Below are 54,541 nucleotides of genomic sequence, written 5' to 3'. Positions count from 1 at the left end.
CCCTGACATAACGAGATCGGAGAGTTCCGGTTGCGTCCCCATTCCATTCCGTGCCGCGGACTGTAACACGATCACCAGCCTTTCGGCGACTGTTAGTGAACTCCACGCTTCCCGGCTGGTCGCGATAATGTCCTTCCGCTTTGTTGGTCGTCGCGAAACCAAGTTGTGTCGAACTCGATCTTCTGGTCGCCGCCCATCGCGAAGCTCCGCGGAACCAGCGGCTCAGTCAGACTTTCCCAGAGCTTTCAGGATAAAGCGGATCTGCTCGCGCAGGCCAGCTTCATTATCTTCGCCGTGTTGAAGGCAGTGCTCGATCAGAATCGGGTGGAAAAACGGCGTGAACGCGGTCTTGACCGCGCACGCCGCCTCCGCAGGATTTTCGACTTGGAATTCGCCATCTTCCACGCCCTCGCGGATGATCGCCTGCAAGATCGCGACTATCCGCTCGGTATGCGCCTTGATGATCGCCCTTTTCTCCTGCACGGCGGCGACAATCATGTCGTGCATGCGCTTTTCCTTCACCAGTGTGGTCTTGCTGTGCTGGTGAACCGCGGTCAGGAGCTGGTCGAGTTTCTCCGAGGCCGGCGCGCTCGTGCGTGCGATCGCAAAGGCGATCTCGGCGACCTCGTTCACGACCCGCCCGCAGATGGACTCGATGATCGCACCCTTGGAAGGGAAGAAACGATAGACGTTTGCCGTGCTCATGCCGAGTTCGGAGGCGATGTCGGCCACCGACGTTTTATGATAACCGAGGCGGCGAAACTGCTCGTCGGCCACGGCCAGGATGCGCGCGCGCATCTCGTCGGGATCAGTTCGTGTTCGATCCGGGCGATTCATGAAGTCTCCAGAATTGATGAAGCGGACCTGTCGGGCTTGCGTAGAGGATGATCTGTGGGCGGTAAGTTCGTGCCGTTGGCCCTGCATGTGTCCAGGCAAAGCCAACGGGCAAGAACTTGAACCGTCTCCTGCGAAAACAGAGCCCTACTCGGCCGCCATTGCGGCTGGCACCTCCGGTTCCTCCGTCGAATCCTCATGGAGCTCATCCGTGGTCGGTTTGATCCGGAACCACGCGACATAGAGCGCAGGGAGGAACAGCAGGATCAGCACCGTGCCGACCGCCGTACCGCCGATCAGCGTAAAGGCCATCGATCCCCAGAAGACGGAGTGCGTGAGGGGGATGAAAGCCAGCACAGCGGCAAGTGCGGTCAGGATCACGGGCCTTGCGCGTTGCACCGTGGCCTCGATGACGGCGTGATAGCCATCCAGGCCGGCGGCTCGGTTTTCCTTGATCTGCTCGGTCAGGATCAGCGTATTGCGCATCAGGATGCCTGCCAATCCTATCAGGCCCAGAATGGCGTTGAAGCCAAAGGGCTGGTGGAAGGCGAGCAGCATGGGCACGACGCCGACGAGGCCAAGCGGTGCAGTCAGCACAACCATGAACATCGTCGAGAAGGATCGCACCTGCAGCATGATGACAATCAGCATGGCGGCGATCATGGCCGGGAAGATTTTGCCCAGCGCGGTGTTGGCCTTCGCAGCCTCCTCGATCGATCCGCCCATTTCGATGGTATAGCCGGCCGGAAGGGATGCGATCAGCGGCTGAAGGGCCTTCATGATCTGCTTGGAGACCTCTGGAGGCTGAGTCGCTTCGTTGATGTCCGAGCGGATCGTGATGACGGGCGTCCGGTCGCGGCGCTTCAGGATCGGCTCTTCCAGACGGACTTCCGAATGGCCTATCTGGTCGAGCGGAATCTGCCGGCCGTCCCGGCTCATCAGCGAGAAATCAGCCAGATGCGCCGGATCCAGCCGCTCGTCGCCCGCGCTGCGCGCCACGATGGGGACATTGCGGATATCCTCGCGAACCTGTGTGACAGGGACGCCGGTCAGGAGGAACTGGAGCTGCTGACCCACTTCCGCCGGCGAAAGGCCGATGAGGTTCAGCCGATCCTGGTCCGGCACGAAGCGGAGCACGGGCGTGCGATTGCCCCAGTCGCGGTTGGCCTGCCGAACGTCCGGGATGCCCCGCATGATGTCGAGGGCCTTATCGGAAATGCTGTAAAGTTGTGCCGGGTCAGGCCCCATGACCCGGAATTCGACCGGGAACGGCGTGTAGGGTCCGAATACGAGTTGCGTAACGCGAATGTTCGCTTCGGGGGTCAGCCCTTTCGCAACAGCTTCACGGAGCCGGTGCTTCAGGGCCTCACGCGCGTCGGCGTCCGGAGTCAGCACGACGATCTTGGCGAAGGCAGGATCAGGCAGTTCCGGCGCCATCGCGAAGAAGAAGCGCGGAGCACCCTGACCGACATAGCTCGTGACGATCTTGGCCTCGGGCTGGCCGTCCAGCCAGTGCTCGAGCTTCTCGACCGTGGCGGTTGTTGTCTCGATGCTGGTGCCTTCCGGCAGGCGAACCTCGACCAGCACTTCAGGGCGGTCGGATGTCGGAAAGAACTGCTGCTTGACGGCGCCCATGCCGACAATGGAAAGCGCGAAGGCGATGGCGACGACGCCGGAGGTCACGAACTTGTGGCGCACGGCAAAGGTGATGAGCCGCCGCAGGCGGCGATAGTTCCGTGTATCGTAGATCGCGTGGTGACCACCCTCGACCGGTTTGATCTCGGGCAGCATCTTGACACCGAGATAGGGCGTGAAGACCACGGCGACGATCCAGGAGACGATGAGCGCGAACCCAACGACCCAGAAGATGTTGCCGGCATATTCGCCGGCCGTCGAGCGTGCGAAGCCCACGGGCAGGAAGCCTGCGATCGTCACCAGCGTTCCCGACAGCATCGGCGCCGCGGTGTGGCTCCAGGCATAGGCCGCCGCCCTGATGCGGTCCATGCCCTCTTCCATTTTCACCACCATCACCTCGATGGCGATGATGGCGTCGTCCACGAGAAGACCGAGCGCCAGGATGAGGGCGCCGAGCGTGATGCGGTCGAAGAACCGGCCGGTCTCCAGCATGATGAGGAACACGGCGGCGAGCGTCAGGGGGACGGCGGCCGCCACGACGATGCCGACGCGCCAACCCATGCTGAGCAGGCTGATCAGCAGCACGACGCCGAGCGCCATCGCGAACTTCAGCATGAACTCGTCAACCGCCGAGGTGATGTTGACGGCCTGGTCGGACACTTTGTCGAGGGTCATCCCGAGCGGCAATGTCCGTACGATGGCCGCCGTCCTGTCCTCCAGCGCCTTGCCGAGCGCGCGACCATCCCAGCCCTCCTGCATGACCGCCGCGAGCATGATGGTGGGCTCGCCCTGGCGCCGGATGAGATAGGTGGCCGGGTCTTCATAGCCGCGGCGGACCTCGGCGATGTCGGAAAGCTTCAGCGTCCGCCCCGAGGCGACAATCGGCGTGTCGGCGATCGCCTGGACGCTGTCATACGCGCCATTGACCCTGATGAAGAGCTGCGGCCCCTGCGTGTCGATCGAGCCCGCCGGTGTGACGGTGTTCTGCCGTTGCAAGGCGGCAACGATATCCTTTGCCGACACGCCGAGCGTTGCCAGCTTGGCGTAGGAGAACTCGACGAAAATCTGCTCGGGCCGTTCACCGAGGATGTTGATCTTCTTGACGCCGGGCACGTGCAGGAGGTCCTGACGGATCGCCTCGGCCTGCCTGGCCAGATCACGCATCGGCATGCCCTTGGCCTTTAGCGCGTAAAGGGCGAAGCTGACGTCCGAATATTCGTCGTTGACGAAGGGGCCGTAGACACCGGGCGGCAGGTTGCGGGCTTCATCCCCGAGTTTCTTGCGGGCCTGATAGAACTCTTCCTGCACGGCGGATGGCGGCGTGCTGTCCTTCAGCGTGACCGTCATATACGCGTAGCCCGGTCGCGTGGTCGTCTCCACCCGGTCGTACCAGGTCAGTTCCTGAAGCCGCTTCTCCAACGGTTCCGCGACAAGGTCCTGCATCTCGCGGGCCGTCGCGCCCGGCCATGCTGTCGTGACCGTAATGGTCTTGATAGTGAAGTTGGGGTCCTCCGCCCGTCCAAGCATGAGGAAAGCGTAGGCGCCGGCGGCGACGAGCAGGAGGATGAGGAACAGGGTGACGGCGCGTTCGCGAACTGCGATCGCTGAAAAATTGAGGTTCATCGTCAGTTGCTCCCGCTTTCGGACGCAGTCCTGACGCGAGCGCCCTCCTGCAGAAGATGAGCGCCGAGTGAAACAATCTGATCGCTGGAACTCAGTCCGGAAATCACGGCGAATTCGCCGCTCACACGCACAAGCTTGACGGGCTGAAAGTGTACGGTCGACGTGGCGTCGTCCAGGACCCAAACTCCGGTCTTCTTGCCGTCGTCGAGCACGGCTCCCAGCGGCACCTGGACTTCCGGCTGGCTCGCCTGGCTTGCAAGCCTAATGGTCACCGTCGCGCCGAGCGGCGCTACTGCCGCCTCGCCATCGAGCACATAACGGGCCTCATAAGTACGGGTCTGGGGATCGGCGGCGTCCGACAACTGCCGGAGATGCGCCGTAAACTGCCGACCATCGGCCCCATACAAGGCCGCCTCGGCCAACGATCCGATCGCCGGCCGGATCGTTTCGGGAAGCGCCACCACAGCCTCCCGGGGGCCGGCGTTCGCGATCCGAACCACGGTCTGTCCTGCGGTGACGACCTGTCCCGGCTCGCCAAGCGCTTCGACGACCGTCCCATCGGCATTCGCGTCCAAGACGGAATAGGCCGCCTCGTTCTCCGCGACCTTCGCTTCCGCTTCGGCAGCGGCAAGCTGTGCCGTCGCGGTGTCAAGTGCTGCCTTCGCCTGCTCGTAACGCTGCGGGGTTGCGGCCAATTCCTTCTTGACCAGAACGGCATAGCGCTTTTCGTCCGCACTGGTCTGAACCAGGGCAGCGCGTGCAGCAGCGACAGCGTTGCGCTTGGCGGCGAGCGCAAGGGCCAGATCGGTATCATCGATCCGCAGCAGCGGTTGGCCCGCCTTGACCTGTTCACCGACATTTACAAGGCGCTCGATGATCTTGCCGGGGACGCGGAAGCCGAGATTGCTCTCCACCCTTGCCGCTACGATGCCCGTGAAACTGCGCTCGGAACCGCTCACCCGTGCTGCCGTCGCCAGCCTGACGACAGGCGGCTCCTGCCTCGGGTCGACTGCGGCGGAATTCTCCTGCGCAGGAGCGGCAAATGTGGCGAATGCCGTCTCCCATGACGCCGCGATCGCTCCTGCCCCCGCGATCAGGATCGCACCCAGCATAATAATCGGTCTCTTTTTCATGCCCATCGCCTCCAGTTGAAATAGATTGCATTCACACTCTATATCTGATATAGATTTCGAATGCAATCTAAAAAAGGAGATGACGATGCGCGTAAGTCGCAGTCAGGCTGAGCAGAACCGGCAGACCGTGATCGATGTGGCAAGCCGGCTTTTTCGAGAGCACGGCTTCGATGGCATTGGGCTGAAGGATCTGATGAAGGGTGCCGGGCTGACCCAAGGCGCCTTCTACAAGCAGTTCGCATCCAAGGACGACTTGGCAGCGCAGGCATCGCGGCGAGCGATGGAACATGCGACCCGCAGATGGTCGACTGTTGCTGCCGGGAGCCCTGATCCCCTTGAAGCCGTTATAGGGCTCTACCTTTCCCTCGGACATCGCGAAGAGAAGAGCGACGGTTGCCCATTGGTTGCGCTTGGTTCGGACGCGGCACGTCAAAGCGAGGAGGTGAGGGTCCCCTTCCAGGATGGGATCGCAGCTTACCTTGAGGTTCTCGACGAATTGATGCCGGCGGCGGAAGGTCCAAAAACTCATCGCAAGGCCATGGCGATGCTGTCGCTCATGGTGGGGGCCGTGACGCTCTCCCGCATCCTTGGAGATGAAGAGATGTCGCAGCGTTTTCTCGATGCCGCCGCCGGCGAAGTCAGGCGAATTGCGGCCGCGCAGGAATAGAGGCGGTGCTCGCGACCCGGCGCCTGCGCCGCGCCATCATGCGAAAGGATCAAGCAGAATGACAGCTGGAGTACAGATGCGTCGTATCGTTATTACAGGCATGGGAGCAGTCAGTCCCCTCGGGGCCAACGCCGCGACGTCATGGTCCCGGCTCCTGGCTGGCCGTTCGGGCATTCGGAACCTGCCGGATGAAATGGCGGGAGATCTGCCGGCAAAGGTCGGCGGAATGGTTCCCTCCCTGCAGGAAGACCCCGAAGCTGGCTTCGATCCAGATACCGTCCTGGCTCCGAAGGAGCAGCGCAGGGCGGACCGCTTCATTGTCTTCGCACTGGCGGCGGCGGAAGAGGCGCTGGCCCAGGCAAGGTGGAAGCCGGTCTCGGACGATGACAGGGCCCGCACCGCGACAATCATCGCTTCGGGTATCGGAGGATTCCACGCGATAACCGAAGCCGTGCGAACCGTCGACCAGCGCGGTGCTCGGCGTCTCTCGCCGTTCTCGGTGCCATCTTTCCTGGTGAACATGGCAGCGGGACAGATTTCGATCCGACACGGCTTCAAAGGTCCGCTCGGCGCTCCGGTGACGGCGTGCGCGGCCGGCATTCAGGCGATCGGCGATGCGGCGCGTCTTATCCGCGCCAATGAGGCCGACATCGCGGTCTGCGGCGGAACGGAAGCCTGCATGAACGCGGTCAGCCTCGGCGGCTTTGCCGCGGCACGCTCCCTTTCGACCTCTTTCAATCACCGTCCCGATCAGGCGTCCCGTCCGTTCGACACGCTGCGTGACGGCTTCGTCATGGGCGAAGGAGCTGGCATCCTGGTCGTCGAGGCCTTGAGCCATGCGCTTGCCCGCGGCGCCAAGCCGCTGGCCGAGCTCGTCGGCTACGGCACGACGGCGGACGCTTATCACATCACCTCCGGTCCCGATGATGGCGACGGTGCGCGCCGGGCGATGGAGATCGCGATCGTCCAAGCCGGCATTTCACCGCGTGAGGTCCGTCACCTCAATGCGCACGCGACGTCGACGCCTGTCGGCGATGCGGGAGAAATCGCGGCGATCAAGAGGGTTTTCGGGACAGATTTCGGCATAGCCGTCAGCGGAACGAAGTCGGCGACCGGACACCTGCTCGGGGCCGCCGGCGGGCTTGGGGCCATCTTCACGGTGCTGGCGCTCAGGGACCAGGTCGCGCCGCCGACGCTCAATCTGAGCGCTCCCGATCCGGCCGGCGACGGAATCGACTTCGTCGCAAACCACGCCCGGCCAATGGAGATGGACTACGCAATCTCCAATGGCTTCGGCTTTGGAGGGGTAAACGCCAGTGCGTTGTTCCAGCGTTGGGACGGAGAAGGTGCCTGGCGTGAACGCCGGGGCCCTTCCTGATTGATGCTTTTGCTCGACTTTTCTGCTCTTCCCACCTAATCCAACTCAAAGAAAGTTATTCCATGAATAAGATTGGTCCTGGCGTTGCCATCGTCACAGGGGCATCTTCCGGCATCGGGCACGCAACGGCCAAGGCCCTGCTGGACGCGGGCTTTCGCGTGTTCGGAACCAGCCGTCGCGCGGCGGGCGAGAGGACCGACGGCGTCACCATGCTGACCTGCGACGTGACCGATGACGCGTCCGTGGCGAAGCTGGTCAACGACGTTCTGGCCAAGGCCGGACGCATCGACCTGCTTGTCAACAATGCCGGGATAGGCCTGTTTGGCGGCGCCGAGGAGTCCTCGATCGCCCAGGCCAAGGCGCTGTTCGACGTGAACGTCTTCGGCGTGTTGCGCATGACCAATGCGGTGTTGCCGGCAATGCGACGCCAGGGGAAGGGCAGGATCGTCAATTTGAGTTCCGTACAAGGGTTCATCCCGGCTCCCTATTTCGCGCTTTATGCGTCGACCAAACATGCCATCGAGGGCTATTCCGAATCGCTCGACCATGAACTGCGTCCGTTCGGCATTCGCGTTGCGCTGGTCGAGCCCGCTTATACCCGTACGTCATTCGAGGAGAATCTCGCCGCTCCCGATCAGGTGCTTGATATCTATGACTCCGCGCGCGCCGGCATGACCGTGGCCGTTCGGAAATCGATGGAAAAAGGCGATGCGCCCGAAGGGATAGCCAAGGTCGTTTTGGCGGCTGCGATCGATGCCGTTCCGAAGAGGCGCTATGCGGCCGGAAAAGTGGCGCGCCAGGTCAGTTTCCTGCGCCGTTTCGTTCCCGCATCCGCATTTGACCAGAGCCTGCGAAAGCAGCTCGGGCTGCCGGTCTGAAACTGGCGTTGGAAATAGTACGTCGCCAGCTGCTGGACCCGGGACCGCCCTGGACGTCATTAGATCATCGTCATCCCGGAACCCACGATCTGCGCCGTGCGGACGGTCAATTTCCCGCGCTTGCGTAATGTCGGTTTCTCATTATGCGCGCGACAGTCCGTCTATCAGCGCCATGAGAACGGCGCGGTAGTCCTCGGCTGATGCACCGGCCTCGATAGCGAGCGCCGCCCGGTCGAAAGCCGAGCCAAGCAGGGCGGTCAGCGCTTCCGGCGGCAGTCTTTTCATCGACTGCGTCCGCATCGACGCGACCAGGCCCTCGCGTAGTGAGCGGTTGCCGTGGCGGTTGTCGATCGCATCCATGGCGGCGCGGCCTAGCACGGCCGGGCCATCGAGCAGCAAGAGCCGCGTGCGGCCGGGCGTGCGCATGGCCGTGAGATAGGCGTCGGAACCGGCAATCATCGCATCGCGCGCACTGAGCGAGGGCGGGGCGGCGCGGTCAATCTCCCGCGCTACCGCCGCGGCTTCCTGTTCGACCACGGCGGCGAAAAGCGCCTGCTTGTCGGCAAAGTGGTGGTAGAGCGCTCCGCGCGTCACGCCGGCGGCGGCAACGATCTCCGCCGTGCCGGTCTCGGCATAGGACTTCTCCGTAAACAGTTTCCGCGCCGCCGCGATCAGGTCGGCCCGTGTCGCCTCGGTGCGGTCGCGGTTCGAGCGGCGGCCGGTCTCCTGTTGCATGCATGCAGCCTGTATGTTAATTGAATTTACATGCAGACTGTATGTTAATTGATGGGAGAAGGAAAGATGAAGATATCAAGCTATTACCCGGTATTGATGACCGGCGACGTCGTCGGCACGGCGGCCTTCTACGTCAGGCATTTCGGCTTCCGGCCGCTGTTTACGAGCGACTGGTACGTGCATCTGCAATCGGTGGACAACAGGCGAGTGAACCTCGGCATTGTCCAGGGCGACCATGAGACCATCCCGGAGGAGGGGCGGGGGCGCACTTCTGGGCTGCTGATCAATTTCGAGGTCCGCGATCCCGATGCGGTCTATGAGCGGATCCTTGCTGCCGGTCTGCCGATCCTGCGCACACTACGCAACGAGCCCTTCGGCCAGCGCCATTTCATCACCCGGGATCCCAACGGCGTGCTGGTCGACGTCATCAAGCCGATCCCGCCCAGCGAGGAATTTTTGGCGCAGTATGCGGAAGGCGCGGCGGGGGTTTGAACGGCAGTCTCAGCTCGCCCGCGCCACCGGCGTTACCGCCACCTGGCTGACGCCGGTGCGGCGCACCACCGTGCACTGTGTCTCGCGGCCGATGCGCTCGGCGTCGAGCATGCGCACGAGGTCGTCGACGCCGGTCACCGGGCGCCCGTCGATGGCGGCGATGATGTCGCCTTCCTTGAGACCTGCCTTGGCCGCCGGGCCGTCCTTCTCGACGCTGCGCAGGCGTACCGCCGTGCTGGTCGACACCTGCGACAAGAGTGCTGCGCGTCGCGGCAGGTTTACGGTGTCGGCGGAGACGCCGATGAAGGCGCGCCGCACGCGGCCGAAGCGGATGATCTCCGAAATGACAAAGTTCGCGGTGTTCGAGGCGACCGCAAACGCAATGCCTTGCGCGCCGTGGATCATCGCGGTGTTGACGCCGATCACTTCGCCCGCCGACGACACCAGCGGGCCGCCGGAATTGCCGGGGTTGAGTGCCGCATCTGTCTGGATGACGTCGTCGATCAGTCGACCGGTCGAAGCGCGCATGGAGCGGCCGAGTGCCGAGACGACGCCCGAGGTGACGGTCCATTCGAAGCCCAGCGGGTTGCCGATGGCAATCGCGATCTGGCCGCGCCGCAGCCGCTTGGAATCGCCGAGCGGCGCCACATCGGCGAAGCTGCCGTCGGCGCGCACCAGGGCGATGTCGGTATCGGGGTCGCGACCGAGCACGCGGCCCTCGCTGGAGGCGCCGTCCGGCATCGAGACGCGCACCGTTCTGGCGTCACCCACGACATGGAAATTGGTGACGACCAGCCCGTCCGGCGCGATGACGAAGCCCGAGCCATGGCCGCCCGGGCCGCCGATGCGCTCGATGCGGCAGACGGCCGGGCCGATGCGGTCGACGGCGTCGGCTACTGTTTCGGAATAGGCGTCGAGAAGAGTGTCATCGGATTGGATTTTGGGGGCGGCGAGGGCCATAGGTCGGGTTCCGTGTTTTCAGGCTTTTTCGTGACTATATGTGCGGAGCGGCCCGAAACGCCGCGACCTGACCAGATGGCCAGTCAAACCCGCAACTAGCCGTCAGGCGAGTACCTGCAAGCGCGCCGTCGAGCGATATCTGGGACATGCAAGAAACCCAGGAGACCCTTATGAGCGACTTCAACCTGAGCGCGTTTTCAGACGCCATCGCCGATCTGGCCGCCAAGGCCGCCCCTGCCATGGCGAGCTTCGCCACTCATCACCACCGCACGGCCAGCGCCTTCCATTGGCGCGACGGCTATTTCGTCACCGCCGAGGAAGCCGTCGAGGCCGGCGAGGAGATCGAACTGACGCTGGCCTCCGGCGCGACGGTGAAGGCCGAACTCATCGGCCGCGATCCTTCGACCGGCGTCGCCCTGCTGAAGCCGGCGGATGCTACCACCGCGCCTGTCCTGGCCAAAGCCGATGCCGTTCGGCCGGGCAACATCGCCATTGCCATCGGCAACAGCCAGGGGGCAGCATTGGCTGTGTCCGGCTCGGTCGGCGAAGTCGGTCCGGCCTGGCGCTCGATGCGCGGCGGTACCATCGACCGGCGCATCAACCTGGCCGTCGGCGCCGGCGGCCGCTTCGAGGGCGGCCCGGTGCTCGACGCCAAGGGCACGCTGATCGGCATGCTGTTGTTCGGGCCGCGTGGCCGGGCGCTGGTCATGCCTTACGAGACGATCGAGCGGGCTGTCGCCACCTTGCGCGAAAAGGGCCATGTCGCGCGCGGCTATCTCGGCGCCGGCCTGCATCCGGTGCGTGACCGCGACGCGCATGGAGCAATGGTGATGAGCCTCGACGACAATGGCCCTGCCAAGGCCGCTGGCCTCTCGCTCGGCGACATCATCGTGGCGTGGAACGGTGAGGCGGTGCATGGCCCGCGCGACCTGATCCGCCGGCTCGGGCCCGACAGTGCCGGTGCCTCGGTGACGTTGGGTGTCGTTCGTGGCGGCGAACAGCGCGACGTCGTGCTGACCATCGGCGAAAAACCGCTGAGCTGAGAGGAATGATGGAAACACTCGCCAGTGATCGGATCGGGACCGATACTGCGGCTTCGCGGCGGCTGGTGGTGCTGATTGCGCTTGGCGATGCCGGGCGCGCCGAGCGTCTGGCCGCCTCGCTTGCCGCCAGCGACGACCTGTTGCCGGTGGTGGTTGGCGGCGGCAGGGCCGACGTTGCGATCGTCGACGACAGGAGCAGGGATGCCGTGCCGGCCTCGGTGCCACGGGTGCTGCTCTCGGTGGCGCGCGCCAGCGGCGAGCGGTCTGCCGGCGGGGTGTCTGCCGTCATGCCCGCCGGCACGGACGACCTGCTGATCGCCGCGGCGGCGCGGTTGGCCGCCGCTGGCTACAGCATATCGGGCAATGGCCGTGCGCCCGGACATCGTGAGGATTTCAGCGCCGGCGATGGCGAGCCATTCGAGGATGAAGTCTTGGACGAGCACGCCGCCCGGCCAGCGCTGTCGCCACGCGAAGCGGAAGTGCTGGCGCTGCTCGCCGAAGGCGCGCCCAACAAGGTGATCGCGCGGCGACTCAACATCTCCGTGCATACGGCGAAATTCCATGTCGCCGCGATCCTGATCAAGCTCGGCGCCGCCAATCGTACGGATGCCATCGCTATTGCGATGCGACAGGGGCTGGTGCTGGTCTGATATCGATCAGACCGCGGCTTCGATATCGGTCAGGCGGAAATCATCACCTTTAAAGAGCAGCGGCATGGCTTCGAGCCGGGCCGTGGCGTAGGCAATGCAGTCGCCGTATTTCAACCCCGCCGGATGCCGGCCCTTGCCGTAGCGCAGGAAGGCTTGCCGGGCGACCGCTGCATGGTCGGCCGTGAAGTCGATTGTATCGATCGAGGCGGTGCGCAGGAAGCGGTCGAGGCGATCCAGGATTTCATCCTGCCGGTCGCCCGCGAGCAGCATGGTGGTTTCAAGAAAGGTTGGCGCTGCCAGCAACCGTCTCTTGGCCTGCGCGATCGCGAGGACGAAACGTTCGAAGCCCGGTTCGACACGTAGAATGGCGACCAGGACCGAGGAATCGATGATCATTTCGTCAGGATTCCGAATTCGTCGTAACCGAGAATTTCATCGTCGGTCAGCGCGTTTGCGCGTTTGGGGATTTTTCCGGCGCTATCGGAAATCGCCATCAACCGTTGAAATAGGTCGCTTGCATCATCGCGAGGCACCAACCGTTCGCGCGCAACCTCACGCTCAAGGCTCTGACGGATCGCCTCCGTCACGGACACGCGGCGGCGGCGGGCGAGTTCACGCGCCAATTGCTCGACTTCCCTGTTTTTGATCGAGAGTGCCATATATATTCTACCTGTTTGTATAGAACATATATCGTTCTTGCCGCGAATCCAACGGGTTTCAGCGCCCTGCCTCCGCAGCGTCACCACGGCTTCCCGTCGCAAGCCCTTGTATCCCGCAGCGGCGCGGGCAAGGATCGTGCAAAGAAGTGTAAGGAAGCGGAGGAAAAATGTCGCTCAAGGGAAAGACGCTGTTCATCTCCGGCGGGTCGCGTGGCATCGGGCTGGCGATCGCGCTGCGGGCCGCGCGCGACGGCGCCAATGTGACAATCGCGGCCAAGACCGCCGAGCCGCATCCCAAGTTGCCGGGCACGATCTACAGCGCGGCGCAGGAGATCGAGCAGGCCGGTGGCAAGGCGCTGCCGGTGCTGTGCGACATTCGCGAGGAAGCGCAGGTCGCCGAGGCGGTCGCCAGGACCGTCGAGACATTCGGCGGCATCGATATCTGCGTCAACAATGCCAGCGCCATCCAGCTCACCGGGACGCTGGAAACCGACATGAAGCGCTACGACCTGATGCATCAGATCAACACGCGCGGCACCTTCCTCGTTTCCAAAATGTGCATCCCGCACCTGAAGTTGGCTAAAAACCCTCACATCCTGAATCTGGCGCCGCCGCTCGACATGAAGGCCAAATGGTTCAAGAACCACGTGGCCTACACCATGGCCAAGTTCGGCATGTCGATGTGCACTCTGGGCATGAGCGCGGAATTCGCTGGCGATGGCATCGCGGTCAATTCGCTGTGGCCGATCTCGACCATCGACACGGCGGCGGTGCGCAATCTCCTGGGTGGCGCGACGGTGGCGGCGATGAGCCGGTCGCCCGAGATCATGGCCGATGCCGCGCACGCGATCTTCATGCGGCCGTCGCGCGAGGCGACAGGGAATTTCTACATCGACGAGGAGGTGCTGCGCGCCGAAGGCGCCAGCGATTTCTCTATCTATGCTCCTGGCGCGACGGGACCGTTGGCGGGAGATTTCTTTGTGCCCGACGAGGTGTTCGCCAATTCCGAGACGAACGTCAAAAGCATCTATTAGCGGACATCACCCCGAAGCAAAAAACCCCGCCGGAGAGGGCCGGCGGGGCTCAATGCGTCCCGCTGGAGTCGGGACGGGGCAGGGAACGCCCAGACAAGAATCTGGGGTGCGAAGCCTGGTGATTCAATGAGCCTGCTCCAGGGGCTATACAATTCTTGTTGGCCCAGGCCATGCTATCCGTAGTCCAGCCCATCCCGGTTGACCGGGATGGGACCTTGTTGCCGACCTGATTCCAGAAATCACTGTAAGTCGCTGGAAACGCGGGTCAGTCGTTGCTCGCCACCGGCGCCACCAGCGGGGTGATGCGGCGGATGGCGACGCGCCGGTTCTCGCGGTTGGGCGCCGAGGTGTCGACCTTCAGATACTCCTCGCCATAGCCCTGTGTCGTCAGGTTCTCGGGCGGGATGCCGAAGGCATTGGTCAGCGCTTCCGCAACCGCTTCGGCACGGCGATCCGACAAGGCAAGGTTCGCCTCCGGCGTGCCGACGGCGTCGGTGTGGCCCTCGATCAGGAAGGTCTCCGCCGGGTTCTTCTTCAACAGCTTCTCCATGGCGTCGGCGACACCCTGGAGCTTCTGCACCTCGGTGTCGGAGATCGAAGAGGAGCCGAATTCGAAGTTCAGCGTATCGAGGTCGATGCGCCGGGCAATGTCACGCACGCGGGCCGAACGTTTGACCTCGTTGATCGAATAGAGACGCTGCACCTTCTCCACCGGCGGCTGTTCGAGGAAGCTATAGTAGTCGTCGGGGCTTTCGACATTCTCGGAATCGAGGATGTAATCACGGCGCGGAATGGTCAGCCGCATCGGCGGCAGGTCATCGCCGGGATCGCGCCAGTCATTTTCGTCCTGGTAGCTGCGCTCGTCGACATAGCTCAGCACATATTCGCGACCGTCGGGCGCGATGCGCGACCGCTGCAGGATGTCGCCGTAGCGGTTGCGGATGGTGACGATCCGGAACCCATTGTCGCGCTCGACCGTCTCGCGTGTGCGGCCCTGCGGCAGGTCCTCGTAGTAGACATCCTTGGCGCCGCGGGTCATGCGCGGGCGGTCATTGCTTTGGACGAACGTCTGGTCGTTGAGCTGGATGATGACGCGGTCGCCGATCTCCTTGAGCACGTCGACGCCCTTGGGCCGGCGGCGGTCACGGATATTCTCGTCGGGGGCGCGATCAAGGCGCTTACCCTTTTCTTCCGTAACCGGAACGATTTTTTCGGGCTTGATCGCCTCCTGGGCGGCCTTGTCGTCGGTTGGAGGCGGACCCTGATCCACGGGCGCCGCAACCGGCTTCCGGCCCTGGTCACCGCCCTGCTGGGCATTTTGCCCGCCATTTTGCTGCCCGCCATTCTGCTCTTCGCCATTCTGGTTGGCAGGCTTGCCCTGGCCGTTCTCGCCGCGACCCTTGCGCCTGGCATCCTTCTGGCTGTCGAGGAGGGGGGCGGCGTTCTTGTCGGCGGGCGCTTCGCCCTGAACCGGGTTTTCGCCTTGGACAGGCGCGGCTTTCCCTGTGGTAGCGGGCCTGCCGGTAGCGGGCTGCTGTCCCGTCGCCGGCTGTTCGCCGGTGGCCGGCTGTTTGCCGGTCTGCGGCTGCTCGCCGTTCGCGGGCTGTTGGCCGTTCGCAGGCTGCTCGCCGTTTGCCGGCTGTTCGCCAGCCGGTTTCCTGCCGTGCTTCTTCGTCTTGTCCTGCTCGCCCTGGGCGGGAAGCTGCTCGCCGGCGGGGGCCGGTTCAACCTTCGGCGTCGCTTCGCCGGCAGGAGCCTGCTTCGGCGTTGGGGTGTTCTCCGGCGCCGGCGCCTCTTTCTGCTGATCCTGCTTGGGCTTCCTGCCGGGCTTGGTCGGCTGGTTGTCGTTGGCAGGGGCCGCCTCGCCGGCCGGGGCCTGCCCGGTCTGCTGCTGCTGGTCGTGCTTCTTCTTGCGCGGCTGCTGCTCGTCGGTGGCGGGTGCCGCCTGGCCGGCGGGAGCCTGCTCGGTCTGCTGCTGCTGCTGGTCGCGCTTCTTCTTGCGCGGCTGCTGCTCACCGGTGGCGGGCGCGGCCTCGCCTGCAGGAGCCTGTTCGGTCTGTTGTTGCTGCTGGTCGTGCTTCTTCTTGCGCGGCTGCTGCTCGCCGGTGGCGGGCGCGGCCTCGCCGGCGGGAGCCTGCTCGGTCTGCTGTTGCTGCTGGTCGCGCTTCTTCTTGCGCGGCTGCTGCTCGTCAGTGGCGGGTGCCGCCTCGCCGGCCGGAGCTTGCGCGGTCTGCTGCTGCTGGTCGTGCTTCTTCTTGCGCGGCTGTTGTTCCAAGGCCGCCGGGGCGGGCTGCTGGGCGGCCGGGGCGGACTGCTGTTGCTGCTCGCGCTTCTTCTTTCGGAGCTGTTCCTGATCGCTCTGCCCCTGATCGGCAGGCGTGTCCTGCGCCAGGATGATCAGCGGTGTCGCGCCGTGCTGCATGGGGCCGAACGCGGCTGTCCCCTGTAGCGGGGACGCGCCTAACGGCGCGGATGCCATCAACAGGCCAAGGGCTGTGCCTGCCAGAATCCGTGGTTGGCGTTTCATCGAAATTCTCCTTGTGGGGTCCCATCCTTGCCGAAACCGCTTTTAACCAAATTGGTTCCGGTTGCCCATCGTTAGGGGGCGTAAGGGGCCATTGGCCGGCCTTTTGAAGGCAACATCGTGTCATTCGGCCGGTTACGGGCCCATTCCGGCCGTTGCCGCGCTTGACCTCGGCGGCGGCTGGGGCCACATGCCGGAAATGGAAACGCCGTTCTGGAAAACCAAGACGCTGGAAGCGATGAGCCCCACGGAGTGGGAATCACTCTGCGACGGCTGCGGCAAGTGCTGCCTGTCGAAACTCGAGGACGAGGACACCGGCGAAATCTACTGGACCAGCGTCGGCTGCCGGCTGTTCGACGCCAAGACTTGCCGCTGTGGCGACTATGCCAACCGGCTGGCACGCGTTCCCGATTGCGTCGGCCTGACGCCGCAGAATGTGCGTACCATCAGCTGGCTGCCCAGCACCTGCGCCTACCGGCTGGTGGCAGAGGGCCGCGACCTTTACTGGTGGCACCGGTTGGTTTCGGGCAGTGCCGAGACCGTGCACGAAGCCGGCATCTCGATGCGCGGCCGGGTCAAGGCGAGCGAGACCGACCTTGCCGAGCCGGAAGACTATTTCGACTATATGCTCGACGACGAGCCCTGACGCGCCAGAGGATGGTTGCGCGCTCTTGCGGGCGACAATCGCGCGGCCGAGAACCGGGTGAGGGGCAAGGCGTTTGGCGCGATATGTTCAATGCCGGCAAAGGATTTGGCCGGCGAGGGATTTGGCCGGCGAGGATTTTGCAAATGGCCGGCGCTTTGCCAGCCGGCGCTACATGAACCGCAGATGAACGGCGAGTTCGTAAATAGTTCAGACAGGCCGGTGCATTCTCCCGCCATCGGTTTCACGAGGACGGGCGCAAGCCCGCAACAAGGAGAGAGAACCATGTACACCACTATCAAGACGGCAGCGCTTTCGGCTCTGGTCGGCCTCGGCACGCTGGCGGCCATTCCCGCCCATGCCGACAGCCTCTATCTTGGCTTCGGCAACAACCAGGATCCGCGCTTCGGCGTCTATGCCGGCGATGATGGCTATCGCCACCGCCGGGACGAGCGCCGCGACGACTGGCGCCGCGGCTGCTCGCCGGACCGCGCGCTCGACAAGGCCGAGCGCATGGGGCTGTATCGTGCCCGCATCGTCGATGCCAACCGCCGCGTGGTCAAGGTGATGGGCCGTCAGTATGGAGACCGTGTCGTCATCGTGTTCGCCAACGAGCGCGGTTGCCCGATCATCAACCGCTGAACGGGCGCGGCTCGAAAAACCCCGCGGGAGTGATCCCGCGGGTTTTTTCATGCCTTCCAACCCGTGATCGATGGCCGGCAGGAACCGGCCACCGTCTCAGCCGATTACTTGAGTTCGAAGGTAACGGTGACCTGGACATTGTAGGCGTTCTCGCCGGCCTGCACCGGCGCCGCCCCGGCCGCGGCGTCGAACGCCTTGGCGTTGATCGGCATCGGCGCCGGCCTGATGTTCTGATCCGTGATCTCGAGCACCCGGCCGAGGCTGACCCCTGCCGCCTCGGCCAGCGTCCTGGCCTTGGCCATGGCGTCGGCGACAGCCTTCTTGCGCGCCTCTGTGACGGTGGCCGCCGGATTGTCATTGGTGAAGGCAATGCCGCCGCCCTGATTGACGCCGAGCGACACCGCCTTGTCGAGGATCTCGCCTGTCTTGTCGACGTCGCGCACCCGCACCGAGAGCGTGTTGGTCACCTGATAGGCGACGAGTTCGGCTTCCTGGCTGCCATCGGGCTTGTTGGTGTAGTTGTAGCGGGGGTTGATCTGGATGCCTGCGGTCTGCAGGTCGCGATCCTTGATGCCGGCGGCCTTCATCGCGGCGATCACGGCGGCCATGGCGTCATTGTTGGCGTCGAGTGCGGCGCGCGCCGTCTTGGCTTCGCGCATGACGCTGAGCGTCAGGACCGCCAGATCGGGGGCCACGGTTGCTTCGCCCTCGCCGGACACGATGATGCGGGGCGGCGTCGGCAGATCGGTGGCTCCAGCCATCGCCGGAAAAGCGATTGCAGCGGCGAGCGCGAGGGGCAAAAGATGTCTGGTCATGAAAATCTCCTTGGTCTGCGATCAGGTCGCAGGGGTCGCGTAGAGCGCGATTATGGGTTGATTTGGGCGATCTGCGAAAGCCCGCCGGTAAAGCCTTGTGCCGCGATGCGAAAAACATTAATCCAGCCCGCGTGGGGCCTGTAGCTCAATGGTTAGAGCCGGCGGCTCATAACCGCTTGGTTGGGGGTTCGAGTCCCTCCGGGCCCACCATAACCATTGATTTTATTGATGAAAACCGACCTCGGCCCAAAACGTTTTGGGCCCATTATGGGCCCGGCCATACGACATCGGCCACCCTTTGTTCCGGCTCGGTTTGATCACTTGACGACTCGCAGGACCGCTCGTTGCTTCATCGCATCGCGTTTGGCTTCGCGCTCATTGATGGCACGAGCGATATCCACCGCAATCCGCTTCTTGTTTGCTTCACGCACATAGTCGTCCGTTACAGTCATCGAGGAATGTCCCATTGCCTCCATAATGGCGCGCGCCTGGACATTGCATTCAGCAAGGTATGTGCCGAAGGTGCGACGCAGTCCGTGAAGCGTGTAGCCGTCGGGAATTTCCGCTTGGCGCGTCCAGTGCTGCATCATGCCGGTCAGGCTCTTTTCGGAGAACGCGCGATTGTACCCATTCTTTAACACCGTGCCGCCCTGCGAGCGGTCGAGCGTGTTCAAGGCCGTCGCCAGCTTGTCAACAACAGGAATGAACATCTCCCTCCCGCCATGGCGATTGCGGTTCTTCTTCTGACGGAAATCAAAGGCTTCGATTAACTCCAGCGAGCCGTCGAACAATTCGATCTCCTCGGTGACAAGGTCGTCCCACTCCAAGGCGGCGATATCGCCGCGCCGATTTCCAAGCCAAAAGCCCAGTGCGTAGCAGGTACGTGCAGCACTGCCGATTGGATGTCGCGCCTCGAACTTCTCGCGGACCGCGATCGGCCAAGCAGGGTTCTTGGACGATTTGGGCACGCGCACGCGGATGGATAGGGAAGGATCGCCTTGCGGCTTGATCCATTTCTCAATCTCGGTCGCGACCCATAGCAGTTTTTTGATGGCGACCAACATGTGCTTGGCGACGGTGCGGTTGGTGCTAAATATGCCCTCGATGATCGTGCGAAGCCGATCTGCGTCGAGGTGTTCGACAGGAGTGTCGCGCCAGGTAAGCGGGTATTTCGGATCGACCTTGAGGTTGAGAAAGCGCTCGATCAGCCGCGCGTTCTTGCGCTGCGTTGCTTCGTCAAAATCCAGCCACTCCATCGTGGTCTCAAGCCGGCGCGCGGCGTGGCCGAACGTCCTTGGTAGCGCCCGACCAGGCAGATCGATGATCGCTGCCTTTTTGCAGAGACCCTGCGTCGCATTTTGATACTCAGCTTCGAATTCTGGATCACCGGGCTTGCCGGGAAGTCGAACTTCGGGCTGGCCTTTTGCCCTATAGCGATAAAATAGTTTGCCGTTTTTGACGCGCGAGGAGACGCCTGGGTAGCGGGGATCCTTGAATGGTCTTGCCATTTAATCTCTCCTCCAGCATTTCTGCCGTGGCTAATCCTTGCGCGAAGGTTTCTCCCGTAATGCCTGGAGAGCATTGCTTTTCATGGCAGCACGCAAGAGCACCGGGTAGGGGAAGCCTCTGCCTTGCTCGATACCTTCAAAGGTGCGCTTCGGTATTCCCAACGCCTTGGCAGCAGCTTCGGCGGTGAACCCTTCCTTGGCTCGCCAAGCTTTTACATCTTGGGCAAGCTTCTCATTCTCGCTCACGTCCTGCCTTTCGCACGGTTCAAATTTACTACGCCAGCAGCGTATACGCAACACGCGTAGTTCCTATCTTTTGCTTCGGTCGAATCTACTTCGCTCTAACAGTTTTTGGAGATCGTTGCTTTTGTCGGGCAGGGAGGTGAACGCAATGTCAAGCGCCACGCGATCCCAAACCGCGCGACTGTTAACCTGCTTAGGTCGCGGCATACGCCCGTCGGCAACCATTTCGTCGAAGAGGGTGGATCCGACACCGACATAACGTGCTGCTTCATCGCGCGAAAGGCCTCGCGGCGGATAGTAGATGGCATCATTCGTCATAGAACACTCGACTTGGGAACCGTAAACCGTCGCCGTAACAAAATCCGCATGCAGTTGTCCCAGTGATGGTGATTGTTCGGTTCATCTAGCGACTATAAGCATGCGCGACAGCCGTCTCGTTGGGCACTTCGCTCAAAGGGAGGCGGCGGCGTACAAATCGGACGGACAATCGGCCGGGAGAACTTCCTGATCGCAAATCTCGGGGGTTCGTATCGGTAGGGCGCTACCGCCTTTCCCCCCACTTATCGAAGTGCCGATTCCGGCTTCGCTATTTCGGATGATACTCCAGCAGCCGGATCGGGCGCCCAGTCGCAGCCGTTCCAACAGGTCAAATTTATACAACATGCGGGCCACCGCGGACGGGGACAGTCGGTCCCGCGTCCCGTCCTGCGGCCGGCGCTATGCTGACGCTCCTACGGCTGCCCTGTTCACCGTCCGCGGCGGGGGCGAATTTCCTCCGTCCTGCGCGCGACAGCCGTCCAGTGATGCGGACGCGCGCAGGACTGCGGTTTATACGCCGTTGTTCCTTTGAGCGCCGCCGGTGGCCGGCGCGGGGATCGAGGATGGCCTTCTCCCATCCAGTTGGCGGTAACTCTACGCCAGTGCGTCTTTGCCGTGGAGATGTGAGAGCGAGCCCAGCCCATCTCCGAATCTGAGAAGCCGCTGCTTTGTCCTCCGAAGGCAGAGGTCACAGGTTCGAATCCTGTCGGGTGCGCCATTTTTATACTGTAAAAACAGTTGGTTAGCAAGGCCTTATTTCCGCGAGAAGAGGGCGGGAAACGCGTCGCGGAAGCACCACGGAAGCAGTCGGACGTGTGTTCGAGGTACCCTAAGACCGATCCCTCTCGGGTCATCGCCGCTTGCTTGCGAGACCGACGTGCTCGGGCTGATGGTTCAGTCCGCGTCGAACTGCGGCGCAACCACTATAATCAAGCAAAAGCAATGACTTACTGCGCTACGTCGCCCGCCATTGTCCGTACCACGTAGGGCCGCCTAAACTGGTTGGCTTGGCCGAAAATCTCTGCCCTTTGGCGTTTGGGGCGGAAAGACAACAACCTATTCAATGCGAGCGTTTTCCATTGTCACTATGGGAAATCGATCCAAGCGGGCGGCGGCCCGCTCGGAAAGGTCCAGTCATGTCCGGTTTTGTTCTTTAACCGTTCAAGCAGCTTGGTAAGCCGATCGAACATCAAACCGTTCAGGAAAGTTACTAACTCTCCCCATTCGTTTGCGCCCCGGATGTAGTAGCCCATCCGCATGGTGACATTTACTTCAAAACGGCCATCGCCGAACTGGATGTCGAGCGTCCCATCAACCGACCGATGACCAGCATTGTGAGCGAACCGCTTGTTTCGAAATTCGATGATTTCGTCGTGTGCCTGACGAAGATGCGTAGGAAGAGCGTCTCGTGAGACGCCGCTTCCCACGCCACCGTCAATAAGTCGGACGTACGTGACAACGAAGGCGGACGTGAGCATGTCGTGCTCTAGAAACGCCTCAGTAGTTAGATTGAAGTCCGCCTTTGCGAGACGCTGGTGAATATAGCTAAGACTCGTCATCACCTGTGAGGCGTTAATGAGTCGAACCAGACCCTTGATGTCGCTATCGACGGCTTCCAAAATCGCTCGGCCATCTTCCAACTTCGATTGCAGAGCATCGCGCCATTCGGCTGGCAGGAACTGAATCGCCTCTTCAGGCACAACGACGTATTCGCTGCGCTCAGCCTCATTCTCTTCGGAGTCTCTTTCCATGGGTCCCGTCATAACGCTCTTCCTCAAGCGAAAAGATTACACGAGTTGCGCGCTATCGGAGCCGAAGGATTTTCTCGCGTTCTCGTGATCCAACTCAATATCACGTGGTTATCCTTCAGTGCTTGTCTGGTCCTGGCGCACCCGTGTGCTTCTGTCGGGCGGCTTCGTTGGCGAACACAAAGCCGATGAAGGTTGTCCGCTGAAAGAACCGGAGAACCCACACTGACGAAAGGCCGTGGGGCTCGTCTAGCAGGCTGTTGAAAAAGGGCTCGCGACAGTCCCAGGTTCGTGATTCACTCTGACCACGAAGAGTGGGAGTGAATCGTGCGGGGCGGGGACGGACAGACGGGCGAACTGTTCAGATCCTATGAGGAGAGTGGATAGCGACCGGCGCTGTGGCAAAGTGAGGTCGCGTAATCAACATCCTTGGAGGCAAGCATGCCCGTAGCAGCTCACCAACCCAAAGCGCCGACCGCTATCCGCACAGATCTTGGTGCAATTTTCGTCTCGTTGGAATTGAGTCGCTCGAAATGGTTGATCACCTCGCTGTCGCCGGGTGGCGGCGAGAAGATGTCGAAACATGCGGTGGCGGCCGGCGATGTCGCCGGCATGCTGGCGCGATTTGCCGACATCAACAGGAAGACGCAAGCGCGGACCGGGCGGCACTTTCCGATCATCGTGATCCAGGAGGCCGGGCTCGACGGCTTCTGGATCCATCGCGTGCTGCAGGCCGAAGGAATCAAAAGTCACGTCGTCGATCCGGCCTCGATTGCGACCTCGCGCCGGCGGCGCCGGGCAAAGACCGACAAGATCGACGGCGAGGCGCTGGTCCGGGCGTTGCTGGCCTACAAGCGAGGCGAGCCGCGGGTGTGTGCGATGCTCCGAGTGCCTACGCCCGAAGAAGAGGACCGTCGCCGCGTCACGCGTGAGCGCAAGGCCTTGACCAACGAGCGTGTGCGACACGTCAATCGCGTCAAAGGCCTGCTGTTCGCCCAGGGCGTGTCCGGCTACGAGCCGCTGCGCCGCGACCGGCGGAAGAGATTGGAGGCGCTCAAGACCGGCGACGGCCGACCCTTGCCGGCCCATCTGCAGGCGCAGGTCGGCCGGGAACTAGACAGGCTCGAACTGCTGCTCGAGCAGATCAAGGCAGTCGAGGCCGAGCGCGATGCCATGCTCGCTGTCACGCAGGTTGTCTCGTCGGCACCGGCGATGCTGCTCGACCTGAAGGGCATCGGGCCGGAGTTTGCCGCTGTCCTGTGGTCGGAGGGGCTGTCGCGTCACTTCGACAACCGACGACAAGTTGCCGCCTATGCGGGCCTCGCACCGACACCTTGGCAGAGCGGCTCGGTCGACCACGAGCAGGGGGTGTCGAAATCCGGCAATCCGACGCTGCGAACGACGCTGGTCCAGATGGCCTGGCTATGGGTGCGCCATCAGCCGCACTCGGCGCTCACCTTCTGGTTCAAGGAGCGGGTGAAGCAAAACAACGGCCGGCTGAAGAAGACGATGATCGTGGCGCTCGCCCGCAAGCTGCTCGTGGCGCTGTGGAAATACGTCAACGCCGGCGTTGTCATCGAGGGCGCGATTATGTCGGTTGCCTGATGCGCTACACCCATCGAATTCTGCCATCTTCCAGGACCTGATGAGTCCTGGCGGATCCAAGGGGGACGAACCGGCACGTAGCGTGGCTTCAAATGCCGTTGTCTCAGAATGGTCTCGTTCTCCTGAGCCCTTGTCCGCCGCAAGCGGGATGTTGGTGCCGCTGCTTCGAACAGCGACCGTATATAAGTTGGATCTGGCTCGGGGAACGAGCCGCGTCATGCAATCAGGCTCAGACCATGGATACCGCAAAACCAACGAACCCAAAAAGCGGAGCCCTAAAAGCCCTTGACACTCCTCATATAAGCTACGTGGACCTTGAGGCCCGGGTTCGGCGCAATCATCCGTTGCGTGCGATCCGGACGATCGTGACAGAAGCCCTGTCGACGCTGGAGCGTGAGTTCGCGGCGCTGTATTCGCCGATCGGACGACCATCGATCCCGCCGGAGAAGCTGTTGCGGGCGATGCTTTTGCAGGCGTTCTATTCGATCCGCTCGGAGCGGCTTTTGATGGAGCGGCTGGAATACGACCTCCTGTTCCGCTGGTTCGTGGGCATTGGCGTCGACGATCTGGCTTGGGACCATTCGGTGTTCTCGAAGAACCGCGACCGGCTGCTTGAGGGCGACATCGCGGCGAAGTTCCTGAGCGCTGTCCTGGCGCAACCCAAGGTGAAGAAGCTTCTGTCCACGGATCACTTCTCGGTCGACGGCACGCTGATCGAGGCGTGGGCATCGATGAAGAGCGTGAAGCCGAAGGACGGGTCGGGCGAAGACCCGACGGATGGCTCTGGCGAGCCGCCGTCAGAGGGCGGCGGGCGCAATGCCGAGGCAGACTTCCATGGCCAGAAGCGATCTAACCAGACGCATGCATCGACCACCGATCCGGATGCTAGGCTCTATCGCAAGGGGCGGGGCAAGGAGGCGAAGCTCTGCTTCATGGGGCATGGGCTGATGGAGAACCGCCATGGCCTGCTGGTCGATGCTTGCCTGACGCAAGCCGACGGGCATGCCGAACGGGTGGCGGCGCTGCACATGATCGAACCCTATGCCGACAGGCCGCGGGCAATCACGCTCGGCGCCGACAAGGCCTATGACGCCGAGGACTTCATCAACGAGTTGCGCGCGATGAGGGTGACGCCACACGTGGCGCAGAACACCAGCGGCCGTCGCTCGGCGATCGACGGGCGCACGACGCGGCACGGCGGCTATGCCGTCAGCCAGCGCATCCGCAAACGCATTGAGGAGGCGTTCGGATGGATCAAGATGGTCGCAGGGCAGGCAAAGACAAAGTTGCGTGGCCGCGACCGCGTCGGATGGGCCTTCACCCTCAGCGCCGCCGCCTACAATCTAGTGCGGCTGCCCAAGCTGTTGGCGGTGTCGACATGACCGCCCCGGCGGGTTGTAAATTGATCGGCCGCTGGCGGATCGTCGAGGCCGATCTTTGGGATCGCGATCATCTCGACCTTGTCGATCCCGCCACTATCACCATCGAAGCGGGCAACCACGGTGAGATCGCCTTTGGCGCCCTGCAAGCCGGCCTCGATCTCAGCTATGGCCCCAATATGGTATTCTTCACATGGGCCGGCTTCGACGAGATGGACGAGGTCACTGGCGATGGCTCTGCTGAATTGCTTGACGACGGCTCGATCGAGATCACATTCGCCTACCACAACGGCGACGAGGCGATCCTCAAAGCCAAACGAGATACTTCTTCAACAGCCTGCTAGGCGTAGATATCCGTATTGGAGGACATCGGGTTCGGCCTCCTTATGTTCCATCGCGGCAAGAATTTCCTCCGGTATCGTTTGCCGCATTACGTCAGCAAACACCTGACCGTCGCTGAGCGGATAGGCAAGTTCATGGTGCCGTGACAGACCGCGAATGATCTTGCGGACGATTTGGAGAATGCGCGGGTCGTCAGCCGGGAAAATGCGATACCGGTTTGGTCCAACGTCCGGCGCGGGTTGCATAAGATCGAAGATGTCGCGAGCGCGACGATGGCCGTCTACCTGTGCGAAGCCCCGGCGCACGGGACCAGACCATAGCTCTTTGACCGCTTCATTTGGCTCGCCGGCCACAAGGACGACGTTTCGGAAATGCGCGTCGTCGTCGGCGGTGCCATTGTTGCATGTGACACATGCTGCGATCGTGATGCGCTGGAATCTACTGTTGGACTTCGATGCCGGATAGAGGGACCGCGGAACAACATGCTCGCGAGTGGTGATCCGAAGCTCACCGCATAGGCCGCAACGATCCCAGCGTGTTCGTCGCTTCATACTGGGCCACCAAACTCACGCTGCCATTCCGATAGTTTTTTGAGTGCATTGCGATAAGTGTTTTCGTCCTTTGCAAACAAGAGCGGCGTGGTCCGTCCAAGATCGTCATCCCGACCGTTTAGGAAGGCATCTACGTGTTCTGGCGGCAAAGAGCGTACGGCGTCGGCGGTTATCATCTCTTGATATAGCTTTCGCTCGGCATCTGCTTCCGCTGCGCTTGCCCGCTGCCGCACCAACTCGGATAGCGCATCGCGCGCTCGGGTCAGTCCCGACTCGCTGTCTTCTACCGCTTCCAACGGCGTCATTCCGCTCAGATCGTCGCGTTTCGTGTTCAGAAATGTGCCAAGGTCAGGACCGTTCAGTTCAGTTTCAGCGTCTATGCAAAACCGGTCACGGCGTGATTGTCGAAGTCGGTTCGCTTCCCGAAGCTGCTTCTCACGTAGGTCTTGGGCTCGTTTTGCGATCTGACCCCTGCTGCGCTCGATTGCGCCCTCAACAGGCAGTCCAGCGCTGGCATGTGGAAGTCGGCCATTCCCTCTGAGCATGGCGAAAACGGCATCAATCACGGCAGCGATCTTTGGCGCCTCGATGTCGGCCCGGATCGCAGCCCGGTATGTCATGCCGGATTCGGTGTGGCCGGAATCAAGCCACAACTCGCCAGTCATGTTCCCGCGCTCTTCGTCGGGAAGCTCGCCCAAGATCCAATCGACCTTCTGCACGACCGCATGCATGGCAGCGGTTCTCTGTTTCTGGGCTAGCGTGCGAGCGGTCAACTGGTCGGCTAGATGCTTCTGCAGCATCACGCCATAGCGTTGGTGAGCCAACACGTCCTTGCCGAGCAAATGCTGCAAGTAACTGTCTATCGCTTTCCACGCTGGAGCAAAGCGCGGTTCGGCTAAAGCCGTATCGTCCGCCACCTCGCGCGACACGCGCCGGAAAAGTGGCCGTATTAGATTACGCCTTTCCAGATGCTTGGCGATCGGCACCGCCTTTGGAAACTCGTCACCAAGGCATTTGTCGTGGAAGACCTCTGCCAAGATGACGGCCTGCCAAACTGCGGGCGGGACTGTGAAGCAGGCATACCCCGCCATCTTGATACCGACATGCGGGGCCAGTCCGACCGCTTGCAATTCAGCCAGGCGCGGGCTCGTAACCTGTCCTCCAGCTAGTTGCCTAAGGGCCTTCGCGTAACCGCTCGCTAGCTCATCAACCCGCTTTTCATGTCTGGCCTGATAATTGGCAAACCGAGTCGCTTGTGCCGCCTGCCAGGCTTCTTCGTCGGCTCGGTTTTTCGCCTTCGCCGCTTCGATACCTGGGTGGTATAGCCAGCGGCGCGGCGCAGATCGCAAGACGGCTTCTGCGATCTGCTCGCGTGCGGAGTCTCTCGGCAACTTGGACAGGTCAATTTCGACAGCCATCGTGCCATGCTCTTGGAGGCGCTGGATCTTGGTGCCGTCGCTGGCGTGCGTTACCGCGACCTCCACGAAGAGGTCATAGCCGAGCGCGCGAACATAAAGGTCCGGAATGACCTTCTTTGGGTCGGTGTATTCGAGGCGCTGAAATTCTGTCTCGACTTCCTGCCCCGGCTTCATCACTACGCTGCCCTTATGTAGGCCGAGCCGTTCCGGTAGGAGCATCTTCGGATTGGTGCGAAACGCATCCTTGGCAAGCAGGTGCAAGACTGTTTCAGGACCACCACCGCACGCCTCGCCGTCGCTGTGCGCGAAGTGCGGTACTACATGGTCGTCCTTCAATCGCGCAACAAGTCGAAGGCCACATGAGGGGCATTTGCAACCGCAAGCGAGACCGCGCTGAACTTCGGAAATATGGGCCAGCGCGCCATCGTCGCGCCGCCCGTAGACAAGTTGCGCGCGATCGGAGCCGAAGGATTTTCTTGCACTCTCGTGGTCGTCCATTCTCGCACTCGGCTCAATTTCCCAGAAGCGGCTCAAGAAGGGGCTGGACGGTAGCATGCTTCGCAGGCGAAGCTAATCTAGGCGGCCTTGCTGGGGGAAGGCGGATGAACAAACGCCCGATTCCAGAATGATTTAAGTTGGCGACGAGTTGCGCCGGGTAACGCAAGGACGTTAGGTGCAGTGCTGGGGAGAGCAGACGTAATCAGATCAAGAACCGGTCTCGTCGTCGACCAGATGATTGAGCGGACCGGACAGCTTTACGTGATCATACAGAAGCGCAGCGCAGAAGAATTCGACAGGCGCGGCTACTTCATCGGCGGCGGATTTCTGATGCTCAAGGATGAAGACGACTATCGTGCCGTGGTCAACGGTCTTCCAGACCTTGTCGTCAATGCGAAGCCCTTCAAGGCACTTATGAGCTAATCACTTGCTATGCAGGGCGTCATGTATGACATCCCCTAGCGGGGTGTTATGCACGGCACCCTCTACAGTAGCGCCGAGGCATTCCAGCCTCGACGGCGTGTCGTTCTGAGGGTTGATGAGACTGCCATCGTTTGAACAGTTGTCGCCTATGACCCAAGCATTATCGCCCAGCTTTACATTGAGGCAGTTTTGGAAATCGCCGGCAGTGGCACATGCCTGACGAGCATCACCAAACTCCCTGCATAGGTCCACCCATTTGCAAAGGTTCGTGAGGTGGTCTTGGCTTTGTTGATCAGCTTTCGCGCGCGCTTCTCGCTGCGCAGTTTGTTCCTGTTCAAGCTTCGCCTGGGCAGCCGCATGCTCCGCCGCATGCTCCTGTTCAAGCTTCACCTGCGCAGCGGTTTTCGGAGTCTCTGGTGGCGGCGGATTCGCTATATTATACACAACCAAAAGCGCAACGAAGCCAAGCAATGGTAGGAAGAACGCTCCTCTAGAGGAGGGCTGATCTTCGTTGCCCATCGCGCCAACTGATCCTAATGATTTTAGCAGTCGGTACATTAGTTTCGAGCCACTTGCGGCGCAAGCTAGACGAGGCGGTCAGCATTGCTCTAAGCCTGCCAAGTGGCCAATCGGCGATCCGGTTGAATGGTGCGTCCAGCTCGATGGCGGTCAAGTGCCAATGAGGGGAAGGTGCTCGGGGAGCCCCAAATCAAGGTTGGCAGCCTGGTTTTCCAGGCCGACCAAGTCGGCCGCCACCGCTTTGTAACGTCTACAGTCCGCCTGGACGACAGATCGCTCGGGACGTTCAAGCGGCAGGCTCCCAGCGATTTCCCTGAGGTCGGCAAGGACCGAAGCAATATGGGGCCAGGGAAAATCAGTTACCGATGAGAAGGTGAGTTCCGACTATCGCAGATATATTTGACCGTAACGTGCCGAATGCGGCACCTGTCGGCCTTCGATCAAGCGCGGTGATTAACTGCCATTCCGTGGGGTCAGAAAAGTTCATCTCGCGCCGGAGTTCCCTTTTTGTTCTTAAGGCCCGCTTTGGCCGCAATCTGGACGAAATTGTGCCATTATTGGCGTATCTCGTGTCAGCGCGTCAACTAAGGCGCTATATGTAGTAGGAGAGTGGAATGAGCAAAGACAAGCACTTGTTTGTAGAACGAAGGGAGCAAGGCGACTACGCCGTGCGTCGGCCTAACTCGGAACGTGCAAGCGCGGTGGCACCAACCCAGCGCGAGGCCATCGAGCGGGCCCGGCAGCTGGAACCCAACACAAGGCCAGATGTCGAGCGTGTTCGTCACACCAGCGTCGGCAAGCCTGACCAGTGGCGGAAGGCGTGAACCGCCGTCCCAATCCTCTCAAAAATGACTTAGCCCGCCACCGCCAACGTCGCGGGCTTTTTTCATGGCCGCGATCGTCGAAACCAGACGGTCAAGCTCTACGTTGCCCTCAGTGCTGAGGGCCGGGATTCTCGCTGAAATAGGTTCCCAGGCGTGCAAAGACGATCGTGTTCCGATGCGTTTCTTGGAGCAACTGGAACATGAATTGATATGCCCCGCAGTATCGAAAGCGGTGCAGCCAAACCTTTAAATGCCGGGATCGGATTCGCCAGCGAATGCGTACATGGTGCCGAAAAGGACCGAGAGCGTTATGGTTACGAGGCATGCCGTAGAGGCTATGTCCCACACTGGAATAACAAGCTGTTGAACTTGCCGTGTTCGAGGGTAATCGAGAAACAGCGAGCAGCCATACGAGAACACGGCCAATACTGCGAATATGGTCAGCATCCGCAAAGCCCAGATCTTGTGATTGTCGGCCGGCCATTTCCGAAAAATGAGGCTGAATACTATTGCGAGCGCCGTAGCGAGCGCGAGACCGGTCCTCTCGCTCCGCAAGCCCCAGTCAGCGCGCATGATCGATGTGTTTGTGAACAGGTTGAACCAGCCGGTTACGAACGCGAAGAGTAGATTCGGGGTGACATTCGCCACCGCCCCTATGAACTTGCCGAAGTTCATTGCGGATCGCCGAACAGTGGCATGGGGATCGCGGCAAGGAGGTGGTTGTCCTTGTCAACGAACTCATAGTAAGCCGGAACCGGCTTCCACAGATTGGCGGCGTTGCCTTTGATGGAAAACGTCACAGCACCCTTGGATGAGAGTGGAGCTCCGCCTTTGTTGTCGAGAAAGAACGCGGCGAGAAATTTGTCGCGCTCGACCGGAAATATCGGCCGCACGGTGACATCATTGACCTGGCCGTCTGGGCGATCGCGGAATCGGTCCGCCGCATACCTGAAGAATGCTTGAAAACCGCCATCGGATGGTTCAACGCCGATCGTACCGCTAACTTCTAGCATCGTGGCCGAGGGATTGTTGAGGTCGCTGGGAAAGAAAACTCGCACATGATCGGACCAGCCACCTTCAGGTAAAGGCGCTAAAGCAACATCTTCCGTCTGGCCATAACTCGCACCGCATCGGCCAGCCTTCGTGTTTTCATCGTCGTCTTGTGCGGTTCCCAGAAATTCGGCCGGCGTGCGCTCCCCCGAGCTTCCGTACTGTATGCACCCTGCGACTGGCCGCGTATTGGTATGGGCGCGCATCCTGGGCGTTTCAGCAGATTCTTCTGAAGGCACATACGACTTGAAAGGGCCAGCGATGTACCAAGTGACGAGTAGGTCGCTGTTGGCATCGAGATTACCGACACAGGAAACATACCGGCGCATAGTGCCAACATCCTCGACCCATGAGCTGGTGACGAAGTTGAAGTTGCCGACGTGGTGTTCCTGTCGGGTATCGCCCTTACAGTCGGCCGCTTGTGATGCGGACACGCCGACCAGTAGAACTACGCCCGCACCAGCGGCCGTTACAAGGCCCTTCACGTTCCCCTCCGCCTGAGCGACAGCGGCAATACTGCCGTGAGCCCACCTAAGCTGCAAGCTCGATATAGAACAAATCTTCGGGCTTATTGGACGTAGCTGTCGCCATCTTAATTTGCGCAGTCATGTCGAAAAGAGTGGAAGCTATGACGCGATGCCCGGCCAACTATCGGCGACTCGAACCCCGGAATAAGAGAAACGATCAAGTTTTCATCACTGCAGATCGAGACGCCAAAGCGTCCTCCATGAGGACGCGCAATTCGACTGGAGACCCAAGGCAGGGGGTTCGAAAAACTTCCAAGGCCTCAGTCGTCAGCCAATTGGACAGCTTGGCAAAGCGGCTCGCCACGACGGGCACGAAGGAATTCTCGGCTACGGCGGTTCGGAACGTGGCCCCTTTAGCCGTTGCTCCTCATGCCCGTACTGTTACGAGCCGCTGCGGCGGGTTTGCTCGTCACTCCACTTCCAAACCTTTGAAGATAGAGATATCCCACGAGTTTATCCCAAGCAGTCAGGATCGTGGAAATGCCAGCAAAGACCCGAAAAATCTTCCTAAGCCACTCTTCTGCGGATGGCCCGCTGGTAGAGGCCTTCGAAACGCTCCTGATCAAGTGGCTTGGTATCGGCTCGCACGAAATCTTCGTATCGAGTCTGGAGGGGCAGGGTGCTCCGAAAGGAATGAACTTCGTCGATGCCATCAAGGCCGAAATCGTCACTACGGAGTCGGTGATAGCGCTGATTTCACCAGCTTATCGGGAAAGCGCGTTCTGTATGGCAGAACTTGGCGCAGCGTGGGCGCTAAGCACTAATCGGTTTCCCGTCGTCGTGCCACCAAGTGGATTTGGGGTGATAGATGCCACCCTCTTGGGAACAGTCGGCGTGATGGTGGATAATGAAGACGCGCTGGCGCAGATGCTGGAGGATCTCTCAAGTTCTTTAGAACTTGCGCCGGCTGCGGTTGGCATCCGCCAGCGGGCTATGCGTGAGTTTCAAAAAAAATGGCAGGATGCAAAGGGTGACATTGGGAAGTCGACCAACGTTCCGATTGCTGATTTTAAGAAAGTCGAGAAAGAGCGCGACGATGCGGTCAATGCCCGAAACCTCGCTGAAGATGACCTCACGAAGGCCGAAAAGTATATTAAGGCACTGAAAAGTCTCAAGGCTCCAGAGGACGTGTCGAAGCTGGAGAAGGAATTCGACAAAAGCGGCTGGGAAGGAAAATTTCAAACCCTTACTAGCGAGATTCAGAGGCTCGCGCCGAAGCTCGGCGGATCGTATATCCAACGGCAACTGATCCTCGATCACTTGGGAAAACAATCCCGCCCCGACAGCGTGAACTACGCCTCAGAGGTCGAGTTCGCGATGGAGAGGGACATATACGACCCAGAGTCAAACACGTGGAATTGGAGCGACGACTTCGTCCAGATCTTCGATAAAAAGATCAGTGAGATGGAGGCGCTTCTTTTGGAATTTCCGCAGATAGCCGACTGGCTCAAATCGAAGGGAAAGGGTGCCGATCCAGACAATTTCCGTTTCTGGGACGACAACGTCCTTTACTAATCGCAAGCCGCGACAAGTTTGAGAATACCCCGCGTGGTTTGCGCTGTGTCACCGGCGCCCGCCTTCTTGTCAGGCCAACGTGCATGGTCGCTCCCTAGAGCTTTTCCCGAATAGCCCAATCTTGAGCGACCATGCGGCGCGGAGGATCGTAGGCGGAGCCGATCTCACCGGGTTTCACCTTCGACATCCTCCAGCGCGTGGCGTCAGGCGTTTTCACGACCACTTCATCGGCAGGCAGCTCCGCTACCACGTCCAAACGTGTGCGGGCGTTGTTGCCGAACTCGACCGGGACAGTATCGCCCGCCTTGAGCTTCGGCGGTGGCGTGCCGGGGTCCTGGGGCGATTCCATGACCTGCACCCTGACCTGTTCCTTGATTTCATTCGAAGAGCAGTAGCCCTGCCAACCCATGAAGAAGCCTCCGTTGTTGGGATTTCCCCATAGATAGGTATGGGTTGGTGGAATCAAAATCCGTCGGCTAGATTGGCGTCCCGCACGGGGGATAAAATGCCTGCACCGACACCGCCATGGGGAAGCCCGCTATCGTATTGGGAGCGCTTGCTTATCGGGTGGAGGCTTGACCCCCAAGGGCGACGGCGCCCACCGGCTCCGAGCACAGCGCATTACGACCACGCCGCAGTGCTGGGAAAGGTTCACGAAACGGCGGAGATCACGTCCATCGAGGGGGGCGTCGAGCTGGCAGGCACCCGCCTGATCCTATCCACAGCTGGTGGCCTGCTGCCGGTCGAGCTTAGAGGGTTTAGGGCGCCGGCCAGCGTCGGGGATTGGGTTGAGGTCTTTCTGTCGCGCGTCCCGACGGTCGACACGCCGTACCCTGTTTTTCTGCACAACAAGGCCACCGGGATGATGGCCGAGATAGAATACGGCATCTGGAAATGCGCGGCCAGCGGCGGCGGCTCGACGGAGGATTGGGCGATTGCGCTGCTAAAACGCGAGGCGCGGTATTTCGCCTACGAACACTCCGGCGTCGTCGCCTAGGGCCTTGTCGCACCGTATCCGTCTTCAGCACGTCCACTCCCGAAAGGGCTGGCTCGACTGCAGCCCAGCAGCTTCGACGGCGAAATGGGATATAGGAAAATTATCCTACTTCGTCCCGAAGAGTCAATCCCTATATAGCCCTCACAGCGTGCTAGGAGTGCGTATGGAAGACGAGCCGAAAAACCTACCTGTTGCATTCGCGGATTCTGTCGCGAGCGAAAAGCTTGTCGATGTGGCCGCCACTGCCGCCGACATCGGATTGGACGCAGCCATATCGTCCGGCGCGCTGGATGGAGTTCCTATTTTGGGCGCTCTTGTCGGTCTCGCGCGAGGGGGGCTCGCCTACAGGGATTGGCTGTTTCAGAAAAAGGTGGCTACTTTCCTGAATACCTTTGAGAAAACGCCTTTAGAGGACCGCCAGGCGTTTATCGCGAACTTGGAAAAAAAGGGAAAAAAGGCTGAATTCGGCGAGACGGTGCTGCTGCTTTTAGATCGCGCTGACGACATGAAGAAACCTGAAATAATAGCCCGAGTAATGTCGGCGGCTGCCAACGGCAAGCTCTCTTTGGATGAGGCGATACGCCTGGCCAAGATCGTTGACAGGGCTTTTTCGGAAGACTTGAGGTTCCTGCTTGATTTCAAAGAGGGCGTACAAAAGGACAAGGACGCCGCTTCAGCGCTCTTTTCGGCCGGCCTGCTCGTTGACGTGGGAATTGATGGCGGCCTTATGATGGAGGAAGACAGCGGCGGGACGATGTACGACCTGAACCGGTATGGAAAGCTCCTGAGCGAGCACGGTCTTAAAGATCACTGATCGCCGTACCCAATGGGTCCTATTGCCTCAAGGAGCCGTGTGCGTCGTCAAAAATTTCCGCATTGCATCCTTACGTGCACTGAGATCGAGCGCATAATTTGCGCGCTCGAACTTAACTCCATCAAGCAAGGCCTGAATGTAGCTGGCGACTGTATCGCCTGCCATTACGAGCGCCGTGTCTACGGTGTGAATGTAACGGCTCGTGATCCACCAAGGCAGCTATCGTCGACCCGGTAAAGCCGAGATCGTTTGCCACGCTCGCGAAGCTGTGACGAAGCACGTGGGGTGTAACGCTTTCAAGTGGTGTGTCTTTGACGAGCTTTTCCCACAGCTTTTGGAAGCCGACTAATGGCTTCCCTTCCTCGGTACCGGGAAACACGAAATCAGCCTCATGGTCGGACAATAGCGGTTGGAGCAACTCGACCACAGGCAAGCCGATAGCCCGGGTGGATGCGCCTTCCTTGGAATCCTCAAGCCTGATGCAGCTGCGCTGAACATCGACCTCGCCCATTCGCAGATTAATAATCTCGCCTCGTCGACATCCCGTCATAGCGAGTGCCCGCGCCATTTTGGCGGCCGTTGAAAACTGCGGGTCGATAGCGGCGTCCGCGAGAATCTTGCCTAACGCTCGATACTCACGCTCCGTCAGACGACGGTCACGGACGCGATCTTTTGGTTTACGAAAGCCGTGAACCGGGTTCTTTTCGATGATGCCTTCCCGGATGGCATACGTGAAGAGCCGCCGAGAAGGCCTACGCCGCGCGAGCCAGTGCCAATCCCTCCCCGAACGATCGCCCGGCCTCGCTTCTTTGTCTTAATGTCGGCCCGGGTTTTGCCGTTGGCAACGTCGCGCAGAAATTTGGCAATGTCTGCCGACGTGATCTCGGTCACTCTCCGGTTCCCGACAAGCGGAAGGATGTGGCGGCTGATACGGCTACCGTCGATCTCCATGGTCGATGGCTTCTTAGGGCGGCCGCCTTTGCCTGGCACAAGTCCAGCTTCACAATCAGCCAGATATCGGGTGCAGAGTTCTTTGATAGTGATCGTTTTAGCGTCGAGGAGTTTTGTCTCCGCAGGGTTGTCGCCTTGCGCGATCCGACCGATCAAAATACGCGCCTCTTTTCGAGCCGCCTGTGCGGCTGATCTCATCGGCGGCCCAGACCTTGGGATTTTAACTGCTCTCAACATTGTCGCAGCCGCACAGGCGGCTCGTTCGGTTGCGCGTAAGCTACCTCAGCGGCGACCCTCCGCCGACGAACTACGGAAGCAGCCAGAACTACCTCCGATGCCAATTTCCGGCGGTAAGCTTTCTAGAGGTCAGCCGTCGCTGCCATTGCAAGAACCCCTTCTTTCACAACCTCAGCCGGGGCAAAGGCGCCGGCGGAAGGGTGGTTGAGGATTGGGGCTTTAGCACAGCCTCTCGCACGCCACGCCGTCGCCGTCCCGATCCAGCTTTCCGCCCCATGAACAGTTCTGCAGATACCATTGGGCCTCGTCGCACGAACCAATTTGCTTGCACGTTCGCCGCGGCTCGCATGGATAGCCGCTCTGCACGACAAGCCTGCGGCTGATGATGCCGAGCGGCTGGCGCGACGGCGCCGTGCCGTCGGCATGCTCCGCGCGCCACTCCCAAGGCGCCTGAAACTTGCCGACCCACAGGCCGACCTTTGCTGCTTCCGCCTTCGCCTGCTGCTGTGCGTAGGCGCCATGGCTGTAGCGCGGCCAATCCAGAGCCTGGCCGTGCTCGACCATCCACCCCTCCACGCTGGCGCCATCAGCACGCCGGCAGTCCCCGACGAAGCGGTGATATCGGTCCCAATCGACGAACGTGCATTGCACTGGCCTCGAGGCCGCCAGGAAGGAGTCGAGCGCTTCGGCTGATCGCCGGCCGCAGGGGTATTCGAAGCCCTTGGCATCGTCGCAGTACTGCCGGCTCTCCGGCGCGTCGATGCCGTTGAAGCGGATCCGTTGCCCGTGGATCTCGATCGTGTCGCCGTCGATGACCGACGCCACGCCGACGATCGGTCCTGGTTTCGGCCCGAGCAAGTTCGACAGGTTGATCTCCGGCAAACGGTCGCTGTGCTGCAGAAGCGTCTGCGCGGCCAATGCGCCGGCCGCAGTGACCGTGACAGCGATCAGGCGCAGCGGGACGCTCGCCCATCTGCGTGCGCGCGAGCGCCTGGCGCCAGTTCGCCTTCGCCACTGATCAGACCGGTTGTCGTGCCGATGTTTGTCCACGCCCCCATGCTCCCCCAGGGACAGAATGCGTCCATCGCGACGAAGAGTCCAGAAGTGCCCAACCGGAGCGGAACATCAGAGCCTTCTAACGGTTCTTTCTTGGTCGATTTCCAAGGCAGAGAGGCCACCGTGTCGGCGTTTGAATTCGTCTATTTTTCTGGTTTGACGGCGAGTGATCTCTTAGGCGGCGTCGCCTCGTTGGTGGCGTGTTGTGTGCTCTACAACGTTCTCGCAGAGGATCGTCCGCACCGGTAGGCGCGGGCTGCAACGGTCAGCCCCTCGCCACGGTGATAGGCCAACCACCTGGACGACCGCTGCGACCCGAGAGCCATTGCAGCATCCAGCGCCGAACCAAGGTGTGGCCCAAACTTCGAAACCATAATAGACAACCAGCCCGCAGCCGGTGGCAAACGAGAGCATAAGCAAAAGCCCAAGGTGAGGCTCCAAACAGGCCATTTAAAAAAGGTCCCCTGTGAAAGATGAATCGCATAGATCGCCACACCCAGAATCCGGAAACCGCGTCCTCGCATGAACACGTGGGCCCGGACGTCCGCCGGCGCGGTTTGTTGGCTTACGAATTTGTAAACAACGCGGTTGGAACGCACGCGACATCACGTCGTTGTGAGGTGGGCGTAAATCCAGCAGGAGGAAATTGATGAAACTATTATTGGGAGCTGCGATAGCGGCGGCGACGACATTTATGGCATTGGCACCTACCTATGCACAAAGCGTAATTATCCAGCCTGATAATGGCGGGGGCTACGTCGACCAATACTCATCGGGCGATGGGGATCAGTACCACCGCCACCATCGGCATCACAATCAAGACAGCTACAGCGATGGTCAGTACGACAGTCAGTACAACGATAACCAGTACAACGACGGACAATACAGGCGGCATCGTCATCACCACCATGGTTGTCGCATATTTGTAACTACGCACTGGCGTCATCATCACCGGGTAGTCGAGCGCACGAGACTGTGCGGCTAAACGCGCTGCTGAAGTAGGTTCAGCGCTACGCAAGAGTTTGAATCAGGGAAGGAACCCTAAAATGAACAGCAAGAATCTCTGGATGAGTGCCATGGCACTTTCAATGATCACCGGTGCCGCGCTCGCTGGCACCGCGGCCGGAACGTCGGCACTCGACGACCCTGCGAAGATGTCGCCGTTCTTCACCGATGCCGGGATGAAAACCATGAAGTCGGAAAAGGATTTCAAGACCGCGTGGAAGGACATGAAACCCGACGAACAGAAGGCGGTGTTGAAAGACTGCGGCGACACCAAAGTTAACAAGTCGCACGCGGATTTCTGCGCGATGGCTAAGAAGATGGGCGGCTGAGTGATGTGACGCCCGGTAGCTGTCACACTCCTTTACTGGCGTCCTGTAGTGATTGGGCTCGTACTTGAGGTACGGGCCCTTTCTCGCACTCTCACTACAGGGATGCTGGCCCAAACGCCTTGGCGCATTCTGCCATTTCGGGATCTAGGCCAAGGGCATGCGTGACGAGGGCGGGCTCGTCATCGCAAAGGGGGTCATAGATGCAAGCGCATCACCTACGATGAGCCGCGGCCTCTACTGATCTGTTTGACGTGTAAGTCCCAAGCCTTGCAGACCGCTGCCGCGACACACTGGGCATCTGATAGTAGAACCTTTGCAGCCCGGTTGGTGAGCCCCGGGCGGGCAACAAGTGCCGTTCGACGCCAACCATTTACTGCAATCGAAAACCTTGCCGGCTCCGAGACATTGCCGACACTGAAACTTTCTGAACTCTGCCAAGCGCCCACCTGCCAATTTATCGGAAAGGCAAGAACGCAGCCGGCTAAATTTAGTTTCAACTAATCCACTGGGGCAGCGCGCCTTGCCCCTCAGAGGTATCTTTCGCCGTCGCCGCGGTGCTCGAAACAGAACCAGTGCGGATCCTGCCGGGGCCGGGCAAACCCGAAGCCCGCATGCTTCGCGCACCCCGTGGACTCGCACAGGTGTCCGAGCACTCTGGCGCGCTCGCGCGGCGCTGGTGCCCTCTCTTCGGCAAGTCTGATCGGCTCGTCGCTCACCTCCACCGGGCCATTTGGCCGCCAGTGAACAAAATAAGAACTTAAGTGTCAACGGCGGGCTTGACCGGACAGGAATATGTTCCTTATTCCTGAAGGCGATCTGAGCAGGAACGGCTATGGGAAAGCGCCAGAACGCGCCGAGTGGCGAAGCTATGTCGGAATTGGAAATGGCGGCGCAGCAGGCCATCGCCGCGGCCGGCGGCGATGCCTTGGTTGCTCTGCTGAATGTTCTGGCCAGGAACGCTGAACTCGAACGCGATCTCGCGCTGTCGCGGGCGGCAGTTTCCAACGGGTTCTCTCGCGGCTGGCACAAGGCGCGATCGTGATGGCGAATACGGCAGAGGACAATTTTCGCATCGAGGTATGGGACCGAGAGGAAAAGACCCATCTCGAAACGATTTCACGCTCGCCGGACGCTGCGGTCAGTCAGGCCGCCTGGCAGGCAGCGATCCGGCGCCGGCCGGGCATGCTGCTAATTCACTACAACAGCCGCCACGTCATGGAGAAAATCATCACGCCCGGCGAAGTGAAAATACCGCCACAGACGATTATCGATGGCAGCATTCATGCCGGTCTGGACGTCTCCCTCGGGGACTTACGCGAATGGCATACGCTGCGGGCCTGGTGCAAGAATTGCTCCCATCACGCCCCGGTAAAGGCGGCCGCACTGATCAGGCGATATGGCAAGGACGCGCTATTCAGCACCGTTGAGCGGGCGCTTGTCTGCACGAGTTGCGATCGAGGCGGACCGGTCCGGCTGGAAATCCATAAACTGCCCCGGAACTAGGCTCGACGAGACACGAGCTTTCCTATTCGTCGCTGTCCTCGTCGTCGTTTCCATTATCAGATTGGCTCCGACTTGCGTTATCCGCGTGCTCTTCGACGTACGCTTGGCAGCCTTCGTTGAACGATAGGCTATCGCCGTCGCAATCCCGTTCATCGGTGATGTCTTTCCTTGCCGCCCAATCGTAGCCGGCCACGTGTCCCGAACAGTCATCCGTGCAATCGTAGCCATGGAACGTCTCTTGCGCGTTTGCTGGGGCGGTGAAGGAGCCGGCCAGCGCGAGGGCGCCTGCCGCGACAAGAATTCGGATCATCACAAAACACTCCTATCGACGCCCCGGCGGTCAGGTATTCTTTGACCTTGGCGAAGATGAGGCTGGATCCTCGGCCTCAACTCCAATCCTGCTCAGGCCTAGCGGGACGGCGACTCCAGCTTCCAACGGCGTTCAGTTCATCGATGCAGACCGGGCGGGTGCAGCGCGATTGAGAGCTCCGCCACGAAGATCGCGACATAGTTGATACGCGCGATCCGCAACTTGGCCTCAGTCGGTGCCAACAGATCATTGGTGCGGCCCATCCCCAGTAAAGGCGCTCTGGCGACATCACACCGCGCGTGGCCATGATCGGGCAGGCGTCTGCGATCAGTCGAGACAGCCTTGGCATTTGGGCTGGAAAACGGCCCGCGAGATCGTCGCTCTCGCATGTCGCCAGCAGGATTTCCTGGACGCCGCATAGGCAGTTCAGCAACGCCAGATCAGCATCACCAACATTGGCCAGATGGGCTGCGGATCGCTCTAAGCGAGCGCTGATGCATCCATCGGTCGAGTGGATTGGCAGTCGCAGTATCCTCGGGCATTTCACAGCGAGCGAAGCGGCGCTTCGCATCAAGACAAAGTTGGCTGTGAATGGTTCCGTTGACGTTTGCAGGCTGCCCTGCGGCGATGCGAAATGCCCGAGTTTTCGCGTTGTTCCGGCTGCTCTCAATTTACCTGAGTTCGGCGAGGATAGCCAGCCCGCATAGCACTTTTTGGGACGGTCGTGACGGCCTGGCAGATGTCCGAAAGTTCGGCGAGATCGCAAATTTCTTCTGGGTGTCGCCGGCGTTCTAGGCAATGCAAAGTGACCGATGCCAGGGGTGGGATCCGGCCGACGGGGACTATGGTCGGGCCTCGTGCACCCAGGCCTCCCCGCTCTTGGAAGCCCCGGCCTTTGCCGTCATATTCCCGTATATGCCAGGTAAAGATAGCCAACGCCTTTCCATCTTTGATCTCGACGCTCTGCGGGAGGCGTTCATGAGGTCTGTCCATGAAAACAATGTCACGGCTGCCGAATGGGGCGAACATGCCCAACAGTTCATTCAACAGTTAGCGGACCAAACACTCACCGAAGCGGCGGTTAGTCAGATCACCGGAGCGCCCGACGATAAACAGCCAGCTCGAAACCCATCGGTACGAAATCGGACACCGAATCTCACTTGATCTAGTAATTCCGGTGGTCCTATAAAAATCGACGTTCCCCATTGCTTCTAGGGAGGCGTGCGATGGACAACGTGGTTCCGTTCCGCAATGTGGCGGCCCGTGTCGAAGTGACGGAAGCCTGTGGCGAGTGGTTCGTGCGCGTCACCGAAGACGACCAAGAACTTACCCGAGCATTTGAACTGGAATCATTCGCGCTGTCCTATGCGGACGGCCAGCGGATCCGGCTAGGACTGCATACGATCACCCGGATATAGAAACTAACAAAGCCCCAGCGCTTGGTCCGCGCCGGCGCGTACAAGCTACCCAGCATCTCCGCTTATGAGCATGTGCTGGTTTGGTGAATAGGCTGCCTAGCCGGGGGTAGTGGCTGGCCACCTTTCGTGTCGAAACTCCGCACTTCGCCCAAGTCTGACGTACGACCAATCGGATCACCGGCACTTCCGGCTGTTCGGTCAACGGCCAGTCCTGTGTCGAGGGCTGCGAGGCCAGCCAATTCCGAAGCCGAAGCATTCTCTTGCTCGTTTGATTCCCGCTTCGACACGTGCATTGGTTCCCAATCACCGTCGATACGAGATCACGCAAAGCCGGCCGACATGCTGGGTGCATCGTGCCTGAATAGGACGATGGTCTCCTCGTGTGGCACAAGCATGTGGTTCGGGCGGCAGGCACGTTGATCGCGATGAGATGGACTTCAGATTTCCGGCTCAGGTGGACCGATTGACATAGCGCAAAGACACCGTAGAGCGAAGCGGTCAGGATAGATGCCGATCTGAGGAAAGAACGACCATTGCAGAACTCAATCCTGACAAAATATGGCGATGCTGGCCCGCCTTGGTATACCATCTATCCTGCTGTTCCGCAGTTCTCCGCAGCGGTCGGCGCGGAGGCTTATGAGGAATGGCTGAGGGGCCTGCCGGCTGACGAGCCCGTGTCACTCTACCTCCATATTCCGTTCTGCCGCTCTATGTGCTGGTATTGCGGGTTCCCCACCACCATCACCTGCCGCGATGCACCGCTCCTCGACTATCTGGCGGTTTTGCGAGAGGAGGTCCGTCTGGTCGCGCAGCAAGCGCCACAGGGACTGCCCGTGAGCGACGTGCATTTCGGCGGCGGAACCCCGACCCTCATCGGACCTGCGGAGTTCCTGGCCTTAATGGAACTCCTGCGCCATCACTTTGCCTTCAGGAAGCCGGTGATGATCGCCGTTGAGATCGACCCGCGCACCTTCACGGCCGAGATGGCCGAAGCCATAGCAGCAGCCGGCGTGACGCGGGCGAGCCTCGGCGTGCAGAGCTTCGATCCTATTGTTCAAAAAGCGATCAACCGGCTCCAGAGTGAAACGCAGACCTCAGCTGCTATCGAAAATTTACGCCGGCACGGAGTGAACCGCATCAATTTCGACCTGGTCTATGGTCTACCCAAGCAGACACTGGAGTCCTGCATCCAGACAGCGGCGGCGGCGGTCGCCATGCGCCCCGACCGGCTTGCCGTATTCGGCTACGCGCATATTCCCTCCTTTAGGAAAAACCAGCGTCTGATCGACGAGGCATCGCTGCCGGACATCGCTGCCCGCGCGGAACAGGCCGCGGCCATGGCGGAGACGCTGGTTGTCGCCGGCTACCGCCAGATCGGGCTCGACCATTTCGCCTTGCCAGACGACCAACTCACGTTGGTGCACGAAGCGGGTCACTTGCGGCGTAACTCTCTGGGTTATTCGGCCGATACTCGCAAAATCGAGATCGGCCTCGGTTCGTCGGCGATCGGACGTCTCGATGATGGTTATGTGCAGAATGAAATTGAAATCAGTACCTACAGCCGTCACATAAGGGCTGGCCGCCTGGCCACGTCAAACGGCTGCCGTCTCACCGACGAGGACCGTGTCCGAGCCGCTATCATCGAGCGGCTGATGTGCGATTTGGAAGTCGACGTGCTGGCAATCTGTGCGGCCCACGGATTTGATCCGATCCCCCTTCTCAATTCAGCGGGAAGTTTGGCGATGCTCGCCAACGACGGGATAGTGGACATCGAAAGCGGTCGTATCCGCGTCAGGCAGGAGTGCCGCTTTCTGATTCGTGCTGTAGCTGCCGCATTCGACGCCTATGTCGATCGCTAGGTCTGCTAGAACAGGCAAGCTGCGAACGGCTCGAAAGCATTACCGCTCGTTGCCGCCCACACAGACATCACTGTGGACCCGTTAAGGCCTGTGCGAGCCGATGGATACATGTTGGGTGTTGTGGCAGGCGCGGAGAGAGCGCTCATCGAATGTGATGGGATGGCTGGTGCAATGCAGACTGCAAGACTCTCGCCAGTGCGCACTCCAGCCGCAACACTTGGCGCTGAGATGCATCTGAAGAATTTCGCGGGCGACGCCGTCTTGCTCATCGGCTGACGAATCGCTCGCTGGACACAACTCGTCTCGGCGTCGAACTGCAGCCCGGGGCATAGGTAACAGGCACAGGCCCACCAGCACTCGGTCAAGCCGGATGGCGGGCTCGAGGTCTCGCAGGAGATCCAGCAGCTTAAGCGCCGGCTGTGAGCACAGATCATTGCCGCCCTCGGGCAATAGGCCACAGGCGAAGCAGAGGGCCGGATCGATGCGGGGCCCCGCGGCATCATCGGCATCTTCAAAATCGTAGGCGGCGGCGGAGCCGAGTGGTCGTCGATTTCGCACGCAAACAACTTCGCAGTCACAAACAAGAAGGGTAACGCAATCGTGGCCGCTGTCCTCAGAGGGGATCTTTTCATTTTTGTCTTCGTTGCTCGATCTGTATGGGTTGTGTCAAAAGTCGGAAACCCTGCCGGCCGGGAGAGGATCAGGAGTCGGCCACGATGCGGCTGATTGTTCGCCGGAAGAGATGATGCGTAGCGTTGGGAACTCGACGGCAACGGCGTCGACCCGATGCGCAGCGACATGTCGGTGGCCCATGTCTTGCTTGCCGGTTGCCGCGTTCAATTTCCACTGACTACCCGTCCGGCGGCTTGTCATTCAGTTCGAGGACATAGCCGATACCGCGCGCGGTCTTGATCATTAGCGTCGCACCGGCCTGGCCTAAGAGCGCACGTAACCGGTAGATTCCGACTTCAAGCGCATTGCTCGAGACTTCGTTGTCGAACGAATACAGGCTATCCACCAGGAAGGCCCGCGGCAACGTGCGGCCTGCGCGGTTGAGCAGATGCTCAAGGATGCACAGTTCACGGCGCGGGATTTTCAGCGGCTGACCAGCAACGGAAACCTGGCGGCCGATCGGATCGAATGTGAGATTGCCAAATGTAACGACGGGGTCGGTCACCTGCGTTGATCGCCGCAGAACGGCTCGTACTCGGGCTATGAGCTCATCCGTCGAGACAGGCTTAGGCAAGAAATCGTCCGCACCGCCATTGAAAATCGCGATTCGCGTATCGAGATCATCCTGGCTGCTCATCATGATAGCAGGAATCGGATGTTTCTCGCGCCTCAACTGCCTCAGCCAGTCTAACCCGTTCCCATCCGGAAGGACTAACTCGAGCAGGAGAATGTCATACCGCACGGCCCCAAATGCAAGCGACGCCTCATCGAGAGTAGGCATCACATCAACGGCGAAACCGCGGTCCAAGAGCGCTACCTGCATCACCCGGGTAAGCTTTGCATGGTGATCAACGAGTAGCATTCGCATTTCGTGTCCTATCAAGAGGGCCTAGCTGGGGAGGCGTTATTGGGCGCTGTTGATGTTGGAGCATTGCTTTGAACGGCACATGTGCGCCCTCGGCGCCCCCGTGCTGGGCATTGGCCGGCATTGCGGGGCTGGCCACCCGTTGGTGAATTTCGGGCACACGCCGCCTCATGCCGGCTTCCGCTGCGGATAGAGGATGGCTATCAGCCGCTGCAGATTGTAGCCGCAGGCTGCCAGCACGTACTTTGTTCCATTGGCGGCCAAGTTGATGAAGGGCAGGCGGCTTGCGCCTGAACTTCCCTTGGGCATGGCAAGGGGCCGCTCGATCGCCGATGCGGGTCGGGCTAAAGGTGAGCGAGCGGCGTTCGAAGTTTTCCAGCATGTTCTCTTTCCAGCGGTTATCGTCGGGCTAAAACTGCTATGCACGAGTCCTTCCAGGGGGCGTGTTCCAAAGAGAACCCGTCCTAAATTCAGCACCTCCTGCCGTCGAAAGCGCAGGCAACCCGCGCGCCGATGCAGCGAAGTCCAAACGTTCATTCCCCGTCCCCACTGAATGTAGGCGACTGGCCCCAATCTTCGTGATGGCCATCGAAATACTTAGCCTTTTGTGCAACTCTCCCAGGACAGCTTGAGCGCCAGATGAGAAAGAGCACGCTTGCGAAATAGCCGGCCTGGAGAAGCAGCGCACAACTCAGCGTCATGACGACCACCGCGCAGATGGAAAACGAGATCAGATAGACAGCTAGCGCGTTGATGGGCAGAACCACCGCCAGGGCGACGCAAAGCATTCTGAGAGACACCGACATTCTCCTACTTGTCCGTCAGATCATGCTGCGGTGTTATCGGCCGCAACATGGTTCTGGCAGTCCTTCGGACAGACGAGAGCGCAGGCTCCGCAGCCGATGCGGCAACCGGCATGGTCGACCATAATCATGCAATTGAGCGCGGCATCGAAGCCGTCCTCGTCAGCGCAGACGCCAAGGATTTCAGCCGCGTTATCGACGCCCAAATGTTGCACAACCTCGCGCGAGCAGACCTTGAGCGGCGGCCGCGACCGATGTAGGTCGCGGGATCGATAGCGGTCAGACAGCTGGGCATCCATCTGGAGCCGCCGCGGCTAGCGAACGGACTGATCATGGTCAAATTCTCCAACGTAGCGAGATCTCTCTTTGCAGCCCGCCTCGGCAAAACGTCGAACGTTTTCCCGGCGACAATCTATGCTGCGCCAGCCGACCGGGAGGTCCTCGGCAAGATCCTGCAAGTCATCATCAAGGGACGCCGAAAAATGACCACGCCTGCGATCTCAGTTCGCATCGGCTCTGTACGTTCAGATCCACGGCCTTCACTAGCCGGCGTCCCGCCTTTAAGTCCTTCTGCTCTAAGAGGACTAGCTTTCGAGAAGCTGACGAATCTCAAAGGAATCGGGTAAGCGGGAGCGCCCAAGAAAGGACCTGGGATGAATAGGATCGATCCATTTTGCGGGACGCTCTGACGAGCACCCCCGATCGGTTCTCTAACCAGCTCCCGGTTCTTGCGCCGCTCGACCTGCCATGGTGTCGGTCAAGTCAGGCGCTTCTAGCGAAACAGCGCTTAATCCGTAAAATCGATAGTTCCGATATGAAACATCCACGCTATGGATGATCAACGACGGGACTCGGAGTCCTTGATCTGAAGCCCGACAAGGCCGCCTGCGAAGGCAAAATGCTGAATTGCCTTGTGGGCAAAACCAACTCGTGAAACGCTTCCAAATAGAGGCATGAGACGGCCCAAACCCCAGCATTCCAGGTCACACGCCACCCGGCCTTTATGGCGACCACGATTCTCAGCCGTGCGGACTGACCGTGCCTGGAAATAAAGGGGCTGTGCCCACTTTAGGCGCCAGCCAACGGATGGGTTCCGCGCTCATCCGCAGAGATTTCTCGGATGACGCGACAAGGGTTACCAGCTGCAAACACTCCAGCTGGAATGTCACGTGTCACGATACTGCCTGCACCGATCACAGTGCCTGACCCTATGGTCACGCCAGGCAGGATAATTGCCCCGGCCCCGACCCAAACGTCTGATCCAATCTCAACCGGCTTTCCGTACAGCTGCTTTCTGCGAAGGGCAGCATCAAGCGGATGCATCGGCGTCAGGATTTGGACGCCTGGACCAAAAAGCGCAAAGTCACCTATACGAACCCGGCAAGCATCGAGGACTATGCAGTTAAAATTGAAAAATACCTGCGCCCCTAACTCTATGTTTGAACCATAATCGCAGAAAAAAGGTGGCTGTATGTAAACCGTATCCCCACCTTTCGCAAAAATGTCTCTGCAAATATTACGGCGCAGGTGTTCGTCTTCCGCCTTCGACGAATTTAAACTTTGACATAGGTCCCTTACCTTGCTTCGCTGTGAAACGAGATAAGGATCGAGGACGTCATAAGACTCCCCTGCCAGCATTTTGTCAGTTTCGGTGCGAGGGTCCATTTTTGCGATCCCAATTTGTAGATGATATTCGCCTATTAATTCTCGATCTCCTCCTGGCAGACAAGGCAAGCACTGGCTAGCTTCTCCCTAAACAGACGGCGATAATTCGAGACTTAACAGCCGCATTTGGCGCTTCCACCAGCCTCGCGGATTTCGACACCAAGGCAGTGTTAGCGCTCCTGTATCGACAACGATTCTGTCCCACATGACTCCCCTAAGCTCGCAAGGGCGACAGCAACTCTGGACTGGCGCCCATCCTATCGTAGAGGACCCGAATTGTCGTGCATCAGACGAGAACTGCTGAATATCGGAGACTGTACAGCTGATGTGCGCCAGCCGCTTCGTTGGCGCGCTTGAACCTACGCTTTTGGCACAGCATCGTTGACTGTCAGCCCTCGGCGGGGATCGGCTGTTCAGCAATGTGCCAGTGGCCGGCCCGAGCTAAACGCCGACCACCAATGCCCCACCGGCAAGGCCGGCTCCGGCGGCCGCCACCAGCACTTTCTCGCCCGGCTGAATGGGTTTGGCGCGGTGCGCGATTGACAGCGACAGCGGGATCGTCGCGGCCGACGAGTTCCCATGGTCGGCGATGGTTTTGACGAAGCGCTCATCCTCGATGCCGAGCGCCTTGCCGACCGCGTCGAAGATGCGGGCGTTTGCCTGGTGCGGCACAAAGCGGTGGACATCCGGCGCCGAGAGGCCGGCTGCCACCAGCGCCACCCTGGAGCAGCGGCTCATCATCTCGACGGCCTTGACGAAGACCTCTCGGCCATTCGCGATGGTCATGCGGGTTTCGGCGATGTCGATCTCGTCGGAGAAGGGACGATTGCTGCCGCCCGCCGGGATATGGATCAGGCCATAAGCGGACCCGTCCGAGGCTAGCGAGGCACCGAGTATGCCGTGGCCGGGATCGGCGGACGGAGCAAGCACCACCGCGCCAGCGGCGTCGGCGAACAGCACGGCGCTCGCCCGCTCGGCCGGATTGATCCTGCGGCTCAATATGTTGGCGGCAATGACGATGGCTGGCCTGTTGTGCAGGCGCACGAAGCCGTCTGCAAATGTCATGGCGTAGATGAAACCCGCGCAGGCACCGGCAAGGTCGACCGCGCCGGCATTTTCGAGGCCGAGCTTGTGCGCCACCAGCGGCGCACTCGGCGGCAGCAGATGATCAGGCGTCGACGTGGCGAGCAGAAGCAGGCCGATCTCCTTACGATCAATGCCGGCTGCGCTGAGCGCCATGTCGCCTGCTTGTATCGCCAAGCCAGAAAGCGTGTCCCCGGGCTCCACCCAAAAACGCGATCGGATTCCGGTGCGGCCCTCGATCCAGCCTGCTTCCAGCCCGAGGCTCGCCTCGATCTCGGCATTGCAAACCTTGCGCGCCGGGACGTGATGGCCAAGGCCGATGATGCGCGCCGTGCGGTTCATCGGATGTCGCTCGCAAGACCGGCTGCCTCGTCGATAGCATCGTAAAGCCGGTCGAGTTCGCCCGATGTCACGCAATAAGGCGGCAGCACGTAGATGACATTGCCGAGCGGTCTTACCAGCAACCCGCGCTCGAGGAAGAAGGCGCGCAGCCTTGGGCCGACCTCGGCGAGATAGCCGGCATTGCCGACGCGGAGGTCGAGCGCAGCGACGGTGCCGGTCGTGCGCACATTCTCGAAACGCGGATCTCCGCTGAATCGCGCAATTTTTTCCGCCTGCATCTTCGATAGGAGAGCCACGCGCTTCGCCACAGGCTCGTCGTTCCAGATGCCGACATTTGCCAGTGCTGCCGCGCAAGCGATCGGGTTCGCCGTGTAGGAGCTCGAATGGAAGAAGGTTTTTTTCCGGTCCCTGGAATAATGCGCGCGAAAAATTGCATCGGTGGCAAGCGTCGCCGCAAGCGGCAGCGAGCCGCCGGTCAGCCCCTTGGAGGTGCACAAAATGTCGGGGGCGATCCCTGCCTGCTCGCAGGCGAACATGGTACCCGTGCGACCCCAGCCGGTCATGACCTCGTCGGCGATGAACAGCGTGCCCGAGCGCTCGGCGATGCGCTTGAGTTCGGTGAGAACCCAGGCAGGATACATCAGCATGCCGCCCGCGCCGAGCACCAACGGCTCGACGATCAGCGCCGCAGCCTTGTACTCGCGCGCCAGTCGTTCGAACGCATCGAGCGTTTTCTGTTCGTGGCCAATGGCGGGGAAGGGGATGATGTCGACCTCGAACAGCAAGGGCTCGTAGGCGGCGTTGAAGACACCACGAGCGCCGACGCTCATCGTGCCGATGGTGTCACCGTGATAGCTGTCCTCGACGACAACGATGCGCGAGCGTGGGAAGCCATTGTTGCGGTGAAAGCCGAGCGCCATTTTCAGCGCAACCTCGACGCTGGTCGATCCGCTGTCGGAATAAAACACCCAGTCGAGGCCCGCCGGCGTCATGTCGACCAGCACCTCGGCCAATTGCTCGGCCGGATCGTGGCTGAGACCGGCGAAGATCACCTGGTCGAGTGTTTCGGTTGCCTCCCGGATCGCCTCCATGATCTTCGGGTGACGATGGCCGTGCGTGATAACCCACCACGACGAGATCGCATCGAGTATGCGCTTTCCGTCGCAGGTCTCGACATAGGCGCCCTCGGTGCGAACGATCGTCGGCGGCACCGGCTCGGTGGCATGTTGGGTGAAAGGATGCCAGACAGCGGAGCTCATGACTGGACCTTCATGAAGTCGGCGGCGCTGAATGAGGTCTGCATGGCGGCGGACAGCGTGCTGGGCGTCAGGGATTCCAGACGCGGCAGACGGCCAAGCACGCGAACCTTGCCCATATCGGTGATCGTTTTTTGCGTATCGACCACCCTGTCGCCGATGAACACCACGCCGAGCAGCGGTATGGAGCGGCTGCGCAGAGCCTCGATCGAGAGGAGCGTGTGATTGATGGTGCCGAGTGTGGTGCGGGCGCAGAGCACCACCGGCGCGTTCCATCGCGCGAAGACGTCGATATAGAACGCGCGGCTGTTGAGCGGCACCAAAAGTCCGCCGGCGCCTTCGACAACGAGCGGCCGGCTGGTCGTTGGCAGGACAAGCGCCTGTGCATCGATCTCCACGCCATCCAACTTGGCGGCAAGATGTGGCGACAGCGGCTGGCGCAGGCGCCAGGCCTCGGGCAGCACACGATCCGCAGGCAATCCGGCGAGCAGGGAGACAATTTCGCTGTCGGTTTCTTCGCAGGTGCCCGATTGCACCGGCTTCCAGTAGATACCGTCGATCAGGCCGGTCAGCCCGGCCGCGAACACCGTCTTGCCGACGCCGGTGTCGGTGCCGGTGACAATGATCTGCACTGTCACGGCGCGTACTCCCATTCTTCAGCAAGCGCGTCAAACAGCGCCGAGACATTGGCCTCGTCCACATTCAGCGTCAGCGAAATTCTTAAGCGGGCCGTCCCCTCGGGCACGGTTGGCGGACGGATACCCCGCACGTCGAACCCGCGCACCTGCAACTTCTGCGCCAACGCCATGGCGTTTGCATTGTCGCCAACGATGATCGGCAGGATCTGTGAACCGCTGGCAGGCAGGCCCAGCGCCTTAGCCCGCTTGGTGGCAAGCGCGACCAGGGTGGCCAGCCGCTCACGGCGCTCCGGCTCATCCGCAACAATGTCGAGGGCTGTCGCTGCAGCCACTGCCATCAGCGGCGAGGGCGCGGTAGCGTAGATGAAGGGACGGCAGCGGTTGACGAGATAGTCGCACAGCACTGCGGGCGCGGTAACCAGGGCCCCAGATACGCCGAGCGCCTTGCCGCAGGTGTGCAGCACCACGACATTGTCGCGGCCTTCAAGAGCGTGCGCGAGTCCGCGCCCGTCCAGACCATGGACGCCGGTGGCATGCGCTTCGTCCACGAACAGGAAGGCCTCGTGACGATCCGCGACCGCGATCAGTTCACCGAGCGGAGCCCGGTCGCCGTCCATGCTGTAGAGGCTTTCGACCACGATCCAGGCACGGCCGGTGCCGCCCCTGGCTCGCCAGGCGACAATGGCATCGTCGACGGCGCCCGCATCATTGTGCGCGGCCTCCACGACATCAGCGCGGCCGGCTCTCGCGCCCTCATGCGCGCTGGCATGGATGAGTTCGTCCAGCACGATCAGATGGCCCTTCTGCGGCAAGGTCGTGAGCACCGCGAAATTGGCGACATAGCCACCGCCGAAAAACAGTGCGCGCTCGGCGCCGAAGAACGTGGCCGCCTTGGCTTCGAGCGCCTCATGTTCGGGATCGTTGCCGCGCAACAGCCGCGAGCCGGTGGCCCCCACAGGCGTGCCGGCTGCGAGTGCCGCTGAGACCGCCTGCGCCATACGCGGCGAGCCCGCGAGACCGAGATAGTCGTTGGAGGCGAAGTCGAACCCTGAGCGGGCGCTCAAGGTGCGCAACCGATCCTTGCGGGCCAGCCCGCTCAAGGTCGCCTGATAGCGGCCAAGCAACGCTTTGCCATTCACTGGGCCTCGGGCTCCATCGGCTTAATGCCGAGGCGGCGTAACAAGGCGCTGTCCTTGTCCTCTCCGGGGTTCTCGGCGGTCAGCAAAATGTCGCCGACGAAGATGGAGTTGGCGCCGGCAAAGAAGCACAGCGCCTGCATCTCGTCGCTCATCGCCGTGCGGCCGGCCGACAGCCGCACATGCGATTTCGGCATCATGATGCGGGCGAGCGCGATGGCGCGCACGAATTCGATCGGCTCGATGGCTTCGGCCTCGCCGAGCGGCGTGCCCTCGATGGGGATCAGCATGTTGATCGGCACGCTGTCGGGCGGCTCCGGCAGGTTGGCGAGCGTCACCAGCATGTCGATGCGGTCGGCCTTTTCCTCGCCCATGCCAACGATGCCGCCGCAGCAGACCTTGATGCCGCTGTCGCGGACGTGGCCAAGCGTTTCCAGCCGGTCGGCAAAGGTCCGTGTCGAGATGACCTCGCTGTAGTAGCGCTCTGAGGTGTCGATGTTGTGGTTGTAATAGTCGAGGCCGGCCTGCTTGAGCCGCTGTGCCTGATCGAATTCGAGCATGCCGAGCGTCATGCAGGTCTCCATGCCGAGCGCCTTCACCCCCTCGACCATGGCGACAACCGCGTCCATGTCGCGCTCCTTGGGGCTGCGCCAGGCGGCTCCCATGCAGTAGCGCGTCGCGCCTGCATCTCGCGCCGTCCTGGCCTCGGCGATGACGCGTTGAACCTCCATCAGCTTCGAGGCCTTCAGGCCGGACTGGTGATGCGAGGACTGACTGCAATAGCCGCAATCCTCGGGGCAGCCGCCGGTTTTGATCGAGAGCAGACGCGACAGCTGCACGCGATTGGGATCGAAATTCTCGCGATGAACCGTCTGGGCGCGGAACAGCAGGTCGTTGAAGGGCAGGTCGTGCACAGCCTCGGCTTCCGCGCGCGTCCAGGGCGGAAGCCCCCAACCGATTGGGTCTGGGGTGAGATTCGGGCTGAGTTCGGGGTGCATATCGACCTTGTTTTCCAATATCATCTGTCCTTAAAGATCGGGAGCGTTGTAGGGGCTGCTAAGAAAAGGCGCATTGCCCAGCGAGAAGTCCTTATATGGTCATGCGATTCTGGCTTTACTCAAGCGGGAGTCCCAGCCGCTGCCCGTAGCCTCAACTCACGTCGTCAGTGCGGATCGCTGGATCCACTGTTTCGCTCTGAGTACACGAACGCTCCCTTCTGATCGCGTCGCACGATTCGGTGAAGGCGACATCCAGCAGGTAACCGAGAGGTTCCAGCCCGTAAGAGGCAGTCATCTGGCGTAGCTCGTCGAGCCGACAGATGATGAAGCCAAGTGCTTCGATGCGGTCATTTGTTTGTCGGGTCGCCTCACCGCTTGTATCGTATTGCTCTTCAGCACACCGGCTTTCGTCCGCAATCGGTGAAGCTGCAACTGGAGCCGGACAGGCGCAGCTTTGCCTGCGGCCGAAGGAGTTCCTGCGATCCCGGTTCATGACCTCTCTCTTAGTTCAAATGCCTGTTGCAGTTTCGGTCGGCCGGCATGTCGAGGCCAATGTCGAGGATGGGGGCGCTGTGGGTGAGCCAGCCGACCGAGATGAGATCGACGCCGGTCGCCGCGATGGCCGCGACGCTCGCGCGTGTTACGCGACCCGAGGCTTCAGTCAACGCGCGGCCGCCGACCATCGCCACAGCCTGGGCAAGGTTCTCGACAGACATGTTGTCGAGAAGCACGGCGTCGACTCCGACCTGTAGTGCCATCTCGAGCTGTTCGAGCGTGTCGACCTCGACCTCGATCTTGACCATGTGGCCAACCGCGCCGCGCGCCCGCTCGATTGCGGTGCGGATGTCGCCGGCAAGGGCGATATGGTTGTCCTTGATGAGCACGGCGTCGTCGAGCGCGAAACGGTGATTGGCGCCGCCGCCGGCGCGCACGGCGTATTTTTCCAGCGCGCGCAAGCCCGGTGTGGTCTTTCGCGTGCACACGATCTTTGCGTTATGGCCGCGCACCGCGTGGACAAGCGCGGCGGTGGCCGTTGCGATACCGCTCAGCTTGCACAAAAAATTGAGTGCGGTCCGCTCTGCTGTCAGCAGGCTGCGCGCCGGCCCGTTTACGATGGCGATAGTTTCGCCGGCCGAAACCTTGCCACCCTCGGGACACCGCAACTGCATGTTGATTCCAGGATCCACCAGCAGGAAGGCAAACATCACCAGATCGAGCCCGGCAACGACACCGCCTTGCCGCGCGTTCAACGCAAACGTCGCCTTGCAGCCGGCCGGGATGATCGCGTCGCTCGTTAGGTCCCCGGCTCTGCCCAGATCTTCCAGAAGGGCATTGCGGACGATCGGCTCCATTATGATCTGCGGAAGCGGTGCAAGTGAATTCATTACCAGGAGCTCCGTTCGGAGGCTTGCCAGCTGAGCGCGACGGCATTCTCAAAGGCTGTGCACAGCGTCAGCCGCGAGGGCAGGGCGTTGGCATCGCGCCCGGGAAAATCGGATCGGTAGTGCGAGCCGCGGCTCTCCTCGCGCCGTAGTGCCGCGATCGCGATCAACAGCGCCACCAGCGCCGCGTCGGCGGCCATCGTCTCGCCAACAGCGATCGGTAGCAGTTTCGCGATTGCATCGCGCAGCGCCTTGCCATTGCGGACAATGCCGAGCGCATTGGAGACCACTTGGCGTATTGATGAGGGGTCGGGTCGCAGTGGAAGCATGGCGGGAAGCCTGGGCCACTGCCAGCCGGCGCAAGTGCCGGCCACGCTTTGCGCCACCCAGGCTGCTGTTGTAACGGCTT

At 60.9% G+C, this 54,541-nt stretch carries 59 protein-coding genes, 1 tRNA gene and 1 pseudogene (1 of these 61 cut by a window edge); 24 read left to right on the top strand and 37 right to left on the bottom strand.

The features are described 5' to 3' along the window. Positions 1 to 222 precede the first annotated feature (222 nt). The 3 genes from C7I87_RS24370 to C7I87_RS24360 form a co-directional block, all read right to left on the bottom strand. Positions 223 to 837, bottom strand: a complete 615-nt coding sequence (locus C7I87_RS24370) for a TetR/AcrR family transcriptional regulator (protein ID WP_149906583.1) — start codon at positions 835 to 837, stop codon at positions 223 to 225. A gap of 144 nt (positions 838 to 981) precedes the next feature. After that, positions 982 to 4,092 carry an efflux RND transporter permease subunit gene (locus C7I87_RS24365; protein ID WP_149906582.1) on the bottom strand — a complete coding sequence of 1,037 codons (3,111 nt, stop codon included), beginning with the start codon at positions 4,090 to 4,092 and terminating at the stop codon, positions 982 to 984. Positions 4,093 to 4,094: 2 nt separating this feature from the next. Then, a complete protein-coding gene (locus C7I87_RS24360; RefSeq protein ID WP_149906581.1) occupies positions 4,095 to 5,225 on the bottom strand; it encodes an efflux RND transporter periplasmic adaptor subunit in 1,131 nt (376 codons plus the stop codon). 85 nt (positions 5,226 to 5,310) lie between these two features. Here C7I87_RS24360 and C7I87_RS24355 point away from each other — a divergent pair, with 85 nt between their 5' ends. The 3 genes from C7I87_RS24355 (at position 5,311) to C7I87_RS24345 (ending at position 8,148) form a co-directional block, all read left to right on the top strand. After that, positions 5,311 to 5,892 (top strand): TetR family transcriptional regulator, encoded by a 582-nt coding sequence (locus C7I87_RS24355; protein ID WP_149906580.1) that lies wholly within the window; start codon positions 5,311 to 5,313, stop codon positions 5,890 to 5,892. Between the two features lie 76 nt (positions 5,893 to 5,968). Next, positions 5,969 to 7,270, top strand: a complete 1,302-nt coding sequence (gene fabF / locus C7I87_RS24350; RefSeq protein WP_149906579.1) for a beta-ketoacyl-ACP synthase II — start codon at positions 5,969 to 5,971, stop codon at positions 7,268 to 7,270. A 62-nt stretch (positions 7,271 to 7,332) separates the two neighbouring features. Beyond that, a complete protein-coding gene (locus C7I87_RS24345) occupies positions 7,333 to 8,148 on the top strand; it encodes an oxidoreductase (RefSeq protein WP_149906578.1) in 816 nt (271 codons plus the stop codon). A gap of 141 nt (positions 8,149 to 8,289) precedes the next feature. Here the strand turns inward: C7I87_RS24345 and C7I87_RS24340 are convergent, their stop codons facing one another. Further along, positions 8,290 to 8,883, bottom strand: a complete 594-nt coding sequence (locus C7I87_RS24340) for a TetR/AcrR family transcriptional regulator (protein WP_149906577.1) — start codon at positions 8,881 to 8,883, stop codon at positions 8,290 to 8,292. Positions 8,884 to 8,949: 66 nt separating this feature from the next. On the opposite strand from C7I87_RS24340, the gene C7I87_RS24335 reads away from it, so the two are divergent. After that, complete coding sequence (locus C7I87_RS24335) at positions 8,950 to 9,375, top strand: VOC family protein (protein WP_149906576.1); 426 nt, start codon at positions 8,950 to 8,952, stop codon at positions 9,373 to 9,375. Positions 9,376 to 9,384: 9 nt separating this feature from the next. Here C7I87_RS24335 and C7I87_RS24330 read toward each other — a convergent pair whose 3' ends face one another. Further along, positions 9,385 to 10,335 (bottom strand): S1C family serine protease, encoded by a 951-nt coding sequence (locus C7I87_RS24330; RefSeq protein WP_149906575.1) that lies wholly within the window; start codon positions 10,333 to 10,335, stop codon positions 9,385 to 9,387. Between the two features lie 170 nt (positions 10,336 to 10,505). Here C7I87_RS24330 and C7I87_RS24325 point away from each other — a divergent pair, with 170 nt between their 5' ends. Both C7I87_RS24325 and C7I87_RS24320 read left to right on the top strand, forming a co-directional pair. After that, positions 10,506 to 11,378, top strand: coding sequence for a S1C family serine protease (locus C7I87_RS24325; protein ID WP_149906574.1), 873 nt, complete (start codon positions 10,506 to 10,508; stop codon positions 11,376 to 11,378). An 8-nt stretch (positions 11,379 to 11,386) separates the two neighbouring features. Further along, a complete protein-coding gene (locus C7I87_RS24320) occupies positions 11,387 to 12,028 on the top strand; it encodes a helix-turn-helix transcriptional regulator (protein WP_149906636.1) in 642 nt (213 codons plus the stop codon). A 6-nt stretch (positions 12,029 to 12,034) separates the two neighbouring features. Here C7I87_RS24320 and C7I87_RS24315 read toward each other — a convergent pair whose 3' ends face one another. Continuing rightward, entirely contained in the window at positions 12,035 to 12,424 is a 390-nt protein-coding gene (locus tag C7I87_RS24315) for a type II toxin-antitoxin system VapC family toxin (protein ID WP_149906573.1), read from the bottom strand. Beyond that, the gene (locus tag C7I87_RS24310; protein WP_149906572.1) at positions 12,421 to 12,687 is read right to left on the bottom strand and encodes a type II toxin-antitoxin system VapB family antitoxin; all 267 of its coding nucleotides are present in this window, start codon (positions 12,685 to 12,687) and stop codon (positions 12,421 to 12,423) included. Before C7I87_RS24310 ends, C7I87_RS24315 begins: the two co-directional genes overlap by 4 nt. Positions 12,688 to 12,854: 167 nt before the next feature. Between C7I87_RS24310 and C7I87_RS24305 the strand changes: the two genes are divergently transcribed. After that, on the top strand, positions 12,855 to 13,721 hold the full coding sequence (locus tag C7I87_RS24305; RefSeq protein WP_149906571.1) for an SDR family oxidoreductase: 867 nt from the start codon (positions 12,855 to 12,857) through the stop codon (positions 13,719 to 13,721). A gap of 265 nt (positions 13,722 to 13,986) precedes the next feature. Here the strand turns inward: C7I87_RS24305 and C7I87_RS24300 are convergent, their stop codons facing one another. Then, complete coding sequence (locus C7I87_RS24300) at positions 13,987 to 16,248, bottom strand: OmpA family protein (protein ID WP_149906570.1); 2,262 nt, start codon at positions 16,246 to 16,248, stop codon at positions 13,987 to 13,989. Between the two features lie 196 nt (positions 16,249 to 16,444). Between C7I87_RS24300 and C7I87_RS24295 the strand changes: the two genes are divergently transcribed. Both C7I87_RS24295 and C7I87_RS24290 read left to right on the top strand, forming a co-directional pair. Continuing rightward, positions 16,445 to 16,891, top strand: coding sequence for a YcgN family cysteine cluster protein (locus tag C7I87_RS24295; RefSeq protein ID WP_149906635.1), 447 nt, complete (start codon positions 16,445 to 16,447; stop codon positions 16,889 to 16,891). 282 nt (positions 16,892 to 17,173) lie between these two features. Beyond that, positions 17,174 to 17,530, top strand: a complete 357-nt coding sequence (locus tag C7I87_RS24290) for a hypothetical protein (RefSeq protein ID WP_149906569.1) — start codon at positions 17,174 to 17,176, stop codon at positions 17,528 to 17,530. 104 nt (positions 17,531 to 17,634) lie between these two features. Here the strand turns inward: C7I87_RS24290 and C7I87_RS24285 are convergent, their stop codons facing one another. After that, positions 17,635 to 18,345, bottom strand: a complete 711-nt coding sequence (locus C7I87_RS24285) for an SIMPL domain-containing protein (RefSeq protein ID WP_140617816.1) — start codon at positions 18,343 to 18,345, stop codon at positions 17,635 to 17,637. Between the two features lie 134 nt (positions 18,346 to 18,479). On the opposite strand from C7I87_RS24285, the gene C7I87_RS24280 reads away from it, so the two are divergent. After that, positions 18,480 to 18,555 (top strand) — tRNA-Ile (locus C7I87_RS24280). A gap of 107 nt (positions 18,556 to 18,662) precedes the next feature. On the opposite strand, the gene xerC is transcribed toward C7I87_RS24280, so the two are convergent. From xerC to C7I87_RS24260, 4 genes are all read right to left on the bottom strand, one after another. Then, positions 18,663 to 19,853: a site-specific integrase gene (gene xerC / locus C7I87_RS24275; protein WP_149906568.1), complete on the bottom strand. Its 1,191-nt coding sequence runs from the start codon at positions 19,851 to 19,853 to the stop codon at positions 18,663 to 18,665. Positions 19,854 to 19,883: 30 nt separating this feature from the next. Continuing rightward, the gene (locus C7I87_RS24270; RefSeq protein ID WP_149906567.1) at positions 19,884 to 20,099 is read right to left on the bottom strand and encodes a helix-turn-helix domain-containing protein; all 216 of its coding nucleotides are present in this window, start codon (positions 20,097 to 20,099) and stop codon (positions 19,884 to 19,886) included. A 63-nt stretch (positions 20,100 to 20,162) separates the two neighbouring features. Then, positions 20,163 to 20,414, bottom strand: coding sequence for a helix-turn-helix transcriptional regulator (locus C7I87_RS24265; protein WP_149906566.1), 252 nt, complete (start codon positions 20,412 to 20,414; stop codon positions 20,163 to 20,165). A gap of 1,085 nt (positions 20,415 to 21,499) precedes the next feature. After that, entirely contained in the window at positions 21,500 to 22,177 is a 678-nt protein-coding gene (locus C7I87_RS24260; protein ID WP_210250651.1) for a hypothetical protein, read from the bottom strand. 426 nt (positions 22,178 to 22,603) lie between these two features. On the opposite strand from C7I87_RS24260, the gene C7I87_RS24255 reads away from it, so the two are divergent. The 3 genes from C7I87_RS24255 (at position 22,604) to C7I87_RS24245 (ending at position 25,490) form a co-directional block, all read left to right on the top strand. Then, positions 22,604 to 23,767: an IS110 family RNA-guided transposase gene (locus C7I87_RS24255; protein WP_149906565.1), complete on the top strand. Its 1,164-nt coding sequence runs from the start codon at positions 22,604 to 22,606 to the stop codon at positions 23,765 to 23,767. A gap of 299 nt (positions 23,768 to 24,066) precedes the next feature. Further along, complete coding sequence (locus C7I87_RS24250; protein ID WP_149906633.1) at positions 24,067 to 25,149, top strand: IS5 family transposase; 1,083 nt, start codon at positions 24,067 to 24,069, stop codon at positions 25,147 to 25,149. Then, positions 25,146 to 25,490, top strand: coding sequence for a hypothetical protein (locus C7I87_RS24245; RefSeq protein ID WP_149906564.1), 345 nt, complete (start codon positions 25,146 to 25,148; stop codon positions 25,488 to 25,490). The genes C7I87_RS24250 and C7I87_RS24245 overlap by 4 nt, the downstream gene beginning before the upstream one ends. On the opposite strand, the gene C7I87_RS24240 is transcribed toward C7I87_RS24245, so the two are convergent. After that, entirely contained in the window at positions 25,476 to 26,039 is a 564-nt protein-coding gene (locus C7I87_RS24240; protein ID WP_149906563.1) for a hypothetical protein, read from the bottom strand. The genes C7I87_RS24245 and C7I87_RS24240 overlap by 15 nt on opposite strands. Further along, on the bottom strand, positions 26,036 to 27,955 hold the full coding sequence (locus C7I87_RS24235) for a hypothetical protein (RefSeq protein ID WP_149906562.1): 1,920 nt from the start codon (positions 27,953 to 27,955) through the stop codon (positions 26,036 to 26,038). The genes C7I87_RS24240 and C7I87_RS24235 overlap by 4 nt, the downstream gene beginning before the upstream one ends. Positions 27,956 to 28,135: 180 nt before the next feature. Here C7I87_RS24235 and C7I87_RS24230 point away from each other — a divergent pair, with 180 nt between their 5' ends. Next, the gene (locus C7I87_RS24230; protein WP_149906561.1) at positions 28,136 to 28,378 is read left to right on the top strand and encodes a hypothetical protein; all 243 of its coding nucleotides are present in this window, start codon (positions 28,136 to 28,138) and stop codon (positions 28,376 to 28,378) included. Here the strand turns inward: C7I87_RS24230 and C7I87_RS24225 are convergent, their stop codons facing one another. Next, the gene (locus C7I87_RS24225; protein ID WP_149906560.1) at positions 28,379 to 28,897 is read right to left on the bottom strand and encodes a hypothetical protein; all 519 of its coding nucleotides are present in this window, start codon (positions 28,895 to 28,897) and stop codon (positions 28,379 to 28,381) included. 614 nt (positions 28,898 to 29,511) lie between these two features. On the opposite strand from C7I87_RS24225, the gene C7I87_RS24215 reads away from it, so the two are divergent. Next, on the top strand, positions 29,512 to 29,721 hold the full coding sequence (locus C7I87_RS24215) for a DUF2188 domain-containing protein (protein WP_149906559.1): 210 nt from the start codon (positions 29,512 to 29,514) through the stop codon (positions 29,719 to 29,721). Between the two features lie 246 nt (positions 29,722 to 29,967). On the opposite strand, the gene C7I87_RS24210 is transcribed toward C7I87_RS24215, so the two are convergent. Then, positions 29,968 to 30,396, bottom strand: coding sequence for a hypothetical protein (locus C7I87_RS24210; protein WP_149906558.1), 429 nt, complete (start codon positions 30,394 to 30,396; stop codon positions 29,968 to 29,970). Beyond that, positions 30,393 to 31,256: a hypothetical protein gene (locus C7I87_RS24205; protein ID WP_149906557.1), complete on the bottom strand. Its 864-nt coding sequence runs from the start codon at positions 31,254 to 31,256 to the stop codon at positions 30,393 to 30,395. Before C7I87_RS24205 ends, C7I87_RS24210 begins: the two co-directional genes overlap by 4 nt. Positions 31,257 to 31,778: 522 nt before the next feature. Here C7I87_RS24205 and C7I87_RS24200 point away from each other — a divergent pair. Then, positions 31,779 to 32,813, top strand: a complete 1,035-nt coding sequence (locus tag C7I87_RS24200) for a toll/interleukin-1 receptor domain-containing protein (protein WP_149906556.1) — start codon at positions 31,779 to 31,781, stop codon at positions 32,811 to 32,813. Positions 32,814 to 32,907: 94 nt separating this feature from the next. Here C7I87_RS24200 and C7I87_RS24195 read toward each other — a convergent pair whose 3' ends face one another. Then, a complete protein-coding gene (locus C7I87_RS24195; RefSeq protein WP_149906555.1) occupies positions 32,908 to 33,222 on the bottom strand; it encodes a hypothetical protein in 315 nt (104 codons plus the stop codon). A 228-nt stretch (positions 33,223 to 33,450) separates the two neighbouring features. On the opposite strand from C7I87_RS24195, the gene C7I87_RS24190 reads away from it, so the two are divergent. Together C7I87_RS24190 and C7I87_RS24185 are read left to right on the top strand one after the other, a co-directional pair. Continuing rightward, positions 33,451 to 33,810, top strand: a complete 360-nt coding sequence (locus tag C7I87_RS24190) for a hypothetical protein (RefSeq protein ID WP_149906554.1) — start codon at positions 33,451 to 33,453, stop codon at positions 33,808 to 33,810. Between the two features lie 163 nt (positions 33,811 to 33,973). Beyond that, positions 33,974 to 34,624 carry a hypothetical protein gene (locus tag C7I87_RS24185; protein ID WP_149906553.1) on the top strand — a complete coding sequence of 217 codons (651 nt, stop codon included), beginning with the start codon at positions 33,974 to 33,976 and terminating at the stop codon, positions 34,622 to 34,624. Between the two features lie 121 nt (positions 34,625 to 34,745). Here the strand turns inward: C7I87_RS24185 and C7I87_RS24180 are convergent, their stop codons facing one another. From C7I87_RS24180 to C7I87_RS35370, 4 genes are all read right to left on the bottom strand, one after another. After that, entirely contained in the window at positions 34,746 to 35,222 is a 477-nt protein-coding gene (locus C7I87_RS24180) for a tyrosine-type recombinase/integrase (protein WP_246696394.1), read from the bottom strand. Positions 35,223 to 35,269: 47 nt separating this feature from the next. Beyond that, positions 35,270 to 35,773: a tyrosine-type recombinase/integrase gene (locus C7I87_RS24175; protein WP_188393975.1), complete on the bottom strand. Its 504-nt coding sequence runs from the start codon at positions 35,771 to 35,773 to the stop codon at positions 35,270 to 35,272. Positions 35,774 to 36,031: 258 nt separating this feature from the next. After that, positions 36,032 to 36,730 (bottom strand): thermonuclease family protein, encoded by a 699-nt coding sequence (locus C7I87_RS24170; RefSeq protein WP_246696391.1) that lies wholly within the window; start codon positions 36,728 to 36,730, stop codon positions 36,032 to 36,034. 907 nt (positions 36,731 to 37,637) lie between these two features. Continuing rightward, complete coding sequence (locus C7I87_RS35370) at positions 37,638 to 37,886, bottom strand: hypothetical protein (protein ID WP_188393974.1); 249 nt, start codon at positions 37,884 to 37,886, stop codon at positions 37,638 to 37,640. Between the two features lie 28 nt (positions 37,887 to 37,914). On the opposite strand from C7I87_RS35370, the gene C7I87_RS24160 reads away from it, so the two are divergent. From C7I87_RS24160 to C7I87_RS24145, 3 genes are all read left to right on the top strand, one after another. Then, positions 37,915 to 38,202 carry a hypothetical protein gene (locus C7I87_RS24160; RefSeq protein ID WP_149906548.1) on the top strand — a complete coding sequence of 96 codons (288 nt, stop codon included), beginning with the start codon at positions 37,915 to 37,917 and terminating at the stop codon, positions 38,200 to 38,202. A gap of 883 nt (positions 38,203 to 39,085) precedes the next feature. Further along, positions 39,086 to 39,244 (top strand): hypothetical protein, encoded by a 159-nt coding sequence (locus tag C7I87_RS24150; RefSeq protein WP_246696390.1) that lies wholly within the window; start codon positions 39,086 to 39,088, stop codon positions 39,242 to 39,244. After that, positions 39,244 to 39,705: a hypothetical protein gene (locus tag C7I87_RS24145; RefSeq protein ID WP_149906545.1), complete on the top strand. Its 462-nt coding sequence runs from the start codon at positions 39,244 to 39,246 to the stop codon at positions 39,703 to 39,705. Before C7I87_RS24150 ends, C7I87_RS24145 begins: the two co-directional genes overlap by 1 nt. Before the next feature lie 22 nt (positions 39,706 to 39,727). Here C7I87_RS24145 and C7I87_RS24140 read toward each other — a convergent pair whose 3' ends face one another. Then, the gene (locus tag C7I87_RS24140; protein ID WP_149906544.1) at positions 39,728 to 40,015 is read right to left on the bottom strand and encodes a hypothetical protein; all 288 of its coding nucleotides are present in this window, start codon (positions 40,013 to 40,015) and stop codon (positions 39,728 to 39,730) included. Between the two features lie 879 nt (positions 40,016 to 40,894). Between C7I87_RS24140 and C7I87_RS24135 the strand changes: the two genes are divergently transcribed. From C7I87_RS24135 to hemN, 3 genes are all read left to right on the top strand, one after another. After that, entirely contained in the window at positions 40,895 to 41,179 is a 285-nt protein-coding gene (locus C7I87_RS24135) for a hypothetical protein (RefSeq protein WP_149906543.1), read from the top strand. A 62-nt stretch (positions 41,180 to 41,241) separates the two neighbouring features. Further along, positions 41,242 to 41,433: a hypothetical protein gene (locus tag C7I87_RS24130; RefSeq protein WP_149906542.1), complete on the top strand. Its 192-nt coding sequence runs from the start codon at positions 41,242 to 41,244 to the stop codon at positions 41,431 to 41,433. A gap of 533 nt (positions 41,434 to 41,966) precedes the next feature. Beyond that, the gene (hemN, locus tag C7I87_RS24125; protein ID WP_149906541.1) at positions 41,967 to 43,292 is read left to right on the top strand and encodes an oxygen-independent coproporphyrinogen III oxidase; all 1,326 of its coding nucleotides are present in this window, start codon (positions 41,967 to 41,969) and stop codon (positions 43,290 to 43,292) included. A gap of 850 nt (positions 43,293 to 44,142) precedes the next feature. Here the strand turns inward: hemN and C7I87_RS24120 are convergent. From C7I87_RS24120 to C7I87_RS24060, 13 genes and pseudogenes are all read right to left on the bottom strand, one after another. After that, complete coding sequence (locus tag C7I87_RS24120; RefSeq protein ID WP_149906540.1) at positions 44,143 to 44,832, bottom strand: response regulator; 690 nt, start codon at positions 44,830 to 44,832, stop codon at positions 44,143 to 44,145. A 165-nt stretch (positions 44,833 to 44,997) separates the two neighbouring features. After that, positions 44,998 to 45,366, bottom strand: coding sequence for a hypothetical protein (locus tag C7I87_RS24115; protein WP_149906539.1), 369 nt, complete (start codon positions 45,364 to 45,366; stop codon positions 44,998 to 45,000). Continuing rightward, complete coding sequence (locus C7I87_RS24110; protein WP_246696389.1) at positions 45,363 to 45,629, bottom strand: exopolysaccharide production repressor protein; 267 nt, start codon at positions 45,627 to 45,629, stop codon at positions 45,363 to 45,365. Before C7I87_RS24110 ends, C7I87_RS24115 begins: the two co-directional genes overlap by 4 nt. A gap of 26 nt (positions 45,630 to 45,655) precedes the next feature. Continuing rightward, positions 45,656 to 45,966, bottom strand: a pseudogene (locus C7I87_RS24105) (ferredoxin). 734 nt (positions 45,967 to 46,700) lie between these two features. Then, complete coding sequence (locus C7I87_RS24100; protein WP_149906538.1) at positions 46,701 to 47,297, bottom strand: sugar O-acetyltransferase; 597 nt, start codon at positions 47,295 to 47,297, stop codon at positions 46,701 to 46,703. Between the two features lie 441 nt (positions 47,298 to 47,738). Beyond that, positions 47,739 to 48,722 carry a beta-ketoacyl-ACP synthase III gene (locus C7I87_RS24095; RefSeq protein ID WP_149906537.1) on the bottom strand — a complete coding sequence of 328 codons (984 nt, stop codon included), beginning with the start codon at positions 48,720 to 48,722 and terminating at the stop codon, positions 47,739 to 47,741. After that, positions 48,719 to 49,981, bottom strand: a complete 1,263-nt coding sequence (locus C7I87_RS24090) for an adenosylmethionine--8-amino-7-oxononanoate transaminase (RefSeq protein ID WP_149906536.1) — start codon at positions 49,979 to 49,981, stop codon at positions 48,719 to 48,721. Before C7I87_RS24090 ends, C7I87_RS24095 begins: the two co-directional genes overlap by 4 nt. Further along, complete coding sequence (gene bioD / locus C7I87_RS24085) at positions 49,978 to 50,616, bottom strand: dethiobiotin synthase (protein WP_149906535.1); 639 nt, start codon at positions 50,614 to 50,616, stop codon at positions 49,978 to 49,980. Before bioD ends, C7I87_RS24090 begins: the two co-directional genes overlap by 4 nt. Continuing rightward, positions 50,613 to 51,755 (bottom strand): 8-amino-7-oxononanoate synthase, encoded by a 1,143-nt coding sequence (locus C7I87_RS24080; protein ID WP_149906534.1) that lies wholly within the window; start codon positions 51,753 to 51,755, stop codon positions 50,613 to 50,615. The genes bioD and C7I87_RS24080 overlap by 4 nt, the downstream gene beginning before the upstream one ends. After that, a complete protein-coding gene (bioB, locus tag C7I87_RS24075; RefSeq protein ID WP_149906631.1) occupies positions 51,752 to 52,750 on the bottom strand; it encodes a biotin synthase BioB in 999 nt (332 codons plus the stop codon). Before bioB ends, C7I87_RS24080 begins: the two co-directional genes overlap by 4 nt. Before the next feature lie 151 nt (positions 52,751 to 52,901). Continuing rightward, a complete protein-coding gene (locus tag C7I87_RS24070; protein WP_149906533.1) occupies positions 52,902 to 53,243 on the bottom strand; it encodes a hypothetical protein in 342 nt (113 codons plus the stop codon). A 10-nt stretch (positions 53,244 to 53,253) separates the two neighbouring features. Continuing rightward, positions 53,254 to 54,135 carry a carboxylating nicotinate-nucleotide diphosphorylase gene (nadC, locus tag C7I87_RS24065; RefSeq protein ID WP_149906532.1) on the bottom strand — a complete coding sequence of 294 codons (882 nt, stop codon included), beginning with the start codon at positions 54,133 to 54,135 and terminating at the stop codon, positions 53,254 to 53,256. Continuing rightward, positions 54,135 to 54,541, bottom strand: partial view of an L-aspartate oxidase gene (locus C7I87_RS24060; protein WP_149906531.1) — the 3' end only. It continues 1,138 nt past the right edge of the window; 407 of the gene's 1,545 nt are visible here — the last part of the coding sequence; its start codon lies off the right edge, out of view — the gene reads right to left on this strand; the stop codon is at positions 54,135 to 54,137. The genes nadC and C7I87_RS24060 overlap by 1 nt, the downstream gene beginning before the upstream one ends.

Source organism: Mesorhizobium sp. SARCC-RB16n (assembly GCF_008520305.1).
In the GTDB taxonomy this organism is placed as follows: Bacteria; Pseudomonadota; Alphaproteobacteria; order Rhizobiales; family Rhizobiaceae; genus Mesorhizobium.
This window is presented reverse-complemented; position numbering and strand designations above follow the sequence as displayed.

Bases quoted from the DNA above. Each gene is read 5' to 3' on its own strand.
- C7I87_RS24370 (WP_149906583.1), bottom strand. From the start codon at position 837: ATGAATCGCCCGGATCGAACACGAACTGATCCCGACGAGATGCGCGCG.
- C7I87_RS24365 (WP_149906582.1), bottom strand. From the start codon at position 4,092: ATGAACCTCAATTTTTCAGCGATCGCAGTTCGCGAACGCGCCGTCACC.
- C7I87_RS24360 (WP_149906581.1), bottom strand. From the start codon at position 5,225: ATGAAAAAGAGACCGATTATTATGCTGGGTGCGATCCTGATCGCGGGG.
- C7I87_RS24355 (WP_149906580.1), top strand. From the start codon at position 5,311: ATGCGCGTAAGTCGCAGTCAGGCTGAGCAGAACCGGCAGACCGTGATC.
- fabF (WP_149906579.1), top strand. From the start codon at position 5,969: ATGCGTCGTATCGTTATTACAGGCATGGGAGCAGTCAGTCCCCTCGGG.
- C7I87_RS24345 (WP_149906578.1), top strand. From the start codon at position 7,333: ATGAATAAGATTGGTCCTGGCGTTGCCATCGTCACAGGGGCATCTTCC.
- C7I87_RS24340 (WP_149906577.1), bottom strand. From the start codon at position 8,883: ATGCAACAGGAGACCGGCCGCCGCTCGAACCGCGACCGCACCGAGGCG.
- C7I87_RS24335 (WP_149906576.1), top strand. From the start codon at position 8,950: ATGAAGATATCAAGCTATTACCCGGTATTGATGACCGGCGACGTCGTC.
- C7I87_RS24330 (WP_149906575.1), bottom strand. From the start codon at position 10,335: ATGGCCCTCGCCGCCCCCAAAATCCAATCCGATGACACTCTTCTCGAC.
- C7I87_RS24325 (WP_149906574.1), top strand. From the start codon at position 10,506: ATGAGCGACTTCAACCTGAGCGCGTTTTCAGACGCCATCGCCGATCTG.
- C7I87_RS24320 (WP_149906636.1), top strand. From the start codon at position 11,387: ATGGAAACACTCGCCAGTGATCGGATCGGGACCGATACTGCGGCTTCG.
- C7I87_RS24315 (WP_149906573.1), bottom strand. From the start codon at position 12,424: ATGATCATCGATTCCTCGGTCCTGGTCGCCATTCTACGTGTCGAACCG.
- C7I87_RS24310 (WP_149906572.1), bottom strand. From the start codon at position 12,687: ATGGCACTCTCGATCAAAAACAGGGAAGTCGAGCAATTGGCGCGTGAA.
- C7I87_RS24305 (WP_149906571.1), top strand. From the start codon at position 12,855: ATGTCGCTCAAGGGAAAGACGCTGTTCATCTCCGGCGGGTCGCGTGGC.
- C7I87_RS24300 (WP_149906570.1), bottom strand. From the start codon at position 16,248: ATGAAACGCCAACCACGGATTCTGGCAGGCACAGCCCTTGGCCTGTTG.
- C7I87_RS24295 (WP_149906635.1), top strand. From the start codon at position 16,445: ATGGAAACGCCGTTCTGGAAAACCAAGACGCTGGAAGCGATGAGCCCC.
- C7I87_RS24290 (WP_149906569.1), top strand. From the start codon at position 17,174: ATGTACACCACTATCAAGACGGCAGCGCTTTCGGCTCTGGTCGGCCTC.
- C7I87_RS24285 (WP_140617816.1), bottom strand. From the start codon at position 18,345: ATGACCAGACATCTTTTGCCCCTCGCGCTCGCCGCTGCAATCGCTTTT.
- xerC (WP_149906568.1), bottom strand. From the start codon at position 19,853: ATGGCAAGACCATTCAAGGATCCCCGCTACCCAGGCGTCTCCTCGCGC.
- C7I87_RS24265 (WP_149906566.1), bottom strand. From the start codon at position 20,414: ATGACGAATGATGCCATCTACTATCCGCCGCGAGGCCTTTCGCGCGAT.
- C7I87_RS24260 (WP_210250651.1), bottom strand. From the start codon at position 22,177: ATGACGGGACCCATGGAAAGAGACTCCGAAGAGAATGAGGCTGAGCGC.
- C7I87_RS24255 (WP_149906565.1), top strand. From the start codon at position 22,604: ATGCCCGTAGCAGCTCACCAACCCAAAGCGCCGACCGCTATCCGCACA.
- C7I87_RS24245 (WP_149906564.1), top strand. From the start codon at position 25,146: ATGACCGCCCCGGCGGGTTGTAAATTGATCGGCCGCTGGCGGATCGTC.
- C7I87_RS24240 (WP_149906563.1), bottom strand. From the start codon at position 26,039: ATGAAGCGACGAACACGCTGGGATCGTTGCGGCCTATGCGGTGAGCTT.
- C7I87_RS24235 (WP_149906562.1), bottom strand. From the start codon at position 27,955: ATGGACGACCACGAGAGTGCAAGAAAATCCTTCGGCTCCGATCGCGCG.
- C7I87_RS24225 (WP_149906560.1), bottom strand. From the start codon at position 28,897: ATGGGCAACGAAGATCAGCCCTCCTCTAGAGGAGCGTTCTTCCTACCA.
- C7I87_RS24215 (WP_149906559.1), top strand. From the start codon at position 29,512: ATGAGCAAAGACAAGCACTTGTTTGTAGAACGAAGGGAGCAAGGCGAC.
- C7I87_RS24210 (WP_149906558.1), bottom strand. From the start codon at position 30,396: ATGAACTTCGGCAAGTTCATAGGGGCGGTGGCGAATGTCACCCCGAAT.
- C7I87_RS24200 (WP_149906556.1), top strand. From the start codon at position 31,779: ATGCCAGCAAAGACCCGAAAAATCTTCCTAAGCCACTCTTCTGCGGAT.
- C7I87_RS24195 (WP_149906555.1), bottom strand. From the start codon at position 33,222: ATGGGTTGGCAGGGCTACTGCTCTTCGAATGAAATCAAGGAACAGGTC.
- C7I87_RS24185 (WP_149906553.1), top strand. From the start codon at position 33,974: ATGGAAGACGAGCCGAAAAACCTACCTGTTGCATTCGCGGATTCTGTC.
- C7I87_RS24175 (WP_188393975.1), bottom strand. From the start codon at position 35,773: ATGAGATCAGCCGCACAGGCGGCTCGAAAAGAGGCGCGTATTTTGATC.
- C7I87_RS24160 (WP_149906548.1), top strand. From the start codon at position 37,915: ATGAACAGCAAGAATCTCTGGATGAGTGCCATGGCACTTTCAATGATC.
- C7I87_RS24150 (WP_246696390.1), top strand. From the start codon at position 39,086: ATGGCGGCGCAGCAGGCCATCGCCGCGGCCGGCGGCGATGCCTTGGTT.
- C7I87_RS24145 (WP_149906545.1), top strand. From the start codon at position 39,244: ATGGCGAATACGGCAGAGGACAATTTTCGCATCGAGGTATGGGACCGA.
- C7I87_RS24140 (WP_149906544.1), bottom strand. From the start codon at position 40,015: ATGATCCGAATTCTTGTCGCGGCAGGCGCCCTCGCGCTGGCCGGCTCC.
- C7I87_RS24130 (WP_149906542.1), top strand. From the start codon at position 41,242: ATGGACAACGTGGTTCCGTTCCGCAATGTGGCGGCCCGTGTCGAAGTG.
- C7I87_RS24120 (WP_149906540.1), bottom strand. From the start codon at position 44,832: ATGCGAATGCTACTCGTTGATCACCATGCAAAGCTTACCCGGGTGATG.
- C7I87_RS24115 (WP_149906539.1), bottom strand. From the start codon at position 45,366: ATGAACGTTTGGACTTCGCTGCATCGGCGCGCGGGTTGCCTGCGCTTT.
- C7I87_RS24100 (WP_149906538.1), bottom strand. From the start codon at position 47,297: ATGGACCCTCGCACCGAAACTGACAAAATGCTGGCAGGGGAGTCTTAT.
- C7I87_RS24095 (WP_149906537.1), bottom strand. From the start codon at position 48,722: ATGAACCGCACGGCGCGCATCATCGGCCTTGGCCATCACGTCCCGGCG.
- C7I87_RS24090 (WP_149906536.1), bottom strand. From the start codon at position 49,981: ATGAGCTCCGCTGTCTGGCATCCTTTCACCCAACATGCCACCGAGCCG.
- bioB (WP_149906631.1), bottom strand. From the start codon at position 52,750: ATGCACCCCGAACTCAGCCCGAATCTCACCCCAGACCCAATCGGTTGG.
- C7I87_RS24070 (WP_149906533.1), bottom strand. From the start codon at position 53,243: ATGAACCGGGATCGCAGGAACTCCTTCGGCCGCAGGCAAAGCTGCGCC.
- nadC (WP_149906532.1), bottom strand. From the start codon at position 54,135: ATGAATTCACTTGCACCGCTTCCGCAGATCATAATGGAGCCGATCGTC.